Below are 42,296 nucleotides of genomic sequence, written 5' to 3' on the forward strand. Positions count from 1 at the left end.
CGTCTGCCGAAAAGCTCTGCTCAGCCCACTCCGTTCCGTGCTGGAGCCACTAAGCTGACAGGAACCGCGAAGGCGGTTCCACATGCCCCTATTGAGCACATCTGAGGAGAGAAGATGCCGGCGGCGTCACCTGGCCTGTTGTGCTGCCTGTCACTGTTCATCGACACGAAGCGCCGGCAGAGCCTACATGACAAGGCAGCATCGACCGCCGTCATCAGCACAGCCAACCGCTGATCAGCGCCTGGCACCGGCAGACGCCCGATGGCACACTGACGGCGCAGAGCGCCAGATCACCGCCGCGCTCTACAGACTGCCAGCACTGTCAGCAGCATCAACGACTGAGAGGAACACCATGACCCAGCCTCCGTCCCATTCACAGGACCCACAGCAGCCCCAGGACTCACAGCACTCGATCGGATATCAGGCTCCGCATGCTCGTGCAGCCGGCCAGTCTCAGCCGGGCGCCGCCGGCCCTTACGCTCACCCCTATGGCGGACAGCCGACCGGCGGAAACCCGTACGGCATGGAGTCCGGTTCCGGCTGGGGCGGCGCACCGGAGACCGAAAGACCGGCGAGCGGCCGGTCGGCCAGCGGCTTCTTCAAAGCCCTGTTCGACGTGAAGTTCGATCACTTCGTCAGCATCACGTGGGCGGGCATCATCTACGTGCTGCATATCCTCGCCTGCCTCTTCACGTGGATCGCCATCGTCGTCTTCGGCATCATCTTCGGTCTCGCCATGGGCGTGAGTGTCTTCGGTGAGTCGTCGTTCAATCCGCTGCCGCTCATCCTCGCGATCCTCTTCGGTTGGATTCCGGCCCTCATGCAGCTCGTGTACGGGCGCATGATCCTGGAGTTCATCGTCGCGTCGATCAAAACCGCCGAGAACACCCGGAAGATCGCCGAAGACACACTCTCGCTCAGTCAGCGCTGAGCTGAGCCTCGGCAGCTCGAGAGCGGGTGCTCAGGACACCGCCGAAGGAGACGAAGATCCCACCGAGCACGAGCACCGTGACCACGGCAGCCGTCTGCCCGCCTAGCAGTGCGGCCAGTGCCGGCAGCCAGAATGGGAAGAGGGCCGGGATCACGATCGACGCACTGTAAGCGGTGCCGTAGCCGGTCGAACGGACCTCGGCTGGGAAGATCTCTGAGAGGTGCGCACCGATCGGCCCGTATGCGGTGACGGTGAGCGCCTGAATGAGGCACACGAGCGCGGCGGTGGCGACGATCGTCGAGGCCTGCGTGATGAGCACGTAGAGGACCGGCCCGCCGACTGCGGCGATGATGCCGGCGAGCACGAAGAATCGACGTCTGCCGACGAGCGTGGAGATGTGCCCGGTCACCGACATCACCAGCGCCTGAGCGATCGCGGCTGCGGCCATGACGACCGGCACGGTCTCAGCCGTCAAGTGGGCGGCGCTACCGCCCTCACCGAGGTAGGCGGCCATCCGGATGACGACCATATTCGTCATCGGCCACAGCCCGGTCATGAGCAGGAACACCGCCCAGAACGGCTGTGCCCAGCGACCGAGGACGACCGCCCGCAGCGAACCCAGCTCAGCCGGTCGGCCACTGGGGCCGGCGGCCTCACTCCTCCCCGCCTCGGGCACGGCAGCATCCTCCGGCAGCAGCCTGGACGCCTTCGCATCGGCGACGTTGCGGTGATAGTAGGCGAGCACGAGCAGGGAGGCGAGGCCCCCGGCGGCGAAGGCCAGCCGCCAGCCGAACACGGCATATGCCTCGGGACCGAGTACGGCGAGCAGCCCAAGGGTGGCCACGGCGATCGAGGCCTGCGCCCACGGGGCCATCGCCATGATGAGCCCGGAGAACAGGCCGCGGCGGCGCGGTTTCGACCATTCCATCGCCAGCGGGATCGCCGAGGTGTACTCGCCGGCGAGGAACATACCACCGAGGAAGCGCAGCAGCAGGACGAGGTCGATCGCGGCGATGCCGATCGCCTCGTGGGTCGGCAGGCAGGCGATGGCCAGGGTGCAGACCGCAGTGCCGGCGATTGCGACCTGGGTGATGACGGTGCGGCCGAACCGGTCGGCCAGCCTTCCGAACACCACCGCGCCGAAGGGCCGGCCGAGCAGCGTCGCCACGATCGTGAGGGTGGCCGCCCCGGCGATCGCCTCGCGGCCGACCAGATGCGGCAGGGCCGGGGCCAGGGCGGTCAGCGGCAGGAAGATGTGCAGCTGATCGACGTAGTTGCCGACCACTCCGCCGGTCAGCGCGGCACGGGCCTCACGCGGCGGGCGGGGGCTGTCGTCTTGAGTCATGGTCTCCATCGATCATTCCAGGGCACAGCCGGGGCGGTGCCGGTCGCACATGACGAATCCCGGTGCCTGATCGTGTCAGACACCGGGATTTAACCGTACCCCCGAGCGGGTTCGAACCGCCGTTTCCGCCTTGAGAGGGCGGCGTCCTAGGCCACTAGACGACGGGGGCGCTGGGGTACCAGGACTCGAACCTAGACTAAGTGAACCAGAATCACTCGTGCTGCCAATTACACCATACCCCAATGCACTTTCGAGGCTTGCGCCTCCTGGCAACGAAAGATCACTCTACACACTCCGAACCCCGAGTGCAAAATCGCGTGAGGGGCGGCACAATGAGATCCATGGACCTCCGGATCTCAGGCCGCACATTCATCGTCACAGGCGGCTCATCAGGGCTCGGATTCGCCACCGCCGAGGCGCTTGTCGCGGAGGGTGCGAACGTGCTGATCTCCTCGCGCAGCCAGGAGAAGATCGACGCCGCGCTCTCCCGGCTCGGTGACCGAGCGGCCGGACTGGCCCTCGACAATGCGGCTGCTGACGCCGGTGAGCGGCTCTTCACCGCCGCGGCCGAGGCGTTCGGCGAGGCGCCGGTTGCCGGTGTGTTCATCTCCGTCGGCGGGCCGGCTGTCGGGCGCTACTTCGACACCAGCGAGGAGCAGTGGCGCGAGGCGATCGATTCGGTGTTCCTCGGCTCCCTGCGCCTGGCGCGCTGCGCCTGCGAGCGTCTGGACCCCGGAGGCGCAGTCGGGATGGTGCTGTCATCGTCGGTGTGGAATCCGATCCCCTCGATCGCGATCTCGAATGCGCTGCGGCCCGGGATTGCGATGGCGATCAAGAACATGGCCGATGAGATCGGCCCGCGCGGCATCCGGATCTTCGGTGTGGCCCCCGGTCAGATCCTCACCCCGCGGATGGGTGAGGCGCCCGATGCTGAGCAGCTGGAGCATGTGCCGCTGCGCCGGCTCGGGCAGCCGCATGAGTTCGGGCAGGTCGCAGCGTTCCTGCTCTCCCCCATCGCCAGCTACATCACCGGCAGCGTCATCGCCGTCGACGGCGGGATGGTCCGCTCACTGTGAGCCGCCGGACCTGAGCACACAGTCCTGAAACACCCGCGATTCCGGATACCGGGCAGGGCATCAAGGTCTCAGATTTCGTCGCGGGTGAGCTTGAGCAATCGGTCGAGCACCGCGCCTGAGGATGCCGAGAGCCCGTTGTGCTCATACTCGTTCGTCACCCATGGCCGCATCTGCGGCAGCAGTGAGGCGGTTGCCAGGGAGTACTGCTGGGGAACATAGGCGTCCTCGAAGTACACCGCGGCAGCCGCCGGCACCTCGGCGCGACGCAGCTTCTCGGCATCCCACAGCTTCGGCCACTGGCAGGCGGCCACGCGTTCGGCGATGTCCTTCCACACCGCAAGCGGGCCGGTGGTGAACACGGCCGGAGTCATGTGCTCACCGGCCAGCAGCGTCGGGTCGGTGCGCACCGCCTCGGGCATCGCCGCTTCAGCAGCCCAGTCGGTGACGACCCCGTCAGCCCAGCAGCTCTCGTGCGCCACCGCGTACAGCGGATTGCGCCCGGAGAACGGCATCGCCGCGGCGAAGTCGTAGCGGAAGGCGGCGGTGTCGATGTCGCCTTCGAGCAGGTAGGCCAGTCGCTCGGCCCCGCCGGAGGCGCCGAGGAGGTGGCCGAGCAGCCGCACGTGGTCGCCGGTGGCGATCGTACCGTCGGGCAGCTCGAGACCGGATGCGGCCCGGGAGCTCAGCTCCTGCAGCTTCTCAGCCGCGCGCGGATACCGGTCGGTGAAGGCCCGGGATTTGGCGATCATCTGCTGCCAGGTGACAGCGTAGACCTCCCGCGGGTGCCCACCGACGGCCGGCAGCCCGCCGGTGAACAGCGCCTCGCGGATGACCTCTGGATGCTCGCTCAGGTACCGCAGCGTGCAGAACCCGCCGAAGGACTGTCCGAGCACACTCCACTGCTCGGCGCCGAGAGCCCGCCTCACGTCTTCGGCATCGGCGATGATCGAGTCGGCGCGCAGGTGCGTCAGGTACCCGGCCACCGCCTCGGGATCGGCTGCATCGAGACCGGCCGGCAGCCCGGTGATGTGTCCGTCGACCCAGCCGACCGGGGTCGAGCGGCCGGTGCCGCGCTGGTCGAGCATGACGATGCGAAAGTCCTGCAGGGCCCGTTCGATCCAGCCGGGACTCGACTGGGTGGCGCGGAACGCCTCGTGCCCGGGACCGCCCTGCAGGTACAGCAGGTAGGGCTTGGCCGAGTCCTTCGTGCCCAGGATCCGGGCGAAGACCTCCAGCGTTGCCGGCTGCTGCCCCGTTCCCGAGGTGCCAAGCGGCTTGCCGTACCCGCGGTCGACGGGCACGGTGAGGGTGAGCTCTTCGACGCTCAGCCCGGGCAGGCGCAGGCCCGGGGCCACGGCTGCGGTGTCCGTCATCTCAGGAGTCCTGTGCCTGAGCGCCGGCCGTGTCCGCGGCGAGGTGATCGGCCAGGGCCCGCAGGCGGGTCAGCGAGGAGTCCTTGCCCAGAATCTCCATCGACTCGAACAGCGGCGGGGAGACCCGCCGGCCGGACACCGCCACGCGCAGCGGCCCGAAGGCCAGGCGCGGCTTGATGCCCATCTCGTCGACCAGTGCGCTCTGCAGGGCATCCTGGATGGTCTCGGTCGACCAGTCATCGAGGGGTTCGAGCACCCGCAGAGAGGCGGCGAGCACCTCGGGGGCGGTGTCCTTGAGCGTCTTGAGTCCCTCAGCGGTCAGGTCTAGGTTGCGATCGGCGGTGAAGAGGAATCCGAGCAGGTCGGGTGCCTCGCCGAGCAGGTTCATGCGGGTCTGCACGAGCGGGGCGGCGGCGGTGAGGATCTCGTCCTCCCGGGCGCTGAGCTCGTCACCGACGACGCCGGCGCGCTGCAGGTAGGGCACGAGCCGGGTGCGGAAGTCGGCGGCGTCGAGCATGCGGATGTGGTCGCCGTTGATGGCGGTGGCCTTCTTGACGTCGAAGCGGGCCGGGTTGGGCAGCACGTCGTGGATGTCGAAGGCGTCGATGAACTCCTCGACGGTGAAGACGTCGCGGTCCGGTCCGATCGACCAGCCGAGCAGGCCGAGGTAGTTGATGAGGCCCCCGCGGATGAAGCCGTTGTCGCGGTGGAGGAACAGGTTGGACTCCGGGTCGCGCTTCGACAGCTTCTTGTTCCCCTGCCCCATGACGTAGGGCAGGTGCCCGAACTCCGGCGTCTGCTCGGCGACGCCGATGTCCTTGAGCGCTTCGTAGAGCACGATCTGGCGCGGGGTCGAGGACAGCAGGTCCTCGCCGCGCAGCACGTGGGTGATGCCCATGAGTGCATCGTCGACGGGGTTGACGAAGGTGTAGAGGGGCTGACCGCCTGAGCGCACGACGACGAAGTCGGGCACGGAGCCGGCTTTGAAGGTGATCTCGCCGCGCACCAGGTCGGTGAAGGTGATGTCATCATCGGGCATCCGCACGCGCAGCACCGGTTCGCGGCCCTCGGCGCGGAAGGCGGCCTTCTGCTCCTCGCTCAGGTCGCGGTCGTAGCCGTCGTAGCCGAGCTTCGGGTCGCGGCCGGCGGCCCGGTGGCGGGCTTCGATCTCCTCATTGGTGGAGAACGACTCGTACAGGTGGCCGGCGTCGACGAGGCGGGTGATGATGCCCTGGTAGATCTCGCCGCGCTGGGACTGCCGGTAGGGGCCGTCGGGTCCGCCGACGTCGATGCCCTCATCCCAGTCGAGCCCCAGCCAGCGCATCGCCTCGAGCACCTGGCCGTAGGACTCCTCGGAGTCGCGGCTGGCGTCGGTGTCTTCGATGCGGAAGACGAATGTGCCGCCGGTGTGGCGGGCATACGCCCAGTTGAATAGGGCGGTGCGGACCATCCCGACGTGCGGGGTGCCGGTGGGCGATGGGCAGAATCGGACTTTGACGCTCACAGTTTCCTTCGTTCTTCGTCGATGCGTGTGCTGGTGGCTGGTGGGGGTGGAGCCGGTCCTGAGGCGGTGGTGACCGTCAGGCGGTGCTCGCCGGTCCCGGGGCGGTGGTCGCCTAGGTGTGGTTCAGGCGTCCATGACGGGGTTCTCGAGCAGGCCGAGGCCCTCGATGGCCACGGAGACGTGTTGGCCGGCTTCGATCTTGCCGACGCCTGCCGGGGTGCCGGTGAGGATGACGTCGCCGGGCAGCAGGGTGATCGTCTCGGTGATGTGCTCGATGAGGGTCGGGATGTCGAAGATGAAGTCCTCGGTCGTGCCGTCCTGGCGCTGCTCGCCGTCGACCCACGAGCGGATCGCAACAGCCTCGGGATCGAAATCGGTTTCGATCCACGGGCCGAGCGGGCAGGAGGTGTCGAATCCCTTGGCACGCGACCACTGCTTGTCGGTCTGCTGAATGTCGCGCAGGGTGACGTCGTTGCCGGCGAGATAGCCGAGCACAGTGTCGTAGGCCTGTTCGGCGCTGACCTGTTTGGCGACCCGGCCGATGACGACGCCGAGTTCGGCTTCATAGCTGACGTGTTCGCTGATCGCCGGGATGCGGATCGGGTCACCGGGGCCGATGACGGCGGTGTTGGGCTTGAAGAAGGTCAGTGGGGAGACCGGCACCTCGTTGCCGAGTTCGGCGGCGTGGTCGGCGAAGTTCCGGCCGACGCACACGATCTTCGAGCGCGGGATGATCGGGGCCAGCAGGCGGACCTCGTCGTAGGTCAGGCGGTCGCCGGTGGACTGGGCGGGGCTGAAGAAGGGGTCCGAGTCGAGGACGGCGATCTCCAGGCCCGAGGTGTCGGCTCGGCCGCCGATGATGTCGCCGAGCTCGCCTTCGACGACGCCGTAGGTGGGCTCATCGTTGTGGACGAATCTGACAATGCGCATGGCTACAGTCTAGGTGTACTCAGCCACGGGGTTGGTGACAGCGCGCCGGATTTGACGTAGGGGAGGATCTCTTGGGTGTCGCTTGTCTAAGGTCACTACCCGAAGCTCGGAACGATTCAGCTTAGATATAGCTTCAAGACTCAATGCCAGCACATCGCGGAGGGCCTGGGAATCAAGATTCCCGGGCCCTCCACCGATAGCAGCAAGTCAAATCCGGTAGCTAGACACGGACTGCGGCCGACGCCGAGCTAGCAACTATCGAAAGCAGTCATCGGAGCCGACGTTACACTCGCTGCCCGATTTCATACATACTCACCCGAGTGCCAGACTTATACCCTGAATCGAATGATTTGACATTCCCCTTCGGGCATGCGCGCCGAGGTGTCGTCCAGGTAGTTTTAGCGAACTTGGCGCCAGCTTTCACGCAGTAGCTATCAGCCTTCGTGTCCTTCACGCTACCGGAGACCTTAACCGAGTTACCGCTTCGGCAAGCACGGTTAGTGATATTGCCATATTTTCCTCGAATAGTGACCGTCTTTGAACACTGAGCCGCCTGAGCATTGTTCGACGTCGATGCATTCTGGGCATCAACCGTCACCGTTCCATCAGTCGACACAATAACGTCTTCACTATTGACGAACTTTGAAATATCCGCGACCTCCTCCCCAGTGGAAGCGTCTGTGACGACCGCTTCGAACGCACCCGCGCCGGCAGATACGTCCCAGTCGACGGAAAGGCCGATCTCTTCTGAGATGACCGCACGCTCCTGCATATTCGGGGGTTGCGCTGCCGTTGCAGGACCAGCGAAGAGGGTAAGAGCTACGGTGCCGACTGCGGCAAAGAAAAGGGATTTCATATTATTTTCCATTCATTGAACGGCTCAAGCCGAGCCTGGGGATGGAGGGGCTAGCGCCCTCGAGTGAGAAGTCTAACATGTCCTCATGCGTCCTGGGTTCCGTCCCGTGGTGCTGATGTTGGCCTTCTCATCCGCGATGATCAGCGCCGGCCGTTGACGATCGCTCCGACGGCGACACCGAGGAGTGCGATGCCGGCACCGGCGGCCATGCCGGTGAGGAAGCCGCTGCCGGTTCCCTGGCTACCCACTCCGGCTGCTGCAGACGTGGCGCTGGCCTCCGCGTCTGGGCCCGCCTGCTCGTCTGCTTCGGGCACGCCGTCGGCTATCGCCCTGTCGATGTCGGCGAAGAACTTCGTGGCGATCCGCTTGGCGACTCCGCCGAGCATCCGCTGCCCGACTCCGCCGATCGGCCCGCCGAGGATCGCATCGGCCTCCCAGTTCACGGTGCTGCCCCCGCCTTCGCGGGCGCTGAGCTGCACCGCGACCTCGGCGCCGATCGTGCCCGGTCCCCCGGCTCCGTTGACAGTGAGCACGAAGGATTCGGGCTCACGCTCCTCGGAGAAGACGACGGTGCCGTTGTAGGTGCCCTTGATCGCAGCGACCCCCATCGTCACGACGACCGCGTACTTCCCGTCGCCTGCGTCGGTGAAGGACTGCACGCCGGGGATGGTGGCTGCGAGGATCTTCTCATTGTGGAAGGCATCCCAGGCAGTCTGCGGGTCGGCGTTCATCGTGGCGGTGGAGGAGATCTTCATCGGGTCACCTTTTCTTCTGCTCGTGCGTCGTCGGTCTCCGGCACGCGTGCCGGGTGCTGTAGGGACGGCCAGTGGCCGGCGGCGTGCTTCTCGCGCAGCTCCCACAGCTCAGATGGGGAGATCGGCATGCGGGTGATGGGGAAGCCTTCGGCGTCTTCGATCGCCGAGGCGATGACAGAGGCGCCGGGGATCGTCCCGGCCTCACCGGCGCCCTTGATGCCGAGCGGGTTGAGCGGGCTCGGGGTCTCCAGGTGGTCGGTTTCGACGTGCGGGATCTCGGTGGCGAAAGGCATGAGGAAGTCCATGAAGGAGGCGTTGAGCAGCTGGCCGGTCTCGTCATAGGCCATCTTCTCGTACAGAGCTCCGGCGATGCCCTGTGCGACGCCGCCGAGCACCTGCCCTTCGACAACGAGCGGGTTGATCATCTTGCCGCAGTCGTGGACGACGCAGTAGCGCAGCACAGTGATGTCGGCGGTCTCCGGGTCGGTTTCGACGATCGCGGCATGCATGCCGGAGGCGAAGGTGGTCCGCTGCGGGGAGAAGAAGTCCCGCTCCTCCAGACCGGGTGAGTCGCCGGGCAGCATCGGCGGCTTCGACTCATCGCTGGGCATCCCGAACTGGGTGGCGGCCTTGGCGGCGTCGTCGAAGGCGTAGCGCAGCGGGTTGGACATCACCGAGATGACCTCGAGCGGGATCGAGGCTGACGGATCGCCTTTGACCTGCACGATCCCGTCGACGATCTCCAGATCGGCCGGGTCGACTTCGAGTGAGCGTCCGGCGATCGTCAGCGCCTTCTGCTTGAGCTTCTTGGCCGTCAGATGTACGGCGTTGCCGCTCATGACCGCCCCGCGCGAACCCCAGGTGCCCACCGAATAGGGGGTCTTGCGGGTATCGCCGGTGACGACGTTGACCCGGTCGATCGGCACGCCGAGCTCATCGGCGACGATCTGGGCGAACACGGTCGCATGTGCCTGCCCCTGAGTGGTCAGGCCGGTCCACACGTTGACCCGCCCGGATGTCTCGACTTCGATGTGCCCGCCCTCATACGGACCGGCACCGGTGCCTTCGACATAGCAGGCCACGCCGATGCCGACCCTGCGGCCCTCGGCGGCGGCTTGCGCACGGTAGGCGGCGAAGTCGTCCCAGCCGATGAGCTCCTTGAGCTTGGTCATCGAGGCCGGGAAGTCACCGGAGTCGTAGATGCCCTCGCGGCCGTCCTGCAGGACGAGGCCGATCGGGTGCGGGAACTCCCGCACGAAGTTGGTCTCGCGCACCTCGGTGCGGTCGCGGCCGAGTGCATCGGCCACCGCGTCCATCGCCCGTTCCATCATGTACACGCCCTGTGGGCGCCCGGCCCCGCGGTAGGGGGTGACGATGACGGTGTTGGTGTACAGCGACCACCATTCGCAGCGGTAGTTGCGGATGACATACGGCCCGAGCACGTGGGTGGCGGTGTTGAGCGGCGGGATCACCCCGTAGGGCAGATAGGCGCCGTTGTCGTGCCAGAACTTCACGTCGAGGGCGTGGATCTTCCCCTCGTCGTCGAAGCCGATGCGCACCTGCTGGAGCTGCTGACGCTCATGGGCTGAGGAGACGAAGTGCTCGCGCCGGTCCTCGGTCCAGGCGATCTCCCGGTCCAGTGCCCGGGCGGCGGCTGCCACGCAGACCTCCTCGGGCCAGGGGTGGTTGATCTTGACGCCGAATCCTCCGCCCACATCAGGGGTGATGACCTCCATCTTCGTCAGCGGCATCTCCAGCTTCGCAGCCAGAGCCGCGCGCAGACCCGTCGAGGTCTGCGTCGAGGAGTACACGATCATGCTCTCCTCGTGACGGTCCCAGCGGGCGAGCACGCCCTTGCCCTCCATCGGCATGCAGGCGCTGCGCTCGATGTCGAGGTCTATCTCGAGCACGTGTGGGGCACCGGCCATCGCCTCGTCGACCGCGCCGACCTCGTCGATGCTGTGGGCGGCGATGTTGTCGGCGACATCGGCATGCACAGCGTGCTCGGCCTCTCGCGAAGTCGCGACCCCGACGACGGCAGGCAGGTACTCGTAGTCGACGTGAACGGCGCTGGCGGCGTCTTCGGCGATGTAGCGGTTGGCGGCGATGACCATGGCGATCGGCTCTCCGACGTGGTTGACGTCGTCTTTGGCGAGCGCGTACCCGGTCTTCGGCGCGAGGAGTGAGGGGTGCGGCAGCAGCATCGGCAGCCGCTCGCCGGCCGCGCCGGGCAGGTCCTCGTGCGTCCACACTGCGTACACGCCGTCGATGTCGAGGGCGCCGGAGACGTCGATGTCGAGGATCTTCGCATGGGCATGCGGACTGCGCACGAACGCAGCGGCCAGCGTGTGGGGCGAGGACAGGTCATCGACATAGGAGCCGTTGCCGGTCACCAGCCGCGGGTCCTCCTTGCGGGCGATCTTCTGCCCGAACATCCGTGTCGTCATCGCTGTCGTCCCCCATCCGCGCCGGATGTCCTGTCGCCCGTGCCGGGTGCCCTGTCGCCCGTGCCCGACGCGGCGGCCGCCTCGGGTGCGGGTCCGGCCCTGCGCAGTTCGGCTGCCCGCAGCACGGAGGCGACGATGTTCTGGTAGCCGGTGCACCGGCACAGGTTCCCTGAGATCGCCTCGCGGGCCTCCTCGGGTGTGGGGTCGGGGTTCTCGTCGATGAAAGCGTCGATGGTCGTGATGAACCCGGGGGTGCAGAAGCCGCACTGCAGGCCGTGGCAGTCGATGAACGCCTGCTGCACATCGGAGGGATGCTCGGGGTCATTGCCGATGCCTTCGACGGTGCGGAGGTCGCTGCCTTCGGCGGCGACAGCGAGCATGAGGCAGGAGCGCATCGGCTTGCCGTCGACCTGGATGGTGCAGGCGCCGCACACTCCGTGTTCGCAGCCGACGTGAGTGCCGGTCAGCCCGATGTCGTGGCGCAGGGCATCGGAGAGCAGCCGGCGGTCGGCGACGGAGATCTCGTGCGCTGTGCCGTTGACCATCAGCCGCACGGTGCGGTGCGGTTCCGGCTCGGTTCCCTCAGCGTGTGCCAGGCTGCTCACGTGTTTCGCTCCTTCTCTCAGCCGATGTCTGTCATTTTCGTCGTTGCGGTCGCTGCCGTCACCTGCCCGGTGCGCCTGCCGTCACCTACCCGGTTGGCCGACCGACGGCGGCTGCGGTGGCCGACAGCTGAGCTCGACGGCCAGTCTGCGGGCCATGACCTTGGTGATGTGGCGGCGGTAGTCGGCGGTGGCGTGGATGTCGCCGGCTGGGTCGATGGTGGCCTCGACCGCCTCGGTCACGGCCGCGCACAGGTCAGTGGTGGCCTTCAGCTCCATCCCGGTGACCCGCTCGCTCATGTCGAGGACCTCTGGCAGGTCTGTGACGGAGACGAAGGACAGGCGCAGCCCAGTGATCGTGGATTCCTCGGCGGTCAGCGCCATGGCCACCCCGGCGAGAGCGTAGTCGCCTGAGCGACGGGCGAGTTCGGTGAAGCCGGTGCGGGTGCCGGGCGGGAACCGGTTGAAGTCGACATGGGTGATGAGCTCATCGGTTTCCAGGCAGGTCTCCAACGGGCCGATGAAGAGCTCAGCTGCGTCGATCTGCCGGGACCCGGATGAAGAGACTGCATGGGCAGTGCCGCCGGTGAGGGCGAGGATGGCCGGCATCTCTCCGTTCGGGTCGGCATGGGCGATCGAGCCGACGGTGGTGCCGCGATTGCGGATCGCCGGGTGCGCAACGTTCACCAGCGCCTGACGCAGGATCGGCAGCGCGGCATGGGCGCTGTCATCGGTTTCGAGTTCTGCGTGCGTGACCGCAGCGCCGACGCGCACGCAGGAATCGGTGATCTCGATGGAGCTCAGCTCGCTCAGCCTTGAGATGTCGATGAGGTGAGCGGGAGCGGCCAGGCGCATATTCAGCACCGGGATGAGGCTCTGGCCGCCTGCCAGCAGCTTCGCCTCGGCCCCGTGCTGGGTCAGCAGTTCGAGGCAGTGGTCGACTGATGCTGCGCGGTTGTAGGCGAAAGCCGCTGGCTTCATTCCCTGATGTCCTCCGGTCTGTGTGGATCGTGGTCGGCGGTCCGGCCGCCGCGGCGTCGCCGGCCGTAGTCGTCCTCGAGGCCGAGCTCTTCGAGATTGTGTGATCCGGGCTCGCCGACGCTGATGAGTGCGCCTCCTGCTCTGTCTGCCGCCTCCCGCAGCTCTGCGGGGGCGATGATCCGGCAGAAGTGGTACATCACCAGAACGACGATCGTACCCAATGCGATGCCAGCCAGGGTGAACGTCTCGGTCACTTTCAGTCCGATGTCGCCAATGGCGATGATGATGCCAGCGGCCACCGGGACCATGTTGAGCGGATTGGAGAAGTCGACTTTGTTCTCCGTCCAGATCTTGGCGCCGAGCAGTCCGATCATGCCGTAGAGCACGACGGTGATGCCGGCGAGCACGCCACCAGGCGCCGCGGAGATGAGTGCGCCGAACTTCGGTGAAAGGCCGAAGACGATCGCCACCAGCGCGGCAACGTAGTAGGCCGCTGTCGAGTAGACGCGGGTGGAGGCCATGACGCCGATGTTCTCGGCGTAGGTCGTCGTCGGTGAGCCTCCGACCGAGGTGGCCACGGCGGTGGCGACACCGTCGGCAGTCAGCGCCCGGCCCATGTACTTGTCCAGCGGGGTCTTCGTCATCTCTTCCACAGCCTTGACGTGACCGACGTTCTCGGCGATGAGCGCGATGACAGCCGGGAGCATGAGGATGATGAAGGCGGCGTTGAACTCCGGCAGGTGCATGCCGACGACCCCGGCGGCGCTGTCGGTGACTGGCGGCAGACCGAACCACGGGGCGTCGAGGACGCCGGACCAGTCGACGCGCATATGGGTGTCGACCTCTCCGGTGGCGGCGTTGAAGGCCGTGATCGGACCGAAGGCCAAATCGAAGATCCAGGACAGCACATACCCGAAGGCCAGGCCGAGAAAAACGGCGATGCGGCCGAGGAATCCGCGCAGAGCCACCGACATGACGATGATGACGAACATGACGATGAAGGCGATCCACTGGTCCTGTGGCCAGTACACGTTCGCGACGACCGGGGCGAGGTTGAAGCCGATGAGCATGACGACCGCGCCGGTGACCACCGGCGGCATGATCTTCGTCAGCACGGCAGCGCCCATGAAGTGGATGAAGATGCCGCACGCGGCCAGGACGAGGCCTGCGATCATGATCGCGCCGGTCACCTGCTGGGGTGTGCCGCCTTGGGCGGTGACAGCCGCGACACCGCCGACGAAGGCGGCGGAGGTGCCGAGATAGCTGGGAACCTTGCCGTTGACCATGAGCAGGAAGATGATGGTGGCGACACCGCTCATCATGACCGCCAGCTGGGGATTCAGGCCCATGACGACGGGGAAGACGAACGTCGCGCCGAACATCGCCACCACGTGCTGGACGCCGAGTCCGACCGTGCGCGGCCAGGTCAGGCGCTCATAGGGGGCTACCGCCTTGCCTGGTGCGGGACTCTTCCCGTCACCGTGCAGTGTCCATCCGAAACTCATTGCTCCCCCAGCCCGTCGGCGTTCGTACTGTCATAGCCGTAACGGCATGTGTCAACCGTAGGGACACAACGAGGCGTGCGTCACGTCAAGTTATGCCAAACACCTCCGTGCTGGATTGGATAGTTTCGCCCGCCTCATTGCGATCTGTCGGTGGATCGCTTATCAGCGGTGTGTGCGCTTTCCGTCCGTGAGGTCCGTGAGGTACATCGCCTGCAGGGCCAGATGGATGGCCAGCCGCCGCCGCGCATCGGTCATGAAGGGCCCGAGGATGCGCTCGAGCTTGCTGATCCGGTAGCGCAGCGAGTTGTAGTGGAAGTGCATCTCACGGGCGGTCTCAGCGACGTTGAGGTTCTTGTCCAGCAGCACCCGCAGGGTTTCGCGCAGGTCCGCGGAGGAGGCGCTCCGGTCGGCGAGCACCCCGAGGGTGTCGGAGATGAAGGCCCGCACTTCCTCCTCATCGTCGATGAGCGACAGCAGCCGGAAGACGCCGAGGGCGTCGAAGTGGCTGATCGCCTGCTCGCCGTAGAGCCTACGGCCGACCTCCACGGCCTTGCGCGCCTCCTGGTAGGCGGCCGGCAGAGCGTGGAGGTCCGCTGCTATGCGGCTGATACCGGTGGAAAAGGTCAGCCGGCCGCCGCCGCCGACGCCGTGCACGTCGCCGACCCAGCGTTCGACGCGGGCGATGGTGCGTTCGACGGATTCCTCTGCCGTCACACCGGCGATGACGGTGATCTCATCCCCTGCCCCGACGACCACCGCCTCGGCGTCGCCCTGGGTGACTGCCGAGGTCCAGGCGCGGGCGAAACGCTCCTGGAGGGACTGCTTCTCCATCGTCTCGATAGGTTCGCCGGTGTCGTCGTACTCGGCGACGACGACCACGAGCTCACGGTCCAAGTCCCAGCCCAGCGAGGTCGCATGCGACAGGATCCGGTCGGCTGCCACGATGCGGCCGCGCAGCACATCGTGGACGAAGTCAGCCTTGTACTTGCTCTCAACAGCCGAGATCGCGTGCATCTTCGTGAGCACGAGGGCGGCGGCTGCCGAGGCCTGGTCGACGACGTGCTGCTGGCTGTGGCTCATCGGATGGTCGGTGAAGAGGACGAGGCGGCCGAGGTCGCGGGCCCCGCCGCGGATCCGCACCGCCAGACTGTAGAGCTCGTTTGCCTTCTGCACCTCACCGACCCGGGTCTGCTCAACCTGGAAGCGGCCGGCGACGTCGAAGCAGGCCAGCTGCTGGAGCTCTGCCAGCGGCAGCTGCCCGGCCACCTCGGTCACCCGGCCGTCCATCGTCGTGACGGCAACAGTGCCGTTGACGTGACTGGCGATGCGGCTGCAGACCTCGTCGAGCTCTCCGCCGGTGACGACGATCGTGACGAGTTCATGGAGGATCTGCTCGGCTTGCTGCAGGTCCTGCTCACGACGGGCAAGCACCGTGCCGAGCACCTCGTGGATGATCTCGTCGAAGCCGACCCCGTGGGGCAGCAGCAGAACCGGCAGGCCTGCGGAGTCCGCTGCAGTGAGCACCTCGCCGGGGATCTCATGCAGATAGCGGCCGGGTTTGACGCCGACGCCTGCCAGCTCACGTTCGGCGAACTGGCGCACGAGCTCACCGAGGTCGATCTGCTGCCCCTGCAGCGGGTAACCGGTGGTGATGAGCAGCTCCTGGGCGCGCACCCACGGCAGGATGTCGGGGACTTCCATAACATTGACGCGCGAGACGATGCGCTCGAGCCCGTCGGCGCCGGCCAGCACGCGGGTGCCGGAAAGGGAGGGCAGGTCGAGGACGTCGCGGACGGTGACGTCGCCCCCGCTGACTGGCAGATTCTGCCGAGCCAGAGATTCATGATTATCGGCATTTGCCATGTCCCCCACCCTAGCAGTCAGCTCTACGCTTGTGAGATGCACGTCATATCCGCCGACCCGGTTGTCGTGCCAGCGGCGAAATCCCCTGTGACGCCGCCGCTGGCCGCCCCTGAGCGTGCATGGACGGTCGCCGGCATCCATGCGGCTGGCCTGTACCTCACAGCACCCGCCGGCCCCAAGGCATGTGCCGGCCTCACAGCACCCGCCGACGTTACAGCGCCTGCCGACCTCACAGCGCCTTCCGGGCCGCACACGCTCGTCATCCCGGTCATCGGGATGGGCGCCTACGATCTGCCGACGGCCATCCGCACGCATGTTCCAGCCGATGTCTTCACCACCGGTGTCAGGACCGGCGATCGGGTCGAGGTCGAACCTGACCGGCTGCTGCTGCCGGCAGCCGAGCTGCGTATCAGACGCGTGTGGCGGCCGCAGCGCATCAGCGGGGTGCGCTGTCTGGGGATCGGCTGCGGTCACCCCGATAGCCATTCGGCCGAACACCGTGGGAGGACACTCGCTCTGGGTGCCGTGCGTGCCGCGCTGCAGCCGGGGATCGCCGATGCTGAAGCCAGCGCTGAGGACATCGTCGCGACCGCGCTGGATGGCAGCCGGGGTGCTGCGTCTCGCTGCGGCCGGGTCGACCAAGCTCTGGCTGAGCGGGTCGCGGCGCTCATCGGCCGCGGTCCCGGACTCACCCCCTCCGGCGATGATGTGCTCTCCGGCATCGCGCTGACCCTGCGCTGGCAGTCGGCGTGGTGCGCTCTCGCCCAGCTGCGGGCAGCGCTCACACCGCAGCTGGCCTCCACAACGGCGATCTCCGCCTCACTGCTCGAAGCAGCCCTCGACGGCTGGTGCACGACACCGGTGACCAGGGCGCTGGGTGCCGCCCAGGCAGGTGACCTGCCCGCCTTCGCCGAGCACCTCGGTGCGATCGGGCACACGTCCGGCTACGACCTCGGCGCCGGTGTCGTGGCGACCTGCCGTGCGCTTTCCCGACCCTCATCTCGCTCCGCCGGCGGATCGCCGGACCCGACAGAAGGAGAAGACTGTGCTGTCTCACGTTGACATCCGATCCGGTGTCTACTTCGACTCCGTGAGCCTCATGCAGGCCTCTGCTCGCGTGAAGGACCTCGACGGCGTCGCCGACGCGCTCATCGGGATGGGCACGGAGCTCAACCTCGACCTCATGCGCAGCCTCGACTTCGACATCGACCCGGCGGTGAGCCCGAACGACCTCGTCATCGCTCTGCGGTGTGCTGATGCAGAGGTGTTGGAGGCCGCGGTGGCCGAACTCGATGTGCAGCTGGCTGCGCTGCGCTCCACCGGCGGCGGGCTCAGCGCCGGTGGCGAGAGCCCAGCGCTGACCGTGGGCTCGGCGGCGAAGAGAACCGAGGCGAACCTCGCTCTCATCTCCGTGCCCGGTGAGCACGCGACGACGGAGGCACTCGATGCGATCGCCGCCGGTTGTTCGGTCATGCTCTTCTCTGACAATGTGCCGGTCGAGTCCGAAGTGCTGCTCAAGGATGCAGCGGCCACAGCCGATGTCATCGTCATGGGGCCTGACTGCGGCACAGCGGTCGTCTCCCAGGCTGCGTTCGGCTTCGCCAATCGGGTGCCGCCGGGCCGGTTCGGCATCGTCGCAGCCTCCGGCACCGGCGCCCAGCAGGTCATGACACTGCTCAGCGCCGCCGGCGAGGGGGTCAGTCATGTGCTGGGCACCGGCGGCCGGGACATGAGCGCGGCTGTCGGCGGCCGGTCGACGAAGCAGGCGCTGCGGGCGCTGGCGGCTGATGAAGCCACCGAGCACATCATCATCGTCTCGAAGCCAGCCGATGCCGGTGTCGTCGACGAGGTCGCAGCGCTGGCCGGTGAGCTCGGCGTCGGGGTGACGTGGGCGGTGCTCGGCTCAGGCCGGCCGGATCTGACAGCCGCGGTCGAAGCGGCGCTGCGCGCTGCAGGTGGGGCGGCACCTGAGTGGCCGTCGTGGCTGCCGGAGGCCTCGGATCAGCGGGCCGGAGGCGGGGATCTGCGCGGCTACTTCTGCGGTGGCACCCTGGCTGATGAGGCGATGCTCATCGCCTGCCAGGTGCTCGGGCCGGTGCCCTCGAACATCCCACTTGCTGGGGCTGAGCAGCTCAGCGGCGGCAGAGTGCCGGAGAGCGGGTCGTTCGTCATCGACTTCGGTGATGACGAGATGACCGCAGGGCGTGCCCATCCGATGATCGACCCGAGCCTGCGACTCGACGCCCTTGAGCGCACCGGCGCCGGCGCTGGCGTCGTGCTGCTCGACCTCGTGCTCGGCTACGGCGCCCACGCAGCACCGGTCGAGCCGCTGGCCGCAGCGATCGAACGGGTGCGCGCACGTGCGCAGGAGGAGCACGGCCACCGGCTGCCGGTCGTCGTCTCCCTCGTCGGCACCGAGGAGGATCCGCAGGGACTCTCCGCCAGTGTCGAGGCGCTCACCGCAGCCGGTGCCGAGGTGTTCGCCTCGAATGCTGCCGCGACGCGCCGAGCCCTGGCCCACCTCGGGCACGCTGCATCCCCGGATGCCGCGCTGAGGCCTGAGTCCGGCGTGCAGACCGACGCGCAGGCCCGCGTGCAGACCGGCGCGTCGACCACGGCTGCTGATGGCGCGCCGCTGCGCGGTCTCCTGGAGGCCGAGCCGGTCGTGGTGACGGCCGGGCTGTCGCTGTTCGCCCAGGAGCTGCAGGCGCAGGCGGTCGCCGTGACCGAGGTGGAGTGGCGCCCACCGCTCGGCAGCGCTGCCGCGGTGCAGGCGGTCATGGCCGATCCGCGCCGCGCCGACGCCAACCGCACGGCGATCGAGCGGATGCTCGCCGCAGGTGCCGAGCTCGTCGCCGTCCGTCCGGCCCGCGAGTGCCTGGGCCTGGCTGACACCGAGTTCCTCCACGCCGGTCCCCCGCTGGCCTGGGAGGACGCCTCGGGACCGATGCGCGGCGCCCTGGCTGGGGCTGTCGTGTTCGAAGGGCTCGTCGACACGCTTGAGGAGGCCGAGGAGGGGTTGGCCTCTGGCCGGTTCACATTCGCGCCGTGTCACAGCCGGGAGGCTGTTGGGCCGATGGCTGGTGTGGTGAGCCCGTCGATGTGGATGATGGAGCTGCATGACCCGGTGCACGGCAACCGCGCCTACTGCTCGCTCAATGAGGGGCTGGGCAAGGTGCTGCGCTACGGCGCCAACGGCGAGGAGGTGCTCACGCGGCTGCGCTGGATGCGTGATGTGCTCGGCCCGGTGCTCGCTGAGGCGCTGGCCAGCAGCGGCCCGCTGGATGCGAAGGCGTATGTTTCGCAGATGCTTCAGTCCGGCGACGAGGGCCACAACCGCAACCGCACCGGCACGCTGCTGTTCCTGCGCGACATCATGCCCCATCTCTTCTCCCAGGACCGGCCGCAGGAGGATCTCGCCGAGGTCGTCCGGTTCCTCGGCGCCAACGACTACTTCGCCCTCAACATCGTCATGCCCACCTGCAAGCTCGCCTGCGCTGCGGCGAAGGACGTGCCAGGATCGTCCCTCGTCGTCACGATGGCCCGCAACGGCACCGAGTTCGGCATTCAGCTCTCCGGCACCGGCGATGCCTGGTTCACCGGACCGGCGCAGCTGCCCGAGGGGCTGTTCCTCGGCTCGTTCGGGCCGGAGGATGCCAATCCGGATATCGGCGACTCGGCGATCACCGAGACTGCCGGGATCGGGGGGTTCGCGATGGCTGCAGCGCCGGCGATTGTGCGGCTTGTCGGCGCTGATGTGGCGTTTGCGATCGAGACGACGCAGAAGATGTATGAGATCACCCTCGGTGAGCACCCCTCGCATCAGATCCCGATTCTGGAGTTCCGCGGCGTGCCGACCGGCATCGACGCGGCCACCGTCGCCCGGACCGGTGTGCTGCCGCAGATCAACACCGGCATGGCCGGCAGAGTCGCCGGCGTCGGCCAGGTCGGTGCCGGTCTCGTGAATCCGCCTGAGGAGGCGTTCACAACAGCGATGGAGGCACTCGCCGAGGCGGCGGAGTCACCGGTGAGGAGCTGAGCCGGCTGGCCGGTCAGGCGGGGTAACGGCTGGCCGGTCAGGAGTGGGTGCCCGGTGGCCGGTCACGAGTGGATCGGGCCAGTGGTGTCGCGCAGCGGCGCGCCGCTGGCCTGCCACCGCTCCCGGGTGATCTCGGCCAGGATCGAAATCGCGGTGGTCTCCGGGGTGCGGGCGCCGAGGTCGAGGCCGATCGGCGCGTAGAGCCGGTCGATGAGCTCCTGGGACACCCCGGCTTCGCGCAGCTCTGCGATGCGCCGGTCGTTCGTGCGCCTGCTGCCCATCGCCCCGACATAGTCAGCTGGACAGCCGAGTGCGACCTGCAGCAGCGGCACATCGAACTTCAGGTCATGGGTGAGCACGGCGATCGCGGTGCTCGGCTCGATCCGGCCGGCATCGATCTCAGACTGCAGATAGCGGTGCGGCCAGGACACGACGACCTCGTCGGCCTCCGGGAAGCGGACAGGCGTGGCGAAGACGGGCCGCGCGTCGCAGACGGTGACGTGGTATCCGACGAGCTTCGCTGCCGCGGCAAGCGCGCGGGCGTAGTCGATGGCCCCGAAGATGAGCATTCTGGGCCTGCGGCAGAAGGCGCTGATGAGCACGGCAGTGTCGCTGTCGAGGCGTTCGCCGTGCTTCCCGTACTCGCGGATCTGGGTGGTCCCGGCGGCCAGCAGCCCGACGGCGCCGTCGACGACGGAGCAGTCGAGCTGTCCGTCGCCCAGCGAGCCAGCCACGGCCGGTTCCTCCGCCTCGGGTTCGGTGATCGCCAGCCAGCGGCCGGCCGGTGGGGCGAGCACGTATTCCATCCCGGTCGGCTCGCCGAGCTCATCGCTGGCCAACGGGATCCGAGTGAGCAGAGCGGCCGGTTCGTCGGCAAGGATCTGCCGGCACACTGCCGCCAACGGCTCGGCGTCGGCGGTGTCGGTGGGATCGACGCGCCGGATGAGCACGTCGAGCTGGCCGCCGCAGGCCAGGCCGACGGCGAAGGCCTCGTCATCGGAGACGCCGTAACGGCCCAGGCGCGGCTGGCCGTCGTCGATGGTGAGCTGGGCGGCGGCGTGCACGGCCCCTTCGACGCAGCCGCCGGACAGCGACCCGATGGCCCGTCCCGAGGCGGTGACCGCCATCGCGGTCCCGGCCGGGCGAGGTGCTGAGGACCAAGTCCGGATGATCGTGCACACGGCCATGGGCTCGTCACCGGTGAGCAGGTCGAGGATCTCGGAGGCGATGTCGCGCATGCCGCTCACCCCGCGACGGCTGCGGCGAGCCGGAAGTAGTCGGCGATGGTGGTGCCGGGCAGCAGCGCGTCGACGTGCGGGCGGATCGCGCGGATGCCGCGGATGTCGGGCTGCCAGCCGGTTCGCCCGGCTCGCGGGTTGACCCACAGGAATCGTGCGCACAGGCGGCTGGCGCGGGCTGCGGCTGCGGCGAGAGCGTCGGTGTCGCCGTCTTCCCATCCGTCGGAGATGACGACGAGGGTGGCCCCGCGCAGCCTGCCGGCGTGCCGGTCGATCAGCTGCTGGAGGGTCTCGCCGAGCCGGGTGCCGCCGCCGAGGTCGGGGACCTGTCCGCTGCGCGTGCCGGGCCGACCGGTGCGCACGCCTGCGGTGACGTCAGTCAGTGCGGTCCCGGCGGTGAAGACGCTGACGTGCTGGCCGCCTTCCGCTGCGGCTGCTGCGAAGGCCAGCTGGGTGGTGTGGAAAGGCTGCATGCTGGCCGAGACGTCGAGGACGATGACGATCGGGCGGGGCACCTCGCGGCGCTCCTGCGTCGGCAGGCTCGTGATCTCTCCGGTCGCGAGCAGTTCGCGCAGCACCTGTCGCACATGCAGACGGTCGGCGCGTCCGCGCCGGCATCGCGGCCGGCGCCGCTGCGGTGGGCTCAGGCGCAGGCCGGCGAGCTGGGCGCGAGCGTCGGCGGCATCGGACCCCAGCAGTTCGGCGATGTCGGTCTCGCGCAGCACTGCGGCCTTCGAGGCTGCGGCAGCCCGCGGTTCGGGATCGCCGGTTTCTATGTCGTCGTCGCCGGGCAGCGCGTCAGGCACGTCGATCTCGACGTCGATGCCCGGCGGGGCCGCGGCAGCCGGGTGGCGGGAGAAGAACCGCTCGAAGTGGATGCTGAAGTCCGCCCACTGCTCAGCGGTGGTGCACCAGGCGGCGCGGGTGACGGTGTAGACATGCTGCCGTTCAATCGTTCCGAGGGCGCCGAGCCCGGCCACGGCGGTGTGCAGCCGGCCGGGGTCAACGGGGTATCCGTGACGGGCGAGGCTGCGGGCGAAGTCGGTGAGCACTGCGGTCATCGTCATGACGGTCTCCGCGGTGGTGCCCCGCCGATGACCGGCCCGCGGGCGCGGACCTGTTCGGCGTCCTCGGCATCCTTGATGAGTGCGCCGAGCGTGGCCTGCGCGGTCGCAGCGTCGAGGTCGACGGCACGGAGTGCGACGAGCGAACGCAGCCAGTCGATCGCCTCGGCTGTACCCGGCGGCCGGTTGAGGACCATCTGCCGGACCGCGCGCACATAGTCACTGGTCGCAGCCACAAGCGCCTCGTTCGCCTCAGGCACATGGAGGGCGAGGATCTGCTGTTCGGCTTCCCGGTCGGGGAAGTCGAACCAGTGGTAAAAGCAGCGGCGGCGCAGCGCATCGTGGATTTCGCGGGTGCGGTTGGAGGTGATGACCACCAGCGGCGGCTGGGCGGTCTCGATGCGGCCGAGTTCGGGGATCGACAGGGCCCATTCGGAGAGCACTTCGAGCAGGAGTGCTTCGAACTCGTCATCGGCCCGGTCGATCTCGTCGATGAGCAGCACCGCCCGCTGCCCCTCGTCCGAGGCGGTGAGTGCGGCCAGGATCGGGCGGGTGAGGAGGAAGCGTTCGGAGTACAGCTGCGCTTCGAGCTTCCCGGCTTCGGCCGTTTCGGCGGCATGGGCGGCTTCCAGGGTGCGCAGGTAGAGGATCTGGGAGCGGAAGTCCCAGTCGTAGAGCGCCTGGGCGGCGTCGATGCCCTCGTAACACTGCAGCCGAAACAGCCGCCCGCCGTGGACGGCGGCCAGCGCGTGCGCCAGCGCCGTCTTGCCGACTCCGGGCGGTCCCTCGCACAGCAGCGGCCGGTCGAGCCTGCCGGACAGCCACGCGATCGTCGCCAGCGCATCATCGGCAACGTAGCCGTGGTCCATGAGCGCGTCTCTCAGCTGCTGCCAGTCTGCAGGTGAAGTCATCGGCCCTCCTCCCGCGCGCATGCGTCGGGAAGCAGCTTCGGCAGCCGCAGGCCGGCGGCCCGCAGCTGCACGGGAGTGTCGATGTCGGCACCGGTGCACAGGTGGCTGCAGTCGACTTCGCGCACCGCACCCGAGGCGAAGACCGCCTTCGCGCCCGAGTCCCCAGTGGCGGTGTCGATGACCTGCTGCCAGTGCTGCGATCCGATGACGACGGGGTGTCCGGGACGCGCGCCGAACATCGCCCGCACGAGGCTCGTCTCGATGCTCTGCTCGCGGGCAGCGGCGATGACCGCCTCGATGGCGGCTGCGGTGATGCCGGGGACATCGGCGAGCAGGATGACGACGGCGCGGATGCGCTCGCCGGCAGACGTCTCGGCAGCAGCGCGCAGCCCTGCCCGCAGCGAGGCCGACAGGCCGTCCTGCCAGTCCGGGGCGTGGGCGGCCCGGGCGCCAGCCGGCACTCCGGCGGCGACCGCCTCGGCGGCGGCACCGGTTACGACGACGATCTCGGACAGCCCGGCAGCCGTCAGCTGGTCGCACAGCCTGGCCACGACCGGCTGCCCGCAGGAGGTGCGCAGCAGACCCTTGGGCACACCGAGGCGCGACCCGGCACCGGCGGCGAGCACAATGCCGGCGATGTCGCTGTTGGGTGCGTGCCTCACGGTTCCTCCTTGTGCCAGGCGGCCTGTCTCCAGTCTAGGAGCTGGCTGTTCCCCTGGCGGCGGCTGGCGTGACGCGCGTGCCGGTTCTCCCGGCGATGGCCGCCGGCACGGCGGCAAGCGCGGTGATGATGCCGACGCCGCGGCCGGAGGCGGCGAAGTCGACGACTGCCTCGACTTTCGGGCCCATCGATCCGGAGGCGAAGTGCCCGGCGTCGGCGAGCCGCTGCATCTGCGCGACGGTGATCTCACCGATCGGCTGTTCGTCCTCGGTGCCGTAGCCGATGATCGCGTGCTCGACGTCGGTGGCGATGACGAGCCGGTCGACGTCGAGGTCGGCGGCCAGCCGGGCGGCGGAGAGGTCCTTGTCGATGACGGCTTCGACGCCGTTCCATCCAGGCCCATCAGCCGCCACCGGGATGCCGCCTCCACCGGCGGCGACGACCACCCAGCCGGCGGCGACGAGCGTGGCGATCGTCGGGGTCTCCAGGATCTCCAACGGCCGCGGGGAGGGCACGACGCGCCGCCAGCCGCGGGCGCCGAAGTCCTTCCACACCTGGCCGTGGGCGCTCATCTGGGCGGCGTGTGCGGCGTCGCGATAGGTGCCGATCGGCTTGACCGGGTCGGTGAACGCCGGGTCGTCGCCGTCGACGCGGGTGCGGGTGACGACGGCGGCGACCTGCCGGTGCATGCCCCGGGTGGTGAGCTCCTGTTCGAGCCGGTTGACGATAGTGAACCCGATCGTCCCCTGGGTCTGCGCGCCGCACCAGTCGAGCGACACCGGCGGCAGCTCTGCGGCGGCGAGTTCGTTCTTGCGCAGGATGTTGCCGACCTGCGGGCCGTTGCCGTGGGTGATGATGACCTCGTGGCCGTCAGCCAGCAGCTCGGCGATGTGCCCGCAGGCCTGCGCGATCGCCGCCCGCTGGTCATCCGGTGAAGATGAGCCGTCGGGGGCGGTCATCGCATTGCCGCCGAGGGCGATGAGCACGCGCATGCTCAGAGCCAGTCGACGTCCGGGGCGTCGCTGCCGTCACCGGCCAAGCGCGCGTACCCGGGTCCGCGGTCGAAGAACGGCTCCGAACCGGTGCGCTTCTCGCGCAGCTGCTGCCGCAGCTGCGTCGAGGCCGCCGTGTCGACGGTGACCTCACCGTCGTCGGCGCTGGCGATGACCCCGTAGTCGCTGCGGGCCCCGTCGATGCTGACCTTGCCCCACCGCAGGTCGCGTTCGACCTCGTCGAGGGGACGGTCGAGCGGGTCGCCCCAGCCGCCGCCTCCGGTGGTGCGGATGCGGATCGTCTCCCCTGCCCGAACCGGTTCGGCATCGGCGAGCGCATCGATCTCGCGTTCGTTCGGCCCGCCGGGGTCGATGGTGACCTGGAACGGCCGGCCGGCCTTGCCGCCCTTGACGCCCCAGCAGGCGAGGATCGAGCGGTCGGCGATCGACATGAAGTGCGCGTCCTTGAGCATGTGAATGTGCTTCTCGTAGCCGAGTCCGCCGCGGTAGCGTCCGGCGCCGCCGGAGTCGACGGCGAGTCCGAGCCGCTCGACGCGGAACGGGAACCGGGATTCGGTGAATTCGGTGGGCAGGTTCCGGGAGTCGGGCACGACGTGGATGGTGTCCTCACCGTCGGCGTAGTAGCGGCCGCCCGAGCCGCCGCCGAGCACCTCGCGCATGAGATAGTCGTTGCCGTCGCGGTCCTTGCCGTACACGCCGGTGTAGCGGATCGTCTCCTGGTCTGCCGGCATCTTCCCGTCGACAGCCTTCGCAACGACCCCGGCGAGCACGCCGAGCAGCCGCAGGATGACGAAGGTGCGGGCGTTCGTCGGGCCCGGGTAGATCGGGGTGAGCAAGGTGCCCTTCTCCGGGAAGCGCATCTCGATAAGCGGGACGATGCCCTCGTTGACGTCGAGTTCGCCCATCCGCTCCGGGGAGTCGGCGAGGTTGCGCAGGATCGGGGCGAGCCATTTCTTGAGGAAGTTCCCGCCGACGTAGTCGCCGCAGTGGTTGATCGGCCCTCTGGCCTGAGCAGCGGTGCCGGTGAAGTCAATGATGAGCCTGGGGCCGTTGCCCGGTCCACCGGTGGCGGTCTTCGTCAGGGTGATGCGCTGGGTGTGCAGCTTCGGGTCCTCGACGCCGTCGTGTTCGGCGTAGTCCTCCCACACGTACTGGCCATCGGGGATCTTCGAGAGGATCTCGCGCCGGTAAAGTTCGGTGGTGTTGTCGAGGATGGTGTCGAAGGCCGCTTCGATGGTGTCGCGGCCGTAGCGGGCGAAGAGCTCCCCGAGCCGGCGCGCGCCCATGAGGCAGGCGGAGCATTCGGCGTCGAGGTCAGCGGCCAGCGAGTCGGGCATGCGCGAATTGCGGGTCATGATGCGCAGCGCGGCCCGGTTGGGTTCGCCGCGCGACCACAGCTTGATCGGCGGGACGGCCAGTCCCTCTTCGTGCACGCTCGTCGCACCGGAGGGCATCGAGCCGGGGCAGGCACCGCCGATGTCGTCGTGGTGGCCGAAGGCCTGCACGAAGCACACGACCTCGCCGTTGTGGAAGACCGGGACGGTGACGCACAGGTCGGGCAGGTGGCCGATGCCGCCTTCGGATTCGTAGACGTCGTTGTGGAAGAAGACGTCGCCTTCCTCCATCGTCTCGATCGGGAAGTCGCGCACGATCGGGTGGACGAGCGCGGAGTAGGACCGGCCGGTGAGCTTGCGCAGCTGCCGGTCGTGGATGCCGGCGCGGAAGTCGTGGGCGTCGCGGATCATCGGTGAGCGTGAGGTCCTCGAGATCGCGGTCTCGACTTCCATCTCGACGCTGGCGAGGGTGCCTTCGACGATCTCGACGATGATCGGATCGACCTCGGTTCCTTCGGGGGTGAGCCGCCCGCCGTGTTCGTAGGGTCGGGGCAGGCCGGCCGGATTGATCGGCTCGGCGGCGATGTAGGCCTCGAGCTGCTCACCGGTCAGCGGGGTGGTCGAGAGCATCGAGCCGGAATCAGTGGGTGTTGCCGTCATGTCGTGTCTCCTTCGTGGTTCGGCGCCGGCTCAGCGCTTCTCGGCGACTGGGGTGCGGGTGATGACGAGGTTGCCGGCGTCATCGACGCGGACGCTGAAGCCGGGATGGACGGGCACCGTCGAGCCGAATTCCTCGATGATCGCCGGGCCGGTGATCTCATCTCCGGCCAGCAGCTCGGGCCGCCAGTAGACGTCGGCGGTGACGTAGCCGTCGTCTGCGTCGAAGCACACCTGACGCTGGCTGGCCAGCGCCCGGTCGGACAGCGGCTGGGCAGCAGAGGCTTCCCCGAGCTTGGCGAGCTCTGGCCGCTGGATCGGGCCGATGCCGGAGACGCGCAGGTTGACCCATTCGACGAACTGGTCGCCATCGCCCTTGAAGTCGTAGCCGTAGAGGCGGCGGTGCTCAGTGTGGAAGGCGTCGGTGACCTCGTCTGCCCAGGCGCGGGTGATCTCCCCTGCAGGCGCCGGTACGCGCACTTCGAAGGCCTGGCCGAAGTAGCGCAGGTCAGCCGACCGGTCGTAGCGGTGGTCGGCGGAGGCGAACCCTTCGGCGTCGAGGGCTGCTGCCGCGCGCTCCTGCAGAGCGGTGAAGATGCTGTCGATGGTGCCGAGGTCGAGTCCTTCATCCTTTGCGACATGCGTCTGCACGTAGTCGTTCTTGACGTCGACGGTCAGCAGCCCGAACGCAGAGACGTTGCCGGGGTTGAGCGGGACGATGACGCCTGCGAGGTCGAGGATGTCGACGAGTCGGCAGGCCAGCAGCGAACCGGAGCCGCCGAAGGAGGCGAGCATGAAGTCACGGACGTCGAGGCCGCGCTTGACTGAGATCTGGCGCAGCGCGTTCGCCTGGTTCCAGGCGGAGATCTCCAGGATTCCGGTCGCGCACTTCTCGCTGCTGAGCCCGAGGCGGCCGGCCAGGTCCTCGATGCCGGTGCGGGCGGCCTCGACGTCGAGTGGGATCTCGCCGCCGAGGAGGTGGGGCGGAATGCGACCGAGCAGCAGATGTGCGTCCGTGATCGTCGGTTCGGTGCCGCCCTGGCCGTAGCAGATCGGTCCCGGATCGGCGCCAGCCGACTGCGGGCCGACTTTGAGCTGCCCTTCTTCGGTCGTCCAGGCGATCGAGCCACCTCCAGCGCCGACAGTCACGACGTCGATCATCGGGATCTTCGACGGGTAGACACCCACCGACCCCTCGGTTGTCAGTGCTGGCTCGCCGTCGATGATGACGGTGACGTCGGTGGAGGTGCCGCCGCCGTCACAGGTGAGGACTTTGGAGAACCCGGCTTCCTGGGCGATGAGGCCGGCGCCGAGGGCGCCTGCCGCCGGCCCGGACAGCACGGTGGTGATCGGCTGGTGGACGACCTCGTCGGCGGAGAGCACCCCGCCGTTGGACTTCATGATGTAGAACGGGATCGGCTTACGGTCGCCGTGCTCGGCGCCGGTGAACTGATCGAGGCGCTCATGGATGTTGGCGACGTAGCGGGAGACCTTCGGCTTGACAGAGGCATCGACGAGGGTGGTCATCGAGCGCTCGTATTCGCGGTACTCCCGCAGCACCTCGGAGCTCAGCGACACGATCGCCTCGGGGTGGACTTCGGTGAGGATCTCACGCATCCGCTGCTCGTGGGCCGGGTTGGCGTAGGCGTGCAGCAAGTTGACGCCCAGGACGTTGATGCCGGCGTCGCGGAACCAAGCGGCGACAGCCCTGGCGCCGTCCTCGTCGAACGGGCGGACCTCGGTGCCTTCGAAGTCGAGACGGCCGCCGACGGTCTTGACGCGGTCGGCGGTGACGATGCGTTCGGGCTTGACCCAGAAGTAGGAGTTTCCGTAGCCGTCGGGCACGGCCTGACGGGCGATCTCCAGGACGAATTCATAGCCTTCGGTGGTGATGAAGCCCATCGTCTCCAGCTTGCCCTCCAGCAGCTGGTTCGTCGCCACCGTCGTGCCGTGGGAGACGGCGACGACGTCGCTGCCGTTGGCGCCGAGTTCGCCGAGGACCTTCTCGATGCCGTTGATGAACCCGTCGGCGGGGTTGGCTGGGGTCGACGGGGTCTTCGTCGTCGTCAGCGTGCCGGTGTCCTCATTGAACGCGACGACGTCGGTGAAGGTGCCGCCGGTATCGATCCCGATGCGGATCCGTGCGCTGCCGAGAGTCATTCTCACCCCTGTTTCTCGTGTGCCGACGCTCCCTCGCGTCTGGCAGAACTTCACTGCTATGAACAAGCATGCGCGGCGACTTCTCCGAATCACTCGGCAGACAGTGACAAAAAGTGAGCTGCGTCATTGGCAGGATTCTGGACACCCGGCTTCATCGGTCTCCACGGCCCGCTGCCCCACAGCCCCACTGCCGGCCTCCGCAGCCTCACTGCCGGCCTCCACGCCCCTGCAGCCGACCGATCCGTTAGGTTGAAGGCGTGCACTCCTTCGACCTCGACGCCATCGCATCCGGTCTGCCGGCGTCTGCGCTCATCCCTCAGCTGAGCGAACGTCACGCCGATGCGGCGGCCGGTCTGCGGGCGGTCATCACCGCACCACCGGGCACCGGCAAGACCACGGTCGTGCCGCCGGCGCTGGCCGGGCTGCTGCCGGCCGGGCGGATCATCGTCACCCAGCCGCGCCGGCTGGCCGCCCGAGCAGCTGCCCGCCGGCTCGCGCAGCTGAGCGGCACGCGCCTCGGCGAGGCGGTCGGATATACGGTCCGCGGGGATGCGCAGGTCTCCCGGTCCACCCGCATCGAGTTCGTCACCACCGGTGTGCTGCTGCGCCGGATGCTCGCCGACCCCGGGCTTGAGGGTGTCACCGCGATCGTGCTCGACGAGGTCCACGAACGCCACCTCGACTCCGATCTCGCCGCCGCCCTCGCGGTTGACGCCACCGGTCTGCGCGCGGACCTGACTTTGGTGGCGATGTCAGCGACCCTGGAGGCCGAGCGCTGGGCTGAGCTCATCGGCGGCCCGGTCCTCAACGTCACCTCGGCACTGCACCCGGTTGAGATCCGCTGCCATCCCGGCCCCGGCCGGCCCACCAATGCCCGCGGAATCACCAGCGAATTCCTCACCCACATGGCAGGCCTCGTCGAGTCGGCTCTCCGCACCGAGGCCACCGGGGATGCGCTCGTGTTCATGCCGGCCATCCGCGATGTCGAAGCCCTGGCTTCGCTGCTGCGCGGCCGTGTGCCCGCCGATGTCCGGGTGCTCACCGGCTCGACCTCTGCTACGGAGCAGGACGCGATCCTCACCCCGCGCACGGACTTGGAGGCCTCCCGCCGGGTCGTCGTCTCCACCTCGGTCGCGGAATCAGCACTGACGGTGCCCGGTGTGCGGATCGTCGTCGACTCGTGCCTGGCGCGGGTGCCGCACTTCGACACCGGCCGCGGGTTCGCGGGCCTGGCCACCGTGCGCGCCTCGAAGGCAGCCTGCACGCAGCGGGCCGGACGCGCCGGCCGCCTCGGGCCCGGCCTGGCCATCCGCGCCCTGAGCGAAGCCGACTATGCCGCGCTGCCCGCCCACACCCCGCCGGAGGTCCGCACCGCCGATCTCACCTCCGCGATCCTCGACCTGGCATGCTGGGGCGCACCGTTCGGTCACGGGCTGAGACTGCCGGACCCTCTGCCGGAGCGCCCGGCCGCCCAGGCGGCTGAAACCCTGCGACTGCTCGGCGCCCTCGACGACACCGGGGCCGCCACAGCCCGCGGCCGGCAGCTCGCCCGGATTCCCGCCGACCCGCGCATGGCCCGCGGCCTGCTCGACGGCGCTGAGTTCGTCGGCGCCGCGGCCGCCGCCGAGGTGGTCGCCGCCTTGGCCTCGGATCTGCGCTGCCCGGGTGCCGATGCCGTTGCCGCCGTCCGGCAGCTGCGCCGCGCATCCCCGCGCACGTACACCCGGGAGACCGCCCGGCTCACCCGGATCCTGGCCGAGACCACCGGAGAAGACACCTGCGAGGACACAGCCGTCGGCACCACCGCCTCGGGCCAGGTGCCGCTTGACGAGGCGGTGGCCACGGTCATCGCGCTGGCCTACCCGGACCGGATCGCCCGGCTGCGGCCCGGCAGCGAGGACAAGTACCTGCTCGCCTCCGGCACCGGCGCGACTCTGCCGCGCGAAGCCCAGATCCGCGGCCACGAATGGCTCGCCGTCGCCGAGGTGTCCTTAGCCGGCCAGCGCGCCCTCATCCGGGCTGCCACTCCGCTCGACCGGGAGACTGCCGAGCTGCTCGCCAGCGACCTCTACGTCACCGAGACGGCCACGCGCTTCGACGGTCGGAAGCTCTCAGCCCGCCGCATCGAGCGCCTCGGGGCGATCGAGCTGTCGGCGACTCCGGTGAAGGCGGACCCGGATGCCGGCGCCGAGGCGGTGGCAGCGTTCATCCGCGAGCGCGGGCTTCGCGAGGTGATCGCTGAGAATCCTGGGTTCGCGCAGCTGCGCGGACGGCTCGGGCTGCTGCATGCCGTGTTCGGTGGGCCCTGGCCCGATGTCCGGTTCGCTGCTCTTGAGTCCGGGCTCGCGGAATGGTGCCATGGTGAGCTGACCCGGGTGGCGGCCGGTGCCTCGGCGACGGGAATCGACTGGGCGTCTGCTCTGCGCAACCTGCTGCCGTGGCCGGAAGCGGGCCGGTTCGACGAGCTGGCACCGGAGCGCATTGAGGTGCCCAGCGGCTCCACGGTGCGGCTGCGGTATCCGGCGCCGGAGGACCACGGTGACAGCGACGCAGACCCTGCCGACGCCGAGATCGCCGCCCCGGTGCTGGCGGTCAAGCTGCAGGAGTGCTTCGGCTGGCAGGCGAGCCCCGTCATCTGCGATGGGCGGGTGCCGGTGCTCATGCACCTGCTCTCCCCTGCCGCCCGACCGCTGGCGGTCACCGCCGACCTCGCCTCATTCTGGCAGCAGGGCTACCCGGGCGTACGGGCAGAGAATCGCGGCCGCTACATCAAGCATCCGTGGCCAGAGGATCCGCTGACTGCTCCACCTGCCCGCGGCACCAAGCGCTCTGGCCGCTGAGCGTCTGCGACAATGGGCAGGCGATGCACACCGACACCACCCCTGCCCCGGCCTCCGGCTCGGCTGCGACTCCTGCGCCTGAGACGGTCATCGACGCTGCCACCTGGAAGGCTGCCGCCGCCGAGCTCGCCGCCGCCGTCGAGGAGCGGATGGGCGCCCATCTGGCGCGCCGGGCCCGCAGCGAGAAGCACCCGGTCGAGGACTTCCTCTTCACCTACTATCCCTTCACGCCTGCGCAGGTGGCCCGCTACCAGCCCGGCGCCGGGATCGGGCTCGCCGTTGACGAGGCGGCAGATCGTGAGCAGTTCGCCCGCCGCTGGTGGACGGTGACCGGTGACTTCGCCTTCGTCGACGTCTCGGCCTGGAAGACCGACCGGGGTGAGGGCGCGCAGTTCATCGCGAACCTGCTGGCGGCAACCCTGGATCGGGAGGCGCAGCTGGGCTGCTTCGGACTGCACGAATGGGCGATGGTCTACCGGCAGTCAGCTGATGAGCGCCGGCATAGGCAGGTGCCGCTGCGGCTGAGCCAGGCGGAGACCGACAGGGTCGTCGAATCCCATCGCATCCAGTGTTCGCATTTCGATGCGTTCCGGTTCTTCACCCCAGCCGCCCGGCCGCTGAACACGCTCACGCCGCAGCGGAAGACGATGGTGTCGATGGAGCAGCCGGGCTGTCTGCACGCCGGGATGGATCTGTACAAGTGGGCGATGAAGCTCGGGCCGATCGTGCCCTCGCAGGTGATCGTCACGGCGTTCGATCTCGCCCGCGACATCCGGACACTCGACATGGAAGCCAGCCCGTATGACGTGCGGGCCTGGGGCTATGGGGTTGTAGCGATCGAGACCGCCGCCGGCAAGGCTGAGTACATGCGCCGGCAGCAGGCGTTCAGCCAGCGCGCCCAGCGGCTGCGCCGCGAGCTGCTCGATGCGCTGGCCGCCGCCGGCATCGAACCGCGCAGCTGATGCTGTGAGGCGTCCGCTGAGCCCGGGGCTGGGGATCGACCGCCTGCGGACACGCGCTGGTTCCCGGGATTCGTGTGAGCAGCCACCGTCGTCCCGCATTTGCGCCATGGCTCGCCATCTGGTCGAATGCCTGCACCCAGTGCAGTGAAACCCGTTACATCTCCTGGTCAGACGACTATGCTGGTGGCAGTGGAGGCACCAAGTCTCCTTGACGGAGGGACATCTCATGGACAATCAGACCTTGCTCCTCATCATCGCCGCAGTCATCGGCGTCATCATCATCATTGCGATCGTCGCAGCGCTGATGAAGGCGTCGAAGAAGAAGGAAGAGCGGAAGCGGATCGAGGAGGAGCGCCGCCGCGAACAGCAGCGTCGTGAGGCCGGGCAGCTCCGCGAGGAGAACAAGCAGCACGACATCGACGTCCGTCAGCGTGAGCTCGATGTTGAGAATCGTCGACTTGAAGCTGAGAAGACCCGCCTGGAGGCCGACCGCAAGGAAAGCACCATCAACCGCGAAGAGGAGCAGCTGGCCGCCGAGCGCGAGGAGCTCAAGCGCCGCGAGGCCAAGGCCAATGAGCTCGATCCCGATTTCGATGAGAAGTCCGGAAAGCGCTCGGTCACCGGTGCGGCTGGTGCCGCAGGCGCCGGTGCTGCCGGTGCCACTGGCGCTGCCCACCGTGACGACCATGGTCATGATGGCCGCGACCATGACCGCCACCATGACGGACTCGGCCGCGACGACCGGAGTCGTGAAGGCTTCGGCCGCGACGACCGCCACCACGACGGGCTCGGCCGCGACGACCGGGGTCATGAAGGCTACGGTCGCGACGAGCTGGGCCGTGATGGCCGCCGTCCGCAGGATGGCCACGCCGAACCGGGTGCGCACGAGCACGACGCTCGCGCACAAGGACAGGAGTTCGATCCGCGCGGACAGGGTCATGATCACGGCCAGGGGCTCGACCCGCAGGGCCGGGATGTCCAGGAGCAGCGCTTCGACGAGAACGGGAACGAGATCCCGCCGCGTCACTGAGGCGCCGCAGGCCTGACTGACAACAGACGGCGGGCGCGTGAGATCGTCTCTCACGCGCCCGCTGTCTGTTGTGCGGGAACTCAGTCTGTTGTGCGGAAACTCAGTTCATGCGGCTGCTCTCAGACCAGACGCATGAGCTCGACCGGCTCAGACTGCCCAACCCACGTCGCCATCAGCATGCCGGGCCCGGTCTCGGCACCGGCAAGCTGGTCGGCGTCCAGAAGACGGGTGACGTTGAGGTCGGCTTCCTCGACAGCCTTGATTGCGGCATCCCAGCCGGTGCCGCGTGCGTCGGCGATGTCAGTGCGCGGACCGGGATTGTCGCCATCGACGATGATCTCCTCAGCCGAGGTGTCCGCCTCGGCGATGGTGCGGCGGGCCTGCTCGACGAACACCGGGTCGGCCACAGCGTCGTAGACCCAGCGCTTGCCGAGCACCGAATGCTCCATCGTTGTGATGAGCGCGTCCTCGGCCCCCTCAAGCGGGGCGCCCCGGTAGGTGACGGGGACCTGGTAGATCGGCCCGGCGGCATCGTCGGCGGAGCGCACGAGGTGCATCTCGATACCGACCTCACCGGCCGGATCGTCGAACCGGTAGCTCGTCACGACCTCCAGCGGCACCCCGGCGTCGAGGCCGGACCACTCCTGGCTCGGCAGCCAGGTCTGGACGAGTTCGAGCTTGCCGGGTGAGAGTTCTGCATCGTACAGCTGTGCCATGGCGGCTCCTTATCTCTGGTCAGCGGGTCATCACCGCATCGGAATCGGTCATGCCTTGCGGGTGCCGGGCAACCAGGCACCGTCTTCGATCGAGTAGTCGGCGAAGATCGCCGGTGCCTCTGCCTGCATGATCTCAGCGATCTTGCCGAACACCAGCCGGATCTCCTCCTCGGCGCCGGGGGCAGTGCGCATCTCGATAACGTGGCGCAGGGAGCGCAGGTTAGCCGTGTAGACGATGCCGGTGCCCAGGCCCTCGGGGGCGAAGCGGCGCATGAAGGAGGTCATGTGCTTCTTGTGCGAGAACTTGGTGCCCTCCTCGTCGAGTTTGAAGTGCTCGCTCATCCACTTCTGGTGCTCTTCGAGCGTGTCGAGGACGGCCAGGCAGCGTTCCATCAGCTCTTCGTCCTCGCGTGCCCACTCAGGGAACCAGAACGGGATCTCCTCCAGGCGCACGTAGCGCAGCGACTCCTGCGAATAAGCGCAGCCCGCGCGGTGCCGGATGAGTTCGTGGGTGAGGACGCGGGAGACGTTGTGCAGCACGAAGGTGTAGTTGGCGTGTTCGAGCACCGACCCGTGCTGGGAGGAGATGACGTTGCCGAGGTACTGGGCCGAATCCGTGCGCACCCGTCCGACATTGGGGTTGAGTCCCGGCTCCCAGGAGCGGTAGCACATGCGTCCGGAGAACTCAACGAGGTCCTCGCCATCGGGGCTGTCGGCGTCTGCGACGCGCTCGGACCAGGAGCTGCCGCCGACGTCGGCGAGGTAGGCATTGATGGCCTCCCAGTCGATCTGGGGACGGGCGATGAGCGTGGCGGAGGGTTCGACGTGGCGCACGGTGCTCCTTCGGTGACGTGGCGGGCTTGGGGTCAGTCTACGGCACCCGATGCGTCCACTTCTCGGTGCTGAACTTCGTCTCGACGAGCTCTTCGGCGCGGGCGAGTTCGGCCTCGGTGATGGTGTCGCGTTCGGCACCGTACATGCTGGTGAACGTCTCGATCATGGTCTTGATGATGTGCTCGCGGCTCGACCCGGTCTGACGCCTGAGTGGGTCGACGCGCTTCTTGGCGCTGCGCACGCCCTTGTCCGACATCTTCGCCTCGCCGATGCGCAGCACTTCGACCATCTTGTCGGCATCGATGTCGTAGCTCATCGTCGCGTGGTGCAGCACCGTTCCCGAGGTGAGGCGCCGCTGGGCGGCCCCGCCGATCTTGCCGCCGGTGGAGGTGATGTCGTTGATCGGCTGGTACCAAGCGTCGACGCCCTCGTTGGCGAGCGCGGCGATGACCCAGCGGTCGAGGAACGCGTAGGACTCGGCGTAGTCGAGTCCGGCGATGAGGGTGTCGGGGACGTACATCGAGTACGTCACGCAGTTGCCGCCTTCCATGAACATCGCTCCGCCGCCGGAGATGCGGCGCACGACGTCGATGCCGTGGCGCTCGACGCCTTCAGGGCGCAGCTCGTTGACGTAGGACTGGAAGGAGCCGATGACGGTGGCTTTGTCCTCCCATTCCCAGAACCGCAGGGTCGGCTGCCGGTTGCCGGCGTCGACCTCGGTGAGGAGCACTTCGTCGAGGGCGACGTTGACGCGGCTGGGCAGGACGGGGCCGTGGATGACCTTCCAATCGAAGTCGGTGAAGTTCGCTGCCTGGCTCAGGGCTCGGCGGACGACGGTGGCGATGTCGCCGGTGGAGAAGCCGTGCAGCTGCAGCGACTCGCCGAACTCGGCGAGCGCGGCGTCGAGGCGGGCGATGAGTTCGTCGCGTGTCGCGGAGACCGATGCGCCGGTCAGTGCCGGGCCGATGGAGAAGTAGGCGTCTTCTGGTTCGAGGAAGAAGTCGCCTGAGATCTTCGCGGCGGTGATCGTCTGGCCGTCAGTGTCGATGTCGGCGACGACGAGTTTGCCGCCGATGACCTTGTGCTCTGCGTGGAAGCTGCTCATGCTCCCACGCTACCGCGCATCGGCTGCCTCCGGCTGTGGTGCCGGCCACAGCCGAGGCGGAACGCACCTCGGACACGGGCCCACGCATCGGACACGGGCCCACGCCTCGGAAACGGAACTCGGACCTCGGGAGCGGAACCCGCACCTCGGGGGCGGAACCCACACCGCGGGAGCGGAACCCGCACCTCGGGGCCGGAACCCACGCCTCAGGACGGGTCAGCCGACTTCGCGGCCGGTGGTTTCGTGGGCGAAGAGGGCCATGACCGTCACGGCGACGACGGCGAGGGCGCCGGTGAGGGCGAACGTCCAGGTCAGGCCGAGCAGCGGCCACATGATAGAGCCGAAGATCATCGGGGCGATGCCGGTGGCCACCCGGGAGGCCGCGGATGCCCAGCCGAAGCCGGAGCCGCGCAGGCGGGTGGGGTAGAGCTCGGAGACGTAGGTGTACAGCGCCGGGACGGCCATCTGGATGAAGAAGCCGAAGGCGAGGATGCTGGCCTTGGCGAGCAGGTTGAGCTCGGCGCCGGACTGGCCCAGCGCAATGGCGAAGACGACGAGGGCTGCGGCGGCCACCAGCGAGGTGGTCCCGAGCATCCATTTGCGCCCAGTGGTCTCGATGAGCACGACGGAGACGATGACGCCGAGGATGCCGATCGCAGTCATCTGGCCGGTGACGAGGAACGCGGCCTGGTCCCCGAGACCCTGTTCGCGCAGGATCTTCGGCAGCCAGGTCAGGGCCGCGTAATACAGCAGCAGCACGGAGACGAACAGCAGCCAGGCGGTGATGGTGATGCGAGTGGAGTAGCGCCACAGTTCGGCGATCTGGCCGGAGGCGGCCGAGAGCGATTCGCCCAGGCCTTTGCGCGGGGGCAGCGGTTCGATCGCGTCGTGGCGCCATTCGGTGACCGGGCTGCCGGTGCGCTCGATGAGGCGGGTGAGCACGGCGTCGGCTTCGTCGTGACGGCCGGCGGCCATGAGGTACTTGGGCGATTCGGGGATGAAGAGGCGCACGCAGACGATGAGCAGGGCCGGAAGCACCATGACGAGCATGATGTGGCGCCAATCGCCGAAGCCGAGGATCCAGGCGGAGACGAAGGCGCACAGGGTCACGCCGATCGGCCACCAGCCGTCCATCGCGGTGAGCACGCGGCCGCGGTGCTTGCGTGGGGTGAATTCGCCGACGAGGGCGTAGTCGACCGGGATCGCCCCGCCCAGGCCGAAACCGGCGAGGAAGCGGAAGACGAGGAACAGGCCGATGTTCGGAGCGAAGGCGCCGCCGATGGTGAACAGGGAGAAGAACAGCAAGGTCAGCGTGAAGGCGCGCTTACGGCCGATACGGTCGGCGATGCCGCCCCACACGACGGCGCCGAGGGCCATGCCGATGAGGTTGGCGGTGGCGATCCAGGCGGCCTGGCCGATGGTGAGGTTCCAGTGGTCGGACAGCAGCGGGATGAGGAAGCCGTTGAGGGCGACGTCCCAGGCGTCGAACATGAAGCCCAGGCCGCCGATGATGAAGATGGCGCCCTGTGTGTGCCACTTCCACGGCAGGGTGGCGAGGACTTCGTCAGCTGTCGGCGCCTCCGGGGCGGCGGCGCGGTCATGGGTGATCGGCATGAGGCGAATCGTACTCTTTTGCACAGGTTTGAGCAAAAGAGGTGGTGGGCGAGGTGCAGGGCTGAGGAGTGGCGGGTGGCAGGAGCGTGGCATGAGGGCCGGGCCGGCGTGAGACTCAAGGTGCGGGCACGGAGCGAGGGCCGGGCCGAAGCGAGGCCCAAGGTGCGGGCACGGAGTGTGGGGCGGGCACGGAGTGTGGCGCCGGCACGGCACAAGGGCCGGGGCCGAAGCGAGGCGCGAGGCCGGGGCCGAAGCGAGGCGGGAGGCTGGGCGCCGAAGCGAGGGATAAGGCCGGGGGCCGAAGCGAGGCGCGAGGCCTGAGTGAGACCCGGGGCCCGGCCGCCGCTGCCCCGCGGCGGGCTGGACTGAAAAGTTAGCAAAGCTATTCATGGTTTAGGGCTTCGAAACCATGAATAGCTTTACTAACTTTCATCAGGGACGGGTCACCATGACCAGGGACGACCCTTAAGACCCGGGCACCAGCCTCGTCTCCACAAGCCTGGTCAGCGAGACCCCGGCTCAGCCCTCGGCGAGCTTGTACAGCCAGCCGTGGGTGTCCTCGGCGCGGCCGTACTGGATGTCGAGCAGCGTCTTGCGCAGTGACATCGTGATCTCGCCGGGCTCCTCGCCGTGGTCGATGGTGAAGTCATCGGAGACGAGCTTGCCGATCGGGGTGACGACGGCAGCGGTACCGCAGGCGAACGCTTCGACGATCTCACCGGCGGCGTGGCGCTCGCGCCATTCGGCCACTTCGATCTTGCGCTCTTCGACACGGAGCCCCAGCTGCGGGGCGAGTTCGAGCACCGACCGGCGGGTGACGCCGTCGAGGATCGAGTCGCCGAGCTCCGGGGTGATGAGGGTGTTGTCGCTGGTGACGAGCATAAGGTTCATGCCACCAAGCTCTTCGAGGTACTTGCCCTCGGCCGCGTCGGTGAACAGCACCTGCTGGCAGCCGTTCGCCGCGGCCTCGTCACCGGCAGCCAGCGAGGCGGCGTAGTTGCCGCCGCATTTGGCGAATCCGGTGCCTCCGGCGCTGGCGCGCTTGAGGGTGCGCGACAGCCAGATCGACACCGGCTTGATACCGCCGGGGAAGTACGGGCCGGCCGGAGAGGCGATGACGTAGTAGTCGACCTCGTGGCTGGAACGCACACCGAGGAACCGCTCGGAGGCGATCATGAACGGCCGCAGGTACAGCGACACCTCATCGAGATCGTTCTTCGGCGCCGACGCCCAGGCGGCATCCACCGTGACGAGCTCGGACAGCGAGGCGAGGAAGTCCTCCTCGCTCAGCTGCGGCAGGGCGATCCGCTCGGCGGAGCGGGCGAGGCGGGCGGCGTTGAGCTGTGGGCGGAACGTCCAGATCGAACCATCGGAGTGCCGGTAGGCTTTCAGCCCCTCGAAGATCTCCTGCGCATAGTGCAAGACCGCCGCGGCCGGGTCGAGGATGATCGGGCCGTAGGGCTTGACGGTGTGGGCGTGCCAGCCCTGGTCGCGCGTGAAGCGGATGTGCGACAGGTGGTCGGTGAAGTGCTCGCCGAAGCCAGGCTTCTCCTTGATCGCCTCTCGCACCAGCTCCGGAGCCGGCTGCATATTCTTCAGAACCTGAAATTCAGTCATCGTCGCTTTCCGATTCGTCTGGTGCTCAACGTCGTATGGGATGAGGCACACTGCAGCGCCTCGTCTCCTAGGTTATGGCATCGCCCCGCTCCCGAGGCGGTGGCTGGGTCTCAGCCGCCGATCCGGGCGGCGATCGCGTCGCCGACCTCTGCCGTCGTCCGCTTGGCCTCGCCGCGTTCGGCGAGGTCGGCTTCGACGGCGGTCTGGATGGACTTCGCCACGACCTCCATGCCGAGGGTCTCGGCCATGAGGGCCGCGGAGAGGATCGCAGCAGTCGGGTCGGCAATGCCCTGCCCGGCGATGTCCGGGGCCGAGCCGTGGATCGGCTCGAACAGACTCGGGGCGGTGCCATCGACGTTGAGGTTGCCTGAGGCGGCCAGGCCGATGCCGCCGGTGACGGCCGCAGCGAGGTCGGTGAGGATGTCACCGAAGAGGTTGTCGGTGACGATGACGTCGTAGCGGCCCGGGTCGGTGACCATGTAGATGGTGCACGCATCGGTGTGCTCGTAGTTGACGGTCACCTCGGGGTAGTCGGCGGCGACGTGCTCGACAACCCGGCGCCACAAGTGCCCGGCGTGGACCATGACGTTGTGCTTGTGCACGTAGGTGAGCTTCCTGCTCCTGGCCTGGGCCTTGGCGAATGCGAAGCGCACGGTGCGCTCGACGCCGTACCAGGTGTTGACCGAGACTTCGGTGGCGACTTCGTGGACGGTGTCCTGGCGCAGGTTGCCGCCCTGGCCGGTGTAGGAGCCCTCGGTGCCCTCGCGCACGACGAGGAAGTCGATGTCGCCGGGCTCGGCCAGCGGCGAGCGGGCTCCTGCGTAGAACTTCGAGGGCCGCAGGTTGACGGCGTGTTCGAGGCCGAAGCGCATCTTGAGGATGATGCCGCGTTCGAGCACACCGGAGGGCACCGATGGGTCGCCGCAGGCGCCGAAGTAGATCGCGTCATAGTCGCGCAGCTGGGCGAGTTCGTCATCGGTGAGGGTCTCACCGGTCTCGTGCCAACGGCGGGCCGATGCCTCGAAGGTCGTGGTATCGAGGGTGACGGGCTCGCCGGCGGCCTCGATCGCCCGGTTGAGGACCTTGAGGCCCTCGGGTACGACCTCGGTGCCGATTCCATCACCGGGCATCACTGCGATCTTGTGCGTCGTCATGGGGGTCCTTCCTCGCGATAGCTCACTGCCACCCTATGAGCGCGTCTCACATGACAACTTGCCGTCTTGCATCCTGAACACGGCGAGCTGGGGAGGTGACCGGCGCGCGTTTGCTTCGTAGACTCGCCTACATGGCTCACACTCTGCGCAACACGCGCGCCGCGTCCCTTCCAGCAAAGCTCAGCCGCTCCTGGCTGCTCATCAATGCCGCCAAGAAGGAGACCTTCGAAGCCGCGCAGACCTCGGAAGCCGATTCGCTCATCTATGACATGGAAGCCGCTGTCCCTGCCGACAAGAAGGGCCTGGCCCGCGACAACGTCGTCGCTGCGCTGGACAACGGCATGGGCGGCTGGGTGCGTGTCAACTCGATGGGCACCCAGGAATGGGAGGACGATCTCGCCGCTCTCAACGGCACCCCGGGCCTGCGCGGCGTCATACTGCCCAACACCGAACGTCCTGAACAGGTCACCTACACCGCCATGCGCGCCGGAGCCGGCGTGCCGGTGCTCGCACTCATCGAGACCGCCCGCGGGATCGAGAACGCCACCCGCATCGCCGAGGCGCCGGGCACCTTCCGGCTGGCGCTGGGCACCAATGACTTCCGCAAGGACACCGGTGTCGCCGATGACCCGATCGCCTTGGCCTATGCTCGCTCCCGTCTCGTGATCGCCACCCGCGTGGGCGGGCTGCCCGGCGCGATCGACGGGCCGAGCCCGGTCGGCGCCGGCACCGGCCAGGTGACTGAGGACTGCTTGTGGACGATGAAGATGGGCATGACCGGCAAGCTCGTCATCGACACCGACCAGATCCACACACTCAACACCGCCCTGGCGCCGAGCGAGGACGACCGGGCATGGGCGCGCAATATGCTCGCCGAGGCGGAAAGCACCGACGACATCGTCGACGGCTCCTACCTGCCCCGTCTGGCGCGTGCGAAGAAGATCGCCCAGCTGGCCGATTCCTACGGCCTTTGGAACGCCTGATCACCACCGACGACAGGTCGGCCGCAGCAGCTGCACCCGGCCTCTCGCATGCGTGAGGGGCATCATACTTCTTCAGCTGGAAAATTGAAGCCAATATCGCCGCCGGCTCGACCGGCCGCTCAACCGGCAGCTCGACCGGCTGCTCAACCACCACCTCAACTGGCGACTGGCTCGGGCCGCAGACTCCTCACTCCCG

General features: G+C 68.2%; 32 protein-coding genes and 2 tRNA genes. 8 read left to right on the forward strand and 26 right to left on the reverse strand.

Annotation, left to right across the window (positions count from 1 at the left end; genetic code table 11):
• The first annotated feature begins 352 nt into the window (after positions 1 to 352).
• Positions 353 to 931 (forward strand): DUF4282 domain-containing protein, encoded by a 579-nt coding sequence (locus M3B11_RS09135; protein ID WP_259877189.1) that lies wholly within the window; start codon positions 353 to 355, stop codon positions 929 to 931.
• Here the strand turns inward: M3B11_RS09135 and M3B11_RS09140 are convergent.
• The 3 genes from M3B11_RS09140 to M3B11_RS09150 form a co-directional block, all read right to left on the reverse strand.
• Positions 918 to 2,276 carry an MFS transporter gene (locus tag M3B11_RS09140; RefSeq protein ID WP_259877190.1) on the reverse strand — a complete coding sequence of 453 codons (1,359 nt, stop codon included), beginning with the start codon at positions 2,274 to 2,276 and terminating at the stop codon, positions 918 to 920. The two genes, M3B11_RS09135 and M3B11_RS09140, sit on opposite strands and share 14 nt — an antisense overlap.
• A gap of 96 nt (positions 2,277 to 2,372) precedes the next feature.
• Positions 2,373 to 2,445, reverse strand: a tRNA-Glu gene (locus M3B11_RS09145).
• 1 nt (position 2,446) lies between these two features.
• A tRNA-Gln gene (locus M3B11_RS09150) sits at positions 2,447 to 2,518 on the reverse strand.
• A 99-nt stretch (positions 2,519 to 2,617) separates the two neighbouring features.
• Between M3B11_RS09150 and M3B11_RS09155 the strand changes: the two genes are divergently transcribed.
• A complete protein-coding gene (locus M3B11_RS09155; protein ID WP_259877191.1) occupies positions 2,618 to 3,352 on the forward strand; it encodes an SDR family oxidoreductase in 735 nt (244 codons plus the stop codon).
• 68 nt (positions 3,353 to 3,420) lie between these two features.
• On the opposite strand, the gene M3B11_RS09160 is transcribed toward M3B11_RS09155, so the two are convergent.
• The 10 genes from M3B11_RS09160 to M3B11_RS09205 form a co-directional block, all read right to left on the reverse strand.
• Positions 3,421 to 4,725, reverse strand: coding sequence for an alpha/beta hydrolase (locus tag M3B11_RS09160; RefSeq protein WP_259877192.1), 1,305 nt, complete (start codon positions 4,723 to 4,725; stop codon positions 3,421 to 3,423).
• Between the two features lies 1 nt (position 4,726).
• The gene (gene gltX, locus M3B11_RS09165) at positions 4,727 to 6,229 is read right to left on the reverse strand and encodes a glutamate--tRNA ligase (RefSeq protein WP_259877193.1); all 1,503 of its coding nucleotides are present in this window, start codon (positions 6,227 to 6,229) and stop codon (positions 4,727 to 4,729) included.
• Between the two features lie 123 nt (positions 6,230 to 6,352).
• On the reverse strand, positions 6,353 to 7,159 hold the full coding sequence (locus M3B11_RS09170) for a fumarylacetoacetate hydrolase family protein (protein ID WP_259877194.1): 807 nt from the start codon (positions 7,157 to 7,159) through the stop codon (positions 6,353 to 6,355).
• 283 nt (positions 7,160 to 7,442) lie between these two features.
• Positions 7,443 to 8,015, reverse strand: coding sequence for a hypothetical protein (locus M3B11_RS09175; protein WP_146004329.1), 573 nt, complete (start codon positions 8,013 to 8,015; stop codon positions 7,443 to 7,445).
• 140 nt (positions 8,016 to 8,155) lie between these two features.
• Entirely contained in the window at positions 8,156 to 8,770 is a 615-nt protein-coding gene (locus M3B11_RS09180; RefSeq protein ID WP_259877195.1) for a carbon monoxide dehydrogenase subunit G, read from the reverse strand.
• Complete coding sequence (gene cutA, locus M3B11_RS09185; protein WP_259877196.1) at positions 8,767 to 11,217, reverse strand: aerobic carbon-monoxide dehydrogenase large subunit; 2,451 nt, start codon at positions 11,215 to 11,217, stop codon at positions 8,767 to 8,769. The genes M3B11_RS09180 and cutA overlap by 4 nt, the downstream gene beginning before the upstream one ends.
• Positions 11,214 to 11,822: a (2Fe-2S)-binding protein gene (locus M3B11_RS09190; protein WP_259877197.1), complete on the reverse strand. Its 609-nt coding sequence runs from the start codon at positions 11,820 to 11,822 to the stop codon at positions 11,214 to 11,216. Before M3B11_RS09190 ends, cutA begins: the two co-directional genes overlap by 4 nt.
• An 81-nt stretch (positions 11,823 to 11,903) precedes the next feature.
• Positions 11,904 to 12,800 carry a xanthine dehydrogenase family protein subunit M gene (locus M3B11_RS09195; protein ID WP_259877198.1) on the reverse strand — a complete coding sequence of 299 codons (897 nt, stop codon included), beginning with the start codon at positions 12,798 to 12,800 and terminating at the stop codon, positions 11,904 to 11,906.
• Entirely contained in the window at positions 12,797 to 14,305 is a 1,509-nt protein-coding gene (locus tag M3B11_RS09200; RefSeq protein WP_259877199.1) for a uracil-xanthine permease family protein, read from the reverse strand. The genes M3B11_RS09195 and M3B11_RS09200 overlap by 4 nt, the downstream gene beginning before the upstream one ends.
• Before the next feature lie 162 nt (positions 14,306 to 14,467).
• Positions 14,468 to 16,168, reverse strand: coding sequence for a PucR family transcriptional regulator (locus M3B11_RS09205; RefSeq protein ID WP_259877200.1), 1,701 nt, complete (start codon positions 16,166 to 16,168; stop codon positions 14,468 to 14,470).
• 36 nt (positions 16,169 to 16,204) lie between these two features.
• Here M3B11_RS09205 and M3B11_RS09210 point away from each other — a divergent pair, with 36 nt between their 5' ends.
• Complete coding sequence (locus M3B11_RS09210) at positions 16,205 to 17,230, forward strand: DUF2877 domain-containing protein (RefSeq protein WP_259877201.1); 1,026 nt, start codon at positions 16,205 to 16,207, stop codon at positions 17,228 to 17,230.
• Positions 17,214 to 20,207, forward strand: a complete 2,994-nt coding sequence (locus M3B11_RS09215) for a DUF1116 domain-containing protein (protein WP_259877202.1) — start codon at positions 17,214 to 17,216, stop codon at positions 20,205 to 20,207. The genes M3B11_RS09210 and M3B11_RS09215 overlap by 17 nt, the downstream gene beginning before the upstream one ends.
• A gap of 62 nt (positions 20,208 to 20,269) precedes the next feature.
• Here the strand turns inward: M3B11_RS09215 and M3B11_RS09220 are convergent, their stop codons facing one another.
• From M3B11_RS09220 to M3B11_RS09250, 7 genes are read right to left on the reverse strand one after another with little or no spacing between them, the layout of a single operon-like run.
• Positions 20,270 to 21,445 carry an XdhC family protein gene (locus M3B11_RS09220; RefSeq protein ID WP_259877203.1) on the reverse strand — a complete coding sequence of 392 codons (1,176 nt, stop codon included), beginning with the start codon at positions 21,443 to 21,445 and terminating at the stop codon, positions 20,270 to 20,272.
• A 5-nt stretch (positions 21,446 to 21,450) separates the two neighbouring features.
• Complete coding sequence (locus M3B11_RS09225; protein ID WP_259877204.1) at positions 21,451 to 22,512, reverse strand: VWA domain-containing protein; 1,062 nt, start codon at positions 22,510 to 22,512, stop codon at positions 21,451 to 21,453.
• On the reverse strand, positions 22,509 to 23,420 hold the full coding sequence (locus tag M3B11_RS09230; RefSeq protein WP_259877205.1) for a MoxR family ATPase: 912 nt from the start codon (positions 23,418 to 23,420) through the stop codon (positions 22,509 to 22,511). Before M3B11_RS09230 ends, M3B11_RS09225 begins: the two co-directional genes overlap by 4 nt.
• Positions 23,417 to 24,082, reverse strand: a complete 666-nt coding sequence (locus M3B11_RS09235) for an NTP transferase domain-containing protein (RefSeq protein ID WP_259877206.1) — start codon at positions 24,080 to 24,082, stop codon at positions 23,417 to 23,419. The genes M3B11_RS09230 and M3B11_RS09235 overlap by 4 nt, the downstream gene beginning before the upstream one ends.
• A gap of 34 nt (positions 24,083 to 24,116) precedes the next feature.
• Positions 24,117 to 25,073, reverse strand: a complete 957-nt coding sequence (locus M3B11_RS09240) for a carbamate kinase (RefSeq protein ID WP_259877207.1) — start codon at positions 25,071 to 25,073, stop codon at positions 24,117 to 24,119.
• A gap of 2 nt (positions 25,074 to 25,075) precedes the next feature.
• Positions 25,076 to 27,088 (reverse strand): hydantoinase B/oxoprolinase family protein, encoded by a 2,013-nt coding sequence (locus tag M3B11_RS09245; RefSeq protein WP_259877208.1) that lies wholly within the window; start codon positions 27,086 to 27,088, stop codon positions 25,076 to 25,078.
• A 30-nt stretch (positions 27,089 to 27,118) separates the two neighbouring features.
• The gene (locus tag M3B11_RS09250; protein WP_259877209.1) at positions 27,119 to 29,245 is read right to left on the reverse strand and encodes a hydantoinase/oxoprolinase family protein; all 2,127 of its coding nucleotides are present in this window, start codon (positions 29,243 to 29,245) and stop codon (positions 27,119 to 27,121) included.
• A gap of 257 nt (positions 29,246 to 29,502) precedes the next feature.
• Here M3B11_RS09250 and hrpB point away from each other — a divergent pair, with 257 nt between their 5' ends.
• The 3 genes from hrpB to M3B11_RS09265 all read left to right on the forward strand — a co-directional run bounded on the left by hrpB (position 29,503) and on the right by M3B11_RS09265 (position 34,077).
• Positions 29,503 to 32,085: an ATP-dependent helicase HrpB gene (gene hrpB, locus M3B11_RS09255; protein WP_259877210.1), complete on the forward strand. Its 2,583-nt coding sequence runs from the start codon at positions 29,503 to 29,505 to the stop codon at positions 32,083 to 32,085.
• Between the two features lie 23 nt (positions 32,086 to 32,108).
• Positions 32,109 to 33,047 carry a 3-methyladenine DNA glycosylase gene (locus M3B11_RS09260; RefSeq protein WP_259877211.1) on the forward strand — a complete coding sequence of 313 codons (939 nt, stop codon included), beginning with the start codon at positions 32,109 to 32,111 and terminating at the stop codon, positions 33,045 to 33,047.
• Between the two features lie 226 nt (positions 33,048 to 33,273).
• The gene (locus M3B11_RS09265; RefSeq protein ID WP_259877212.1) at positions 33,274 to 34,077 is read left to right on the forward strand and encodes a hypothetical protein; all 804 of its coding nucleotides are present in this window, start codon (positions 33,274 to 33,276) and stop codon (positions 34,075 to 34,077) included.
• Between the two features lie 119 nt (positions 34,078 to 34,196).
• On the opposite strand, the gene M3B11_RS09270 is transcribed toward M3B11_RS09265, so the two are convergent.
• The 6 genes from M3B11_RS09270 to M3B11_RS09295 form a co-directional block, all read right to left on the reverse strand.
• Positions 34,197 to 34,793, reverse strand: coding sequence for a CG0192-related protein (locus M3B11_RS09270; RefSeq protein ID WP_259877213.1), 597 nt, complete (start codon positions 34,791 to 34,793; stop codon positions 34,197 to 34,199).
• Between the two features lie 48 nt (positions 34,794 to 34,841).
• Positions 34,842 to 35,627 carry an FAD-dependent thymidylate synthase gene (thyX, locus tag M3B11_RS09275; protein ID WP_259877214.1) on the reverse strand — a complete coding sequence of 262 codons (786 nt, stop codon included), beginning with the start codon at positions 35,625 to 35,627 and terminating at the stop codon, positions 34,842 to 34,844.
• Between the two features lie 37 nt (positions 35,628 to 35,664).
• Positions 35,665 to 36,732, reverse strand: coding sequence for a biotin/lipoate A/B protein ligase family protein (locus M3B11_RS09280; RefSeq protein ID WP_259877215.1), 1,068 nt, complete (start codon positions 36,730 to 36,732; stop codon positions 35,665 to 35,667).
• Positions 36,733 to 36,948: 216 nt separating this feature from the next.
• Positions 36,949 to 38,346: an MFS transporter gene (locus M3B11_RS09285; RefSeq protein WP_259877216.1), complete on the reverse strand. Its 1,398-nt coding sequence runs from the start codon at positions 38,344 to 38,346 to the stop codon at positions 36,949 to 36,951.
• A 519-nt stretch (positions 38,347 to 38,865) separates the two neighbouring features.
• A complete protein-coding gene (locus M3B11_RS09290; RefSeq protein ID WP_259877217.1) occupies positions 38,866 to 39,963 on the reverse strand; it encodes a branched-chain amino acid aminotransferase in 1,098 nt (365 codons plus the stop codon).
• Between the two features lie 110 nt (positions 39,964 to 40,073).
• Positions 40,074 to 41,117 (reverse strand): 3-isopropylmalate dehydrogenase, encoded by a 1,044-nt coding sequence (locus tag M3B11_RS09295; protein ID WP_259877218.1) that lies wholly within the window; start codon positions 41,115 to 41,117, stop codon positions 40,074 to 40,076.
• Between the two features lie 131 nt (positions 41,118 to 41,248).
• Here M3B11_RS09295 and M3B11_RS09300 point away from each other — a divergent pair, with 131 nt between their 5' ends.
• Complete coding sequence (locus tag M3B11_RS09300) at positions 41,249 to 42,100, forward strand: CoA ester lyase (RefSeq protein WP_259877219.1); 852 nt, start codon at positions 41,249 to 41,251, stop codon at positions 42,098 to 42,100.
• The last annotated feature ends 196 nt before the right edge of the window (positions 42,101 to 42,296 follow it).

The sequence above is a fragment of the Brevibacterium sp. p3-SID960 genome, assembly GCF_025144725.1.
GTDB lineage: Bacteria > Actinomycetota > Actinomycetes > Actinomycetales > Brevibacteriaceae > Brevibacterium.

What these genes read in the sequence shown, in the direction of transcription:
- M3B11_RS09135 (WP_259877189.1), top strand. Translation starts at nt 353, where the DNA reads ATGACCCAGCCTCCGTCCCATTCACAGGACCCACAGCAGCCCCAGGAC.
- M3B11_RS09140 (WP_259877190.1), bottom strand. Translation starts at nt 2,276, where the DNA reads ATGACTCAAGACGACAGCCCCCGCCCGCCGCGTGAGGCCCGTGCCGCG.
- M3B11_RS09155 (WP_259877191.1), top strand. Translation starts at nt 2,618, where the DNA reads ATGGACCTCCGGATCTCAGGCCGCACATTCATCGTCACAGGCGGCTCA.
- M3B11_RS09160 (WP_259877192.1), bottom strand. Translation starts at nt 4,725, where the DNA reads ATGACGGACACCGCAGCCGTGGCCCCGGGCCTGCGCCTGCCCGGGCTG.
- M3B11_RS09170 (WP_259877194.1), bottom strand. Translation starts at nt 7,159, where the DNA reads ATGCGCATTGTCAGATTCGTCCACAACGATGAGCCCACCTACGGCGTC.
- M3B11_RS09175 (WP_146004329.1), bottom strand. Translation starts at nt 8,015, where the DNA reads ATGAAATCCCTTTTCTTTGCCGCAGTCGGCACCGTAGCTCTTACCCTC.
- M3B11_RS09180 (WP_259877195.1), bottom strand. Translation starts at nt 8,770, where the DNA reads ATGAAGATCTCCTCCACCGCCACGATGAACGCCGACCCGCAGACTGCC.
- cutA (WP_259877196.1), bottom strand. Translation starts at nt 11,217, where the DNA reads ATGACGACACGGATGTTCGGGCAGAAGATCGCCCGCAAGGAGGACCCG.
- M3B11_RS09195 (WP_259877198.1), bottom strand. Translation starts at nt 12,800, where the DNA reads ATGAAGCCAGCGGCTTTCGCCTACAACCGCGCAGCATCAGTCGACCAC.
- M3B11_RS09200 (WP_259877199.1), bottom strand. Translation starts at nt 14,305, where the DNA reads ATGAGTTTCGGATGGACACTGCACGGTGACGGGAAGAGTCCCGCACCA.
- M3B11_RS09205 (WP_259877200.1), bottom strand. Translation starts at nt 16,168, where the DNA reads ATGGCAAATGCCGATAATCATGAATCTCTGGCTCGGCAGAATCTGCCA.
- M3B11_RS09210 (WP_259877201.1), top strand. Translation starts at nt 16,205, where the DNA reads ATGCACGTCATATCCGCCGACCCGGTTGTCGTGCCAGCGGCGAAATCC.
- M3B11_RS09220 (WP_259877203.1), bottom strand. Translation starts at nt 21,445, where the DNA reads ATGCGCGACATCGCCTCCGAGATCCTCGACCTGCTCACCGGTGACGAG.
- M3B11_RS09225 (WP_259877204.1), bottom strand. Translation starts at nt 22,512, where the DNA reads ATGACGATGACCGCAGTGCTCACCGACTTCGCCCGCAGCCTCGCCCGT.
- M3B11_RS09230 (WP_259877205.1), bottom strand. Translation starts at nt 23,420, where the DNA reads ATGACTTCACCTGCAGACTGGCAGCAGCTGAGAGACGCGCTCATGGAC.
- M3B11_RS09240 (WP_259877207.1), bottom strand. Translation starts at nt 25,073, where the DNA reads ATGCGCGTGCTCATCGCCCTCGGCGGCAATGCGATGACCGCCCCCGAC.
- M3B11_RS09245 (WP_259877208.1), bottom strand. Translation starts at nt 27,088, where the DNA reads ATGACGGCAACACCCACTGATTCCGGCTCGATGCTCTCGACCACCCCG.
- M3B11_RS09250 (WP_259877209.1), bottom strand. Translation starts at nt 29,245, where the DNA reads ATGACTCTCGGCAGCGCACGGATCCGCATCGGGATCGATACCGGCGGC.
- M3B11_RS09260 (WP_259877211.1), top strand. Translation starts at nt 32,109, where the DNA reads ATGCACACCGACACCACCCCTGCCCCGGCCTCCGGCTCGGCTGCGACT.
- M3B11_RS09265 (WP_259877212.1), top strand. Translation starts at nt 33,274, where the DNA reads ATGGACAATCAGACCTTGCTCCTCATCATCGCCGCAGTCATCGGCGTC.
- M3B11_RS09270 (WP_259877213.1), bottom strand. Translation starts at nt 34,793, where the DNA reads ATGGCACAGCTGTACGATGCAGAACTCTCACCCGGCAAGCTCGAACTC.
- M3B11_RS09280 (WP_259877215.1), bottom strand. Translation starts at nt 36,732, where the DNA reads ATGAGCAGCTTCCACGCAGAGCACAAGGTCATCGGCGGCAAACTCGTC.
- M3B11_RS09285 (WP_259877216.1), bottom strand. Translation starts at nt 38,346, where the DNA reads ATGCCGATCACCCATGACCGCGCCGCCGCCCCGGAGGCGCCGACAGCT.
- M3B11_RS09290 (WP_259877217.1), bottom strand. Translation starts at nt 39,963, where the DNA reads ATGACTGAATTTCAGGTTCTGAAGAATATGCAGCCGGCTCCGGAGCTG.
- M3B11_RS09295 (WP_259877218.1), bottom strand. Translation starts at nt 41,117, where the DNA reads ATGACGACGCACAAGATCGCAGTGATGCCCGGTGATGGAATCGGCACC.
- M3B11_RS09300 (WP_259877219.1), top strand. Translation starts at nt 41,249, where the DNA reads ATGGCTCACACTCTGCGCAACACGCGCGCCGCGTCCCTTCCAGCAAAG.